This window comes from Sandaracinobacteroides sayramensis (genome assembly GCF_022014495.1).
Classification (GTDB): domain Bacteria; phylum Pseudomonadota; class Alphaproteobacteria; order Sphingomonadales; family Sphingomonadaceae; genus Sandaracinobacteroides; species Sandaracinobacteroides sayramense.
Genome location: NZ_JAKLSQ010000001.1, coordinates 57,672 through 115,342, shown reverse-complemented (window position 1 = coordinate 115,342; position 57,671 = coordinate 57,672). Strand labels below are relative to the sequence as shown.

At 66.9% G+C, this 57,671-nt stretch carries 37 protein-coding genes, 1 tRNA gene and 1 pseudogene (2 of these 39 cut by a window edge); 31 read left to right on the top strand and 8 right to left on the bottom strand.

The window, feature by feature from the left end:
- The 19 genes from L6Q21_RS00415 to L6Q21_RS00320 form a co-directional block, all read left to right on the top strand.
- Nucleotides 1-1,025, top strand: the 3' portion of a protein-coding gene (locus L6Q21_RS00415) for an NAD(P)/FAD-dependent oxidoreductase (protein ID WP_237828400.1). It extends 202 nt beyond the left edge of the window; only the last 1,025 of its 1,227 coding nucleotides appear in the window; its start codon lies beyond the left edge, outside the window; it ends in the stop codon at nt 1,023-1,025.
- On the top strand, nt 1,025-2,200 hold the full coding sequence (locus L6Q21_RS00410) for a M24 family metallopeptidase (RefSeq protein ID WP_237828932.1): 1,176 nt from the start codon (nt 1,025-1,027) through the stop codon (nt 2,198-2,200). The genes L6Q21_RS00415 and L6Q21_RS00410 overlap by 1 nt, the downstream gene beginning before the upstream one ends.
- Before the next feature lie 43 nt (nt 2,201-2,243).
- Complete coding sequence (locus L6Q21_RS00405) at nt 2,244-3,815, top strand: aldehyde dehydrogenase (NADP(+)) (protein WP_237828399.1); 1,572 nt, start codon at nt 2,244-2,246, stop codon at nt 3,813-3,815.
- Nucleotides 3,816-3,927: 112 nt separating this feature from the next.
- Entirely contained in the window at nt 3,928-4,635 is a 708-nt protein-coding gene (locus tag L6Q21_RS00400; RefSeq protein WP_237828398.1) for a hypothetical protein, read from the top strand.
- Complete coding sequence (locus L6Q21_RS00395) at nt 4,632-5,303, top strand: energy transducer TonB family protein (RefSeq protein ID WP_237828397.1); 672 nt, start codon at nt 4,632-4,634, stop codon at nt 5,301-5,303. The genes L6Q21_RS00400 and L6Q21_RS00395 overlap by 4 nt, the downstream gene beginning before the upstream one ends.
- Nucleotides 5,304-5,338: 35 nt before the next feature.
- The gene (locus L6Q21_RS00390; RefSeq protein WP_237828396.1) at nt 5,339-5,890 is read left to right on the top strand and encodes an RNA polymerase sigma factor; all 552 of its coding nucleotides are present in this window, start codon (nt 5,339-5,341) and stop codon (nt 5,888-5,890) included.
- A 17-nt stretch (nt 5,891-5,907) separates the two neighbouring features.
- On the top strand, nt 5,908-6,861 hold the full coding sequence (locus L6Q21_RS00385) for a FecR family protein (RefSeq protein WP_237828395.1): 954 nt from the start codon (nt 5,908-5,910) through the stop codon (nt 6,859-6,861).
- Between the two features lie 82 nt (nt 6,862-6,943).
- Entirely contained in the window at nt 6,944-7,753 is an 810-nt protein-coding gene (locus L6Q21_RS00380) for a helix-turn-helix transcriptional regulator (RefSeq protein ID WP_237828393.1), read from the top strand.
- A gap of 213 nt (nt 7,754-7,966) precedes the next feature.
- A complete protein-coding gene (locus tag L6Q21_RS00375) occupies nt 7,967-9,685 on the top strand; it encodes a ShlB/FhaC/HecB family hemolysin secretion/activation protein (protein WP_237828391.1) in 1,719 nt (572 codons plus the stop codon).
- 9 nt (nt 9,686-9,694) lie between these two features.
- Nucleotides 9,695-11,392, top strand: a complete 1,698-nt coding sequence (locus L6Q21_RS00370) for a DUF2341 domain-containing protein (RefSeq protein ID WP_237828390.1) — start codon at nt 9,695-9,697, stop codon at nt 11,390-11,392.
- Nucleotides 11,393-11,405: 13 nt separating this feature from the next.
- Complete coding sequence (locus tag L6Q21_RS00365; protein ID WP_237828387.1) at nt 11,406-11,813, top strand: ExbD/TolR family protein; 408 nt, start codon at nt 11,406-11,408, stop codon at nt 11,811-11,813.
- A 19-nt stretch (nt 11,814-11,832) separates the two neighbouring features.
- The gene (locus L6Q21_RS00360) at nt 11,833-12,525 is read left to right on the top strand and encodes a hypothetical protein (protein ID WP_237828386.1); all 693 of its coding nucleotides are present in this window, start codon (nt 11,833-11,835) and stop codon (nt 12,523-12,525) included.
- A 34-nt stretch (nt 12,526-12,559) separates the two neighbouring features.
- Nucleotides 12,560-14,152, top strand: a complete 1,593-nt coding sequence (locus tag L6Q21_RS00355; RefSeq protein ID WP_237828385.1) for a putative porin — start codon at nt 12,560-12,562, stop codon at nt 14,150-14,152.
- Between the two features lie 427 nt (nt 14,153-14,579).
- Nucleotides 14,580-26,870 carry a filamentous haemagglutinin family protein gene (locus L6Q21_RS00345; RefSeq protein WP_418895786.1) on the top strand — a complete coding sequence of 4,097 codons (12,291 nt, stop codon included), beginning with the start codon at nt 14,580-14,582 and terminating at the stop codon, nt 26,868-26,870.
- Nucleotides 26,871-26,970: 100 nt separating this feature from the next.
- Nucleotides 26,971-27,717: a SapC family protein gene (locus tag L6Q21_RS00340; RefSeq protein WP_237828384.1), complete on the top strand. Its 747-nt coding sequence runs from the start codon at nt 26,971-26,973 to the stop codon at nt 27,715-27,717.
- Nucleotides 27,707-28,327 (top strand): OmpH family outer membrane protein, encoded by a 621-nt coding sequence (locus L6Q21_RS00335; RefSeq protein WP_237828381.1) that lies wholly within the window; start codon nt 27,707-27,709, stop codon nt 28,325-28,327. The genes L6Q21_RS00340 and L6Q21_RS00335 overlap by 11 nt, the downstream gene beginning before the upstream one ends.
- A 4-nt stretch (nt 28,328-28,331) precedes the next feature.
- Entirely contained in the window at nt 28,332-28,550 is a 219-nt protein-coding gene (locus tag L6Q21_RS00330; RefSeq protein WP_237828376.1) for a hypothetical protein, read from the top strand.
- Nucleotides 28,551-28,674: 124 nt separating this feature from the next.
- On the top strand, nt 28,675-29,355 hold the full coding sequence (locus L6Q21_RS00325; protein WP_237828374.1) for a hypothetical protein: 681 nt from the start codon (nt 28,675-28,677) through the stop codon (nt 29,353-29,355).
- 2 nt (nt 29,356-29,357) lie between these two features.
- The gene (locus L6Q21_RS00320) at nt 29,358-30,995 is read left to right on the top strand and encodes a type IV secretory system conjugative DNA transfer family protein (protein WP_237828373.1); all 1,638 of its coding nucleotides are present in this window, start codon (nt 29,358-29,360) and stop codon (nt 30,993-30,995) included.
- 59 nt (nt 30,996-31,054) lie between these two features.
- Here the strand turns inward: L6Q21_RS00320 and L6Q21_RS00315 are convergent, their stop codons facing one another.
- The 5 genes from L6Q21_RS00315 to L6Q21_RS00295 form a co-directional block, all read right to left on the bottom strand.
- Nucleotides 31,055-31,414, bottom strand: a complete 360-nt coding sequence (locus tag L6Q21_RS00315) for a DUF488 domain-containing protein (RefSeq protein ID WP_237828371.1) — start codon at nt 31,412-31,414, stop codon at nt 31,055-31,057.
- Nucleotides 31,411-31,794, bottom strand: coding sequence for a DUF779 domain-containing protein (locus L6Q21_RS00310; RefSeq protein WP_237828370.1), 384 nt, complete (start codon nt 31,792-31,794; stop codon nt 31,411-31,413). Before L6Q21_RS00310 ends, L6Q21_RS00315 begins: the two co-directional genes overlap by 4 nt.
- Before the next feature lie 9 nt (nt 31,795-31,803).
- A complete protein-coding gene (gene adhP, locus L6Q21_RS00305; protein WP_237828368.1) occupies nt 31,804-32,835 on the bottom strand; it encodes an alcohol dehydrogenase AdhP in 1,032 nt (343 codons plus the stop codon).
- Nucleotides 32,836-32,905: 70 nt separating this feature from the next.
- A complete protein-coding gene (gene adh / locus L6Q21_RS00300) occupies nt 32,906-34,432 on the bottom strand; it encodes an aldehyde dehydrogenase (RefSeq protein WP_237828365.1) in 1,527 nt (508 codons plus the stop codon).
- Between the two features lie 145 nt (nt 34,433-34,577).
- Entirely contained in the window at nt 34,578-35,534 is a 957-nt protein-coding gene (locus L6Q21_RS00295) for a GAF domain-containing protein (RefSeq protein ID WP_237828364.1), read from the bottom strand.
- 200 nt (nt 35,535-35,734) lie between these two features.
- Here L6Q21_RS00295 and L6Q21_RS00290 point away from each other — a divergent pair, with 200 nt between their 5' ends.
- The 3 genes and pseudogenes from L6Q21_RS00290 to L6Q21_RS00280 all read left to right on the top strand — a co-directional run bounded on the left by L6Q21_RS00290 (nt 35,735) and on the right by L6Q21_RS00280 (nt 40,931).
- Nucleotides 35,735-37,252 carry an acetyl-CoA hydrolase/transferase family protein gene (locus L6Q21_RS00290; protein ID WP_237828362.1) on the top strand — a complete coding sequence of 506 codons (1,518 nt, stop codon included), beginning with the start codon at nt 35,735-35,737 and terminating at the stop codon, nt 37,250-37,252.
- 2,527 nt (nt 37,253-39,779) lie between these two features.
- Nucleotides 39,780-39,881, top strand: a pseudogene (locus tag L6Q21_RS18195) (PEPxxWA-CTERM sorting domain-containing protein); the annotation flags it as partial.
- Between the two features lie 645 nt (nt 39,882-40,526).
- The gene (locus L6Q21_RS00280) at nt 40,527-40,931 is read left to right on the top strand and encodes a hypothetical protein (protein ID WP_237828359.1); all 405 of its coding nucleotides are present in this window, start codon (nt 40,527-40,529) and stop codon (nt 40,929-40,931) included.
- Nucleotides 40,932-41,202: 271 nt separating this feature from the next.
- On the opposite strand, the gene L6Q21_RS00275 is transcribed toward L6Q21_RS00280, so the two are convergent.
- Nucleotides 41,203-41,279: transfer RNA gene (locus tag L6Q21_RS00275), tRNA-Arg, on the bottom strand.
- A 185-nt stretch (nt 41,280-41,464) separates the two neighbouring features.
- Between L6Q21_RS00275 and L6Q21_RS00270 the strand changes: the two genes are divergently transcribed.
- Nucleotides 41,465-41,869, top strand: coding sequence for a hypothetical protein (locus tag L6Q21_RS00270; RefSeq protein WP_237828358.1), 405 nt, complete (start codon nt 41,465-41,467; stop codon nt 41,867-41,869).
- A 25-nt stretch (nt 41,870-41,894) separates the two neighbouring features.
- On the opposite strand, the gene L6Q21_RS00265 is transcribed toward L6Q21_RS00270, so the two are convergent.
- Both L6Q21_RS00265 and L6Q21_RS00260 read right to left on the bottom strand, forming a co-directional pair.
- Nucleotides 41,895-43,352, bottom strand: a complete 1,458-nt coding sequence (locus L6Q21_RS00265) for a serine hydrolase domain-containing protein (protein WP_237828356.1) — start codon at nt 43,350-43,352, stop codon at nt 41,895-41,897.
- A 31-nt stretch (nt 43,353-43,383) separates the two neighbouring features.
- A complete protein-coding gene (locus tag L6Q21_RS00260) occupies nt 43,384-44,943 on the bottom strand; it encodes a peptide chain release factor 3 (protein WP_237828355.1) in 1,560 nt (519 codons plus the stop codon).
- Between the two features lie 65 nt (nt 44,944-45,008).
- Here L6Q21_RS00260 and L6Q21_RS00255 point away from each other — a divergent pair, with 65 nt between their 5' ends.
- The 8 genes from L6Q21_RS00255 to L6Q21_RS00220 form a co-directional block, all read left to right on the top strand.
- A complete protein-coding gene (locus tag L6Q21_RS00255) occupies nt 45,009-45,653 on the top strand; it encodes a DsbA family oxidoreductase (protein ID WP_237828353.1) in 645 nt (214 codons plus the stop codon).
- Between the two features lie 81 nt (nt 45,654-45,734).
- Nucleotides 45,735-46,022, top strand: a complete 288-nt coding sequence (gatC, locus tag L6Q21_RS00250; protein WP_237828351.1) for an Asp-tRNA(Asn)/Glu-tRNA(Gln) amidotransferase subunit GatC — start codon at nt 45,735-45,737, stop codon at nt 46,020-46,022.
- Nucleotides 46,022-47,500: an Asp-tRNA(Asn)/Glu-tRNA(Gln) amidotransferase subunit GatA gene (gene gatA, locus L6Q21_RS00245; protein WP_237828349.1), complete on the top strand. Its 1,479-nt coding sequence runs from the start codon at nt 46,022-46,024 to the stop codon at nt 47,498-47,500. The genes gatC and gatA overlap by 1 nt, the downstream gene beginning before the upstream one ends.
- Before the next feature lie 37 nt (nt 47,501-47,537).
- Entirely contained in the window at nt 47,538-50,111 is a 2,574-nt protein-coding gene (locus L6Q21_RS00240) for an AMP-binding protein (protein WP_237828347.1), read from the top strand.
- Between the two features lie 53 nt (nt 50,112-50,164).
- Nucleotides 50,165-54,340 carry an AMP-binding protein gene (locus tag L6Q21_RS00235; RefSeq protein ID WP_237828345.1) on the top strand — a complete coding sequence of 1,392 codons (4,176 nt, stop codon included), beginning with the start codon at nt 50,165-50,167 and terminating at the stop codon, nt 54,338-54,340.
- A gap of 63 nt (nt 54,341-54,403) precedes the next feature.
- Nucleotides 54,404-55,897, top strand: coding sequence for an Asp-tRNA(Asn)/Glu-tRNA(Gln) amidotransferase subunit GatB (gene gatB, locus L6Q21_RS00230; RefSeq protein ID WP_237828342.1), 1,494 nt, complete (start codon nt 54,404-54,406; stop codon nt 55,895-55,897).
- 109 nt (nt 55,898-56,006) lie between these two features.
- Complete coding sequence (locus L6Q21_RS00225) at nt 56,007-57,011, top strand: NAD-dependent epimerase/dehydratase family protein (protein ID WP_237828341.1); 1,005 nt, start codon at nt 56,007-56,009, stop codon at nt 57,009-57,011.
- On the top strand, nt 57,008-57,671 hold the 5' portion of the coding sequence (locus tag L6Q21_RS00220) for a DegT/DnrJ/EryC1/StrS family aminotransferase (RefSeq protein WP_237828337.1). Its footprint extends 440 nt past the window's final position; 664 of the gene's 1,104 nt are visible here — the first part of the coding sequence; its start codon is at nt 57,008-57,010; its stop codon lies beyond the right edge, outside the window. Before L6Q21_RS00225 ends, L6Q21_RS00220 begins: the two co-directional genes overlap by 4 nt.

Genomic DNA, 57,671 nt, shown 5'->3' with positions numbered 1-57,671 from the left:
AGTTCGCCGCCGGCGGCCCGATCGACCTGCCGCTTCGCTTCGCACCGGACTGGCTGCCCTTTGCCATGCGCTTCGTCGCGGCCAGCAGCCTTGACCGTTTCGAGCAGGGCCGCGCGGCGCTTGCCGCGCTTCTGATGGACTCGCTTCCCGCCTGGCGCAGGCTGTTGGCGGCAGTGGGCCGGCCCGACCTGTTGCGGGAATCCGGGCATCTGGTCGCCTGGGAAAGCGAGGCTTCGGCGGCCAGCGGACGCGCGGCCTGGATGCAGGCGGATACCGGCACGGCCCGCGTTCGGGATGCGACAGCCGCCGATCTGGCGCGAATCCGGGGCCTTTCCACTCAGGCTGTCGCGGGCGCCGTTCGCTTCGAGGGCAGCGCCCAGATTTCCGATCTTTCGCAACTGGCCGATGCGCTGGAATGTGCGCTGCTGGCCGCCGGCGGAACCATCGTGCGCGGGCGCGCCGAAGTGGTGATGCAGGGCCGCCGCGCCACGGTTGCCGGCTTCCCCGCCGATCTGCTGCTGGTTGCGGCCGGCGCGCGCAGCGCGGCGCTTGTCGCGCCCGCCGGCCACAAGGTGCCGCTGATCGCCGAGCGCGGCTACCATATCCGGGGCGGCGCGAGCCGCTGGCCGGCGGACATGCCGCCGCTGGTGTTCGAGGATCGCTCGATGATCGTCACCCGCTATGCCGATCGGCTGCAGGCGGCGGGCTTCGTGGAATTCGCCCCCCTGGAAGCGCCGGCCGACCCGCGCAAATGGCAGCGGCTGGAAGCGCATGTGCAGGCGCTCGGCCTGCCGATCGACGGCCCGTTCAGCCACTGGATGGGCGCCCGCCCGACCTTGCCAGATTATCTGCCGGCCATCGGCCGCTCGCCGCGCGCGTCCAACCTGCTCTATGCCTTCGGCCACCAGCATCTGGGGTTGACTCTGGCGGCCGTCACGGCGGAGCAGATAGGCGCGCTGGTGGAAGCGCGGGCGCCGGCTGTGGATTTGCAGCCGTTCGACCTTGCCCGTTTCGGAGGATGCTGATGATTGGTGGCTCGACGGCGGAAGCCGAACTGGCGTCCCTTTCCCCCTGGGCGCGGCCCGCGCCCGCCATCGCCCGCGCGGAGCGGGACGGGCGGCTGGCGCGCGCCCGCGAAGGGCTGGGGCGGATGGGTGCCGACGCGCTGCTGGTGAACGCCGGGCCGAGCCTGCGCTACTTAACCGGGGTCGGCTGGGGCGCGACCGAGCGGCTGGTGGCGCTGCTGTTGCCGGCTTCGGGCCAGCCGATCCTGATCTGCCCGGCCTTCGAGCTGGGCTCGCTGCAGGCGGAACTGGCGATCGACTCCGATATCCGCCTTTGGGAAGAAGATGAAAGCCCGACGGAGCTTGTCGCCGATGCGCTGGCGCCCGGCGCCACGCTGGCGCTGGACCCGCTTCTGAACTTCGGGGCCGCCCGCCGGCTGGGCGAAAGGCTGCGGATCGTCGACGGGGCGGCGATCATCGACGGGCTGCGCATGCGGAAGTCTCCGGCGGAACTGGCGCTGATGCAGCAGGCGAAGGACATGACGCTGGAAGTCCATCGCCGCGCCGCGCGCATCCTGGCCCCGGGTATCCGCGCCAGCGAGGTGAAGCGCTTCATCGACGCCGCGCACCGGGCGCTCGGCGCGTCCGGCTCTTTCTTCTGCGCGGTGCAGTTCGGTTATGCCACCGCCTTTCCCCACGGCCTTCCGGGCGACCAGCAGCTGGAGGAGAAGCAGTTGGTGCTGATCGACACCGGCTGCACCATCGAGGGTTATCATTCGGACATCACCCGCACCTACGCCTTCGGCGCGGTGAGCGACGAGGTGCGCGACCTCTGGGCGCTGGAAAAGGCCGCGCAGGCCGCCGCCTTCGAAGCCGCGAAGCCGGGTGAGACGTGTGAAAGCGTGGACCATGCCGCGCGGGCGGTGCTGGAGAAGGCGGGCCTAGGCCCCGATTACCGGCTGCCCGGCCTGCCGCACCGCACCGGCCATGGAATCGGCTTGGCCATCCACGAGCCCGCCTATCTGGTGCGCGGCGACAGGACGCTTCTGGCCGAAGGCATGTGCTTTTCCAACGAGCCGATGATCGTGGTGCCAAACCGCTTCGGCATCCGGCTGGAGGACCATTTCCATGTGACCGCGACCGGCGCGAAATGGTTCACCGAGCCGCAGGTCTCGCTGGAACGGCCCTTTTCCTGAACTGGCGTCGGGAACGCGGAACATCTTCAAGGAGTGCGCAGATATGTTGAATGGCGATCTGTTCATAGGCGGCGAGCGCCGCGCGGCCGGCAGGCGCTTCCGCGCCTATGATCCGGGCAAGGGCGCGGAAATCCCCGAGCCGGCCTTCGCCGAAGCAACCGCTCTGGATGTCGCCGACGCCTGCGCCCGCGCCGAGGCCGCCTTCGAGGCCTATTCCAGCCGTCCGCTGGCCGAACGCGCCGCCTTTCTGGAGGCCGTCGCCACGCGCATCGAGGCTTTGGGCGATGCGCTGCTGGAACGCGCGCAGGCGGAAAGCGGGCTGCCCCTGGCCCGGCTTCAGGGCGAACGCGGCCGCACCTGCGGCCAGTTGCGCCTGTTTGGGAAGGAAGTGCTGGAAGGCGGCTGGCAGGGCCTCAGGATCGACGAGGCGGATGCGGCGCGCGTGCCGCCCAAGCCCGATCTGCGCCTGCGCCACGTGCCGCTCGGCCCGGTGGCGGTGTTCGGCGCATCCAACTTCCCCCTCGCCTTTTCGACCGCCGGCGGCGACACGGCCTCGGCGCTTGCCGCCGGCTGCCCGGTGGTGGTGAAGGGCCACCCCGCCCACCCCGGCACCTCGGAACTGGTGGCCATCGCTTTCGAGGAAGCCATTCGGGAAACCGGGATGCCGGCGGGCGTCTTCAGCCTGCTCCAGGGGGCCTCTAACGACATCGGCGCGGCGCTGGTCGCGGATCCGCGGATCGCCGCCGTCGGCTTCACCGGCTCGCGCGCCGGCGGCACGGCGCTGATGCGGATCGCCGCCGCCCGGCCGGTGCCGATCCCGGTCTATGCGGAAATGTCGGCGGTCAATCCGGTGGTCCTGCTGCCGCAGGCGCTGAAGGCGCGCGGGGCGGCATTGGCGCAGGGCTTCGTCGCCTCGCTCACCATGGGGGCGGGCCAGTTCTGCACCAACCCCGGGCTGCTGCTGGCTCTGGCCGGACCAGAGCTGGACGCGTTTCTGGCCGATGCCGGCGGGCATGTCTCCACCGCTCCGGCGCAGGTGATGCTGTCGGCCGGAATTCACGCCGCCTATGAGCGGGGCAAGGCCGAACTCGCCGGCAGCGCCGGCATGCGGCAGGTGGCGCAAGGGCAGGCGGACAGCGCCCCCAACCGGGGCGCGGCCGGGCTTTTCACCATGACCGGCGCCGAGCTTCTGGCCGATCCGGAACGGGCGCACGAAATCTTCGGCGCCACGTCGCTGGTGGTCGCCTGCGCCGACGAGGCGGAGCTTCTGGCGGTGCTGCGCGCGCTGGAAGACCAGTTGACCGCCACGCTGCACGCCGATGCGCAAGACCTGGAGGCCGCGCGCCGCCTGCTGCCCACATTGGAGCGCAAGGCCGGCCGCATTCTCGCCAACGGCTGGCCGACAGGTGTGGAAGTGACGCACGCCATGGTGCATGGCGGCCCTTTCCCGGCCACTTCCGATGGGCGCAGCACGTCCGTCGGCACATTGGCGATCGAGCGTTTCCTGCGCCCCGTCTGCTATCAGGACCTGCCCGAAGCGCTGTTGCCTGAGGCCTTGCGAGGGGAAGGCGCCGCGGGCATCCCCCTGCGGCTGAACGGCACGCGCCGCCTGTAGGGTCTTGCGAAGCTTTGGCGGAACAGAGTCACGCCATATACGTCAATTTGTAATCCAGAGGCCATAAAGCGGCTTCAATCGAGAGCCTCGGTTCAGGGTTGCGATTCGCTGGATGAAGATTCTTGCTCAGCGTGGCGGGAGAGTGGTTGCCAGCCTGCTTTTGGCGCTGGCGCTGCACTCGCACGCCTCGGCGACGGACTTGGCGCCGGAGGAAGACGTGCGGCCATCCGCAGCGCGTTCACCCAGCATCCGCGCCGCGCGCACGGTCGTTGCCGGGCAGCCGCTGGCCGAAGCCTTGCGCCGCTTCGCGTTGAAGAGCGGCTATGATGTGGTCTTCGCCGAGGAACTGGTGCGCGATCATCGCGCCGGGCCGGTTTCCGCTGCCCGTTCCCCCTATGAAGAGCTCGTCCAGATGCTGGCCGGAACGGGTCTCGCGCCGCGCTTCACCCGGCGGGACGCTTTCATCGTCGAGCCGCAGCAGGCGCCGCAAGCGGCCGATCTGGTGCTGCAGCAGGTCGATATTCTCGCCTCGCCCTTCGCATCCGGCGACGACGCCTATCGCTGGTATGGCGAAAAGCTGCTGCAATCGATTCTGGGTCTGCTGCGGCGCTCGGGCGAGTTGGGCACGCGCTCCTATGATTTCACCCTTTACGTCTGGCTTTCCGACGAAGGGCGCGTGGTCGACCTGAGCGGCTATGAAGTCACACGCGACGAAGGCGCGCTGACGCTGGCGAAGCCGATGCTGACGGGGCTTTTCGTGGGCACGCCGCCGCCTTCCAACATGCCGCAGCCCGTTGTGCTGAGGATCATCGCGCAATGATCGCAACGAGCGGGCCGGCGCCGGCGCCGGCATATGCCGCGGGCGCGCGTTCGCGCCGGGCGACGGCTGTGCTGGCGGTGCTGGCGCTGCATGCCGCGCCGGCGCTGCTGATGCTGAACGGGGTCGGCCTGTCCGGCGCCCGGGGGCGCGGCGGGGCGGAAAGCGGCGAGGCTTTGGTGCTGATGGATGTGGCCTCGATCCGGGAGGAAGCCCCGGCGCAGGAGGCGAGCAAGGCCGCGCCGCCGCCGGTCGGCCGGGAAAGCGCCGAGGCGGACGAGGCGAAACCCGTTCCGGCCCACGCCGGCATCGATGGCGATACGGGCACCACGCTGTTCGAACAGCAGCTGGCGCAGGCCATCAGCGACGACCCTTCCGCCGGAGGGGGCGCGCTGGACTATGCGATCATCCTGCGCCGGCATCTGGAAGAACATGGAAGGAACCTGCGGGAGCAGGCGCGGCTGCGCGGCTCGCGCCTGGCGACGCTCAGGGTCCGCATCGACAGGGAAGGGCGGGTGCTCGATGCCCGCGTGCTGCGCGCGGCCGGGGCCGAAACGGGCGAACTGGCGCTGGCGACTCTGTGGCGGGCCGACCCGCTTCCGGCGGTGCCGGCAACGCTTCCGGCCCCGCTGGAAGTGGATGTGCCGATGCGCGTGAGATTGCCGGGATGACCGAAACGCCAGCCAGCCCATGGTGCGCCTGACGAATGTCGCGCAGCCTCCTCGACCGCTTCCTGCTTCTTTATCCGGACTTCCGAGAGCGCCTTCGCCGGCATCTGGGCTCGGCCGACCTTGCCGACGAGGCGCTGAGCGAAGTCTATGTGAAGCTCAGCACGACGGACAAGAGCTATGCCGTGCGCGACGAGCCGGCCTATCTCTTCCGGCTGTCCCTCAACACCGCCTTCGATCTCAACCGCTCGGCGCGCCGGCTCGCCACCATGGAGCAGATCGAAACGGTGCTCGACCTGTCCGACCCCTCCCCCGGGGCCGGCCGCAGCGCCGAAGCCCGGCAGGAGGTGGCGCGGCTGGAGCAGGCGATCGCCACGCTGACCGAGCGGCGGCGCAATATCCTGATCGCCGCCCGCATCCATGGCCGTTCCTGCCGGGAGATCGCCGGCGAGCTCGGCCTTTCCACCCGCACCGTGGAAATGGAGCTGCGCAGCGCGCTGGAGCATTGCGCCGAGCATCTGAACCGGAAAAACAACAAGGGAATGGGGAAGGATTTCGCTAATGACCGCCGCAAAACGTCTATTCATTGAAACGTGAAGCCCATTTCATGAAACTCGAAGACAACAGCCTCTCAAACTGGACGGACGCCGATGTGACGGCCCGTGCCTGGCTTGTGCGCCTGAAATCGGGCGAGGCGACCGTGGGCGAACTCGACGATCTCGCCAGTTGGCGTGCCCGGGACGCGGAGAATGAGCAGTCGTTCCGCCGCGCCCTCCATCTGTGGGAGAATCTGGGGCCGGCGCTGGGCGCAGATACGGCGCAACCCATGGTCGCCAGGCAATCGGGCCTGTCGCGCCGGGCGCTGCTGGGCGGCGGCGCCGGCCTTGCCGCGGCATCGGTTGCGGTGCTGCTGGTCGGCGGCAATTCCAGCCCAGCCAATGCGCGCGTCTATGAAACCCGCAAGGGCGAACGGCAGGCCCTGCGGCTGGGGGACAGAATCGGCGTCGAGCTGAACACGGATTCCCGCATCAGCTATTGGGCGGATGCCGTGCAGCCGCGCGTGGAGCTGGACCGCGGCGAAGTCGTCGTGAACGCCGACTGCCGGGACGGCCAATTGCTGCTGACCCATGCCGGCAATGTCGAGGTGCAGGCCCGAAAGGCGCGTTTCCTTCTCCGGCTGGACAAGACAGGCGCGCGCATCAGCTGCCTGGACGGCGAACTGCGCGTGCGTTCGGGGGAAGCGACCCACCATCTGCGGACGGGAAGCCGCCTCGATTTCCGCAAGGGCGTCGAGACGCCGGAACCGCAGCAGGTGCAGGCCAGCGAACTCGCCTGGCAGCGCGACCTGCTGGTCTTCAAGGATCGGCCGGCGGGCGAAGTGGTGGCGGAACTGAACCGCTACCGCCCCGGGCATGTCTATCTGACGGGCCGGCAGGCCGAGGTACCGATCAGCGGCGTCATCCATCTGGACCGGGCCGATCTCGCCGTCGAGCATATCGCCCGCTCGCTGGATATGAAGGTGTCGCGCCTGCCCGGCGGGATAGCGGTGCTGCGCGGCTGAGCGGAGGCATCCAACGAAAAGTCGCGCACTTATTTTTCGCGTTTCAGACCCCGGTTTCGTCTTACAGACAAAGGGGGTCGCAATGTCGTCCAGCAGTGCAGCATCTGAATGGGAAAGGGCGTCCGGTCTGCAGGCCGATCTGGCTCTCGCCCAGTCGCCGCATGAGGCATTCCACATGCTCGCGGCCTGCCTTTGCGACGATGGCCGCTCCGATCTGACGTTGCAGATAGAAGGGCATGGCCAGTCGGCCCGCTCTGGCGGCACGCGCTGGTCCACCCATGGCATTGCGCTGCTGGCGCGGCTGGACAGCCTGGGCTTCGGCGATCACGATCCCGTCCACCGCTATGCCCGTCGCTCGCTGGACCCGTTCCTTTGGACGACGCAGCAATGGCCGGGCCCCCGGACTCCGGCGGCACGCGACTTGATGCGCGGCCTGCAGGATCTGTCGATGGAAGCGGGGATCACGGTTGCCGTCTGGGGGCGGGGCGGAAGGGTGGCGATCGCCACCCTGTCGGGCCGCGCCGCCGACATGCTGCGGCGGTGGGACGGGCTTCGCGAGGATTTCCTCATCCTTTCCGTCCTCGCGGTCCGCACGATCGAGCGCCTCTCCCTGGTGCGGGAGCGGGAGAAGCTGACCGCGCGCGAGATGGAGATACTGGAACTGGCGGCCCAGGGCTTCACCACGACCGCCATAGCCCGGCAATTGTCGGTGGTGGAGCAGACGGTGAAATTCCACTTCCGGGGCATCCGGGAGAAGCTGAACGTCCGCAGCCGCGCGGAAGCCATCGCGCGCTTCGCGGTCATGGATACCGGCGCGGTGGCGCCGGATGTGCGGTTGCGTAGAAAGTCCTCGGGCGCATCCCAGGAGCCAGAGGCGCGAAATATGGGCTGAATGCCCGAAGTTATTGTTTGCGTATATTTAAATTACTTTCATCCGGCACATGAATATGTGTCGGATAAACTCGTTTGTATTGGTGAAATGCTGAATATCTATGCTTTGGGTATAGTATTTCTGGTGAAACAATAGGCCAATATTGCGCTGCAAATCGGCTCCGAATCGGGGGCGTTGATTTCGCAAATCCTCTTGGGAGCGGGCGCAATAGTGATGGTTCTACCAATGACAGGTGGGCGGCTGCATCGGGTTCGGCGGGGCGCGCTTGCGACGCTGACAGGAGTCGCCGGGTTCGCGCTGGTGGGCGCGGCGCAGCCGGCAATGGCCGAGCAGGCGGCGGACGCTTCGGCGCCGGAGGCGGAGTTCCGCTTCGACGTCATGGAATATGTGGTGCGCGGCAACACGGTGCTGAAGCCGGCGGAGATCCAGCGCGTGCTGATGCCGCATGCCGGCTACCAGAAGAGTGTGCCGGATGTGGAGGTCGCGCGGGCCGAGCTGGAAAAGGCCTATCGCGACCGCGGCTATGCAACCGTCGTCGTCGAAATTCCGCAACAGGATGTGGCCGGCGGTATCCTGGAACTGCTGGTCACGGAAGGGCGCGTGGGCCAGGTGCGCGTGACCGGCGCCGACTTCGTCCGCCCCAGCGAGGTGAAGGCGGCGATCCCCAGCCTGAAGCCCGGCACGGTTCCCAATGTGCCGCTGCTGCAGCAGGAGCTTTCCACCGCCAACGCCCGCACCACCCGCACGATCACACCCGAGTTCAAGGCCGGCGCCGCGCCGGGCACCGTCGATGTCGATCTGGCGGTGGACGACAAGAAACCCTGGGGTTTGAGCGCCGAGCTGAACGACCAGTATAACCGCTCGACCGAGCGGCTGCGGATGAACCTGTCGGCGAATTACGACAATCTCTGGCAGGCGGGCCACAGCGCCAACATCTTCTTCCAGACCGCGCCGCAGGACTTCGACCAGATCCAGGTCTTCTCCGGCTCCTATTACGCGCCCATCGGCTACAGCCGCACCAGCCTGCTCGCCTATGTCGTCAATTCCAACACCGACGTGGCGACGGTCGGCGGCCTCACCGTGCTCGGCAATGGTCTGACGATCGGCGGCCGGGTGATGCACAGCATCGGCAATTCGCCGGCGGGCACGGTGCAGTCGCTGCTGTTCGGTGTCGACTATAAGGATTATCTCGACCAGATCGGCCTGACCGACCCGGAAACGGGCGAGGAAATGACCTTCGACACCCCGGTGCGCTACCTGCCGTTCACCGCGCAGTATCGCTGGCTGGGCGGCAACACCAGGTCGAACGGCGAATTCAGCATCGGCGCCACCTTCGCCTTCGACGGGCTGGTCGGCCGCCAGGAGGAATTCGGCGGCAGGCCCGACAATCCGCTGACGCCCGGCGTCAATGAAGCGGTGGTCGGCAAGCGCGACGGGGCGGAAGCGAGCTTCATCTATTTCCATGGCAGCGGCGCCTACAACCGCAAGCTGTCGGAAGCGGTCGACCTGAAGGCGGCGCTGAACTGGCAGCTTTCCCCGACCCCGCTCATTTCCAACGAGCAGTTCGTGCTCGGCGGCGCCGGCAGCATTCGCGGCTACCGCGAGGCCGAGACGCTCGGCGACAGCGGCGCCCGCCTCTCGCTCGAGCTGGGCTACAGGATTCCCGTCGACGCGGCGGGCAAGGTGGACTGGCGGGTCGCCGCCTTCGTGGAAGGCGGGCACGCCTGGATCGAGAATCCGCTGCCGGAAGAAAAGGCCAAATTCTGGCTGGGCGGGATCGGGATCACCAGCTCGATCGACATCTTCAAGAATCTCTACGGGCAGGTCGACCTTGCCTACCGGCTGAACGACGACCCCTCCTCTTCGGGGGAAAAGGGGCCGGACGACCTGGCCGGCATGCGCGTGCATTTCAAAGTTGGCGTGAAATACTGAGGAAATAGAATGAAAAAGCTGATTTCCGGCGCGGCGATCGCCGCCCTCGGTTGGCTGGCCCTTTCCGGCCCTGCCCTTGCCGAAAATGAAGATGCTGCCTGGCTCGACGACAAGCTCGCGGTCCGCAAGGAGATCGTCGTGAAGCCGGGCGCCGGCGGCGCCGGGCTGGATGCGAAGACGGCCGTCTTCCCCTTCATGCTGCGGCTTTCGACGCAGACCTTTGCCTTCAATGATGTGAAGCCCGACGGCTCCGACCTGCGCGTCGCCGGGCCGAACGGCGAGCGTGTCGACCATTATGTCGAGAATTTCGACCCTGAGGCCGGCCTCGCCACCATCTGGGTGAAGGGCGTGAACTTCGATCCCGCCGCTTCCGCCACCTACCAGCTCTATTATGGCGGGGACGTGCCTTCGACGGCCAATCCGTCGAGCGTGTTCGACGCTTCCGACGTGCTGGCGGTCGACTTTTCGGGCGCGGCCCCCAAGGACCGCACCCGCAACAACAACCAGGTGACGACCGTGCCGACTGCGCCGGGCTTCGCCGGCCAGTCCGCGCGCTTCTCGGGTTCGGAGGTCTTCCGCGTCACGGGCTCCTCCAGTCTGAATATCGCCGGACGGCCCTTCACCTGGATGGCCTGGGTGAAGCCGGAAGGCCCGTCGAACGGCAGCATCGTCGATCGGCCCGGCTCCTTCTCCATCGCGCTGGCCGGGCTTACCCCTTCCGCCAGTGTCGGCGGCGTGCCCATCGCCTCCAATGCGGCGCTGACGGCCGGAAGCTGGAACCATGTCGCGCTGGTCGCCGGCGAAGACGGCAAGGCGACGCTGTTCGTGAACGGCAAGCCGGCCGGCCAGGCTTCCGCGCCGCTGCCGGCGCAGCAGGGCGACATCGCCGTCGGCCAGGGCTTCACCGGCCAGATCGACAATATCCGCTTCTCCGCCGCCGCCCGCAGCCCCGGCTACGTGCAGGCGGTCGCCAATTCGGAGAACGGCCGCGGCCTCGTCACCTTCGGCGCCGAGCAGCAGAAGAAGGGCCATTTCGAGCTTTCCTACTTCGTCACCGTCGTCAAGAATGTCACGATCGAAGGCTGGCTGGTGATCGGGCTCTGCGCCATCCTGCTGGCGCTGGCGATCGCGGTGATGGTGCAGAAGTTCGGCCTGCTGAAGCGGATCGAAAAGGCCAACCGCAGCTTCGAGGGGGTCTATAACGGCGAAGCCAATCTCGACAGCGGCAAGCTGGGCGAGGAAGCCCGCCGGAACCCGGATTCGACGCTGTCGCAGCTTTATGCCGCCGGCCTGCAGGAAGTCACCAAGCGCTCCGCCGATGGCCGCGCCCGCTTCACTTCCTCCGGGATCGAGGCGCTGAAGGCGCGGATCGACTCCGTGACTTCGAACCAGGCCTACAGCCTCTCGGACAAGCTGGTGATCCTGACGCTGTCGATCGCCGGCGGCCCGTTCCTGGGCCTGCTGGGAACCGTGGTAGGGGTGATGATCACCTTCGCGGCGATCGCGGCGCAGGGCAATGTGAACGTGAACGCGATTGCGCCGGGTGTGGCGGCCGCCCTTCTGGCGACTGCGGCCGGCCTGCTGGTCGCGATCCCGGCGCTCTTCGCCTACAACCTGATCCTCACCCGGATCAAGCGCATCAACGCCGCCAATCGCTCGTTCGCCGACACGCTCGTCGCGCGGATCGCCGAAGAATATGGCGCCTGAGGAGGCCTGATCCATGGCCAAGGTACAAGACGAAGACGCGATCTACGACGAGATCAACGTCGTCCCCATGCTCGACCTCGCCTATGTGCTGATCGTCATCTTCATCCTGATGGCGACGGCGCAGGTGGCCGGAATCGAGCTGGATCTGCCGCAGGCGTCCAACCGCAAGACGCTGGAAGCCTCGCAGACGCAGGCGATCAGCATCAGCGCCGGCGGCGAGGTCTATCTGAACGGCGCGCCGACGACGACGCCCGAACTGGAAGCGGAAATGCGCCAGCGCTTCGCCGAGGATCCGGACGTGCCGGTCGTCATCCGCGGCGACACCAAGGCCGCCTATGGCAAGGTCGTCGAGATTCTCGACGTGCTGAAGGGCGTCGGCATCACCAAGATCGGCCTGCCGGCCGAAAAGCCGGCAAGCTGAGCGGCTGGCCGGACCGGTGATGACCGCCACTTCCCCCAGCAAAATCCCGCCCGCTCTGCGCAGGGCGGCCGGACCGGCGCTGCTGGCCCTGCTGCTCCTCGCCGGCGGCTGGTGGATCCTCAGCATGGACCGCGTCGAAGAGCGGGTGCGCAACGAGGAGGTCGAGATGTTCGACCTCGCCGTGCCGCCCCCGCCGCCTCCGCCGCCGCCCGAGATCGTGCAGCCCAAAGAGGTGGAGAAGGTGACCGTGCAGGCGGAAACCGTGCAGCGCGATCCGCTGACACCGCCCGACCCGGCCACCACCAATCCGCCGGCCGGAGACCTCACCAGCCTGATGCAGGATCCGGTGGGCGACACCGGCGCCTTCACCGGCGGCGCGCGCGGCCAGGGCGGCACCGGCAAGGGGTCGCTGATCGGCGGCACCAGCAGGGGTGGCGGCAGCAGCGCCTCGCGCGCCTACGCCGAGCTGATCCAGCGCGCCATCATGCGCCACCTCCGCCGTGAGGCGGACCTGGCCCAGGCCCAGTTCGAATTCCGGGTGAATGTCCGGGTGTCGGGCGATGGCGGGCTGGAAATCCTCGGCCTTTCCAACGTCCAGCCGCCGGCGCTGGAGGAGAAGCTCTTGCGCACGTTGCGCAGCCTCAACCGGGTCGACACGCCGCCGCCGGCGGGAATGCCGAACCAGATCACACTCCAACTCAATCAGGCGTGAACTCAGGCCTGCCAGGAAACAGGGAATAACGACAATGCCCACGAAGTGCTCCGGCCGATATCCATCCGCCCATCCGCTGCTGAGCGCGGCTGCGGCCATGGTGCTTGCCTCCATTCCCACGGGCGCCTTCGCGCAGAGCGATCCTTCCACCCGGGACATTCTGAACATCCTGGTGGAAAAGGGCGTGCTGTCGCGCGGCGATGCCGATGGCGTGCTGGCGGAAGCCCGCCGCCGCACCGAAGCGGCCGAAGGCACGGTTCGCGCCCCTTATGTGCCGGAAGCCGTGCGCGACCAGATTCGCGAGGAAGTGAAGGCCGATGTGCTGGCCACCGCCAAGTCCGAAGGCTGGGCGCAGCCCGGCGCCCTGCCGGACTGGGTCGGCAAGCTGGACATCCATGGCGATGTGCGCGTGCGCGCCGAGCATATCGCCTTCGGCAAGGCCAACACTCCGCTGATCTACGACATCAACGCCATCAACGCGGACGGCGGCTATTATGTGGATGACGTCCTGCCGCTGCGCGAAACCACCGAAAACCGCTTCCGTGCCCGTATCCGCGCCCGCCTCGGCTTCGAGGCCAGGCTGTCGGACAAGGTTGATGTCGGCTTCCGTCTGGCGACCGGCAACCTCAACGATCCGGTTTCCGCCAACATCACCATGTCGGACAATTTCCACAAGCTGACGGTCGGCCTCGATCGCGCCTATATCCGCGTCCGCCCCTTCGCGTCCGAAGGCGATTTCGCGCAAAGCAACCTTGTCTTCGGCAAGTTCGATAATCCCTTCCGCACCACGGAGCTGATCTTCGACGAGGATATCCAGTTCGAAGGCTTCGCCGCCACGCTCGACACGAAGTTGGGCGACAGCGCTTCCGCCCCGCATGTGCGCCTGACGGCGGGCGTGTTCCCGATGGAAGAGTGGGACTTCAGCAACAGCGACAAATATCTCTATGCCGCCCAGCTCGGAATCGGCGGCGCGCCGCTCGAAGGTTTCCGCTTCAACATCTCGGCCGGTTATTTCGACTTCGCCAATGTGCAGGGCCAGTTCAACACGCCGGGCACCCGCGACCATGATCACACGGCCGCTAGCCGCGTGCAGTTCGGCAACTCGGTGTTCAACCTTCGCAACGATCCCGGAATCGTCAACACGGTTCTGTTCGGCCTGGCTTCCAAGTTCCGCGTGGGCGCCTTGAACGCTGAAGCCGAGTTCGACCTGAACCCGACGCTGGTCGGCGCGGTCAATTTCGAGATCATCAAGAATTTCGGCTTCTCGAGGCGGGCGCTCACCGAGCGGCAGGTGCCGAACTCCAGCGGCGACATGGGCTGGTATCTGCGCGGCAGCATCGGCCATGCGAAGGTGACGGAAGCCAATGCCTGGAACTTCAACGCCGGCTACCGCCGCCTGGAAGCGGATTCCACGCTCGACCTCTTCGCCGACAGCGATTTCGGCCTGGGCGGCACCGACCAGAAGGGCTTCGTGGTGCAGGGCAGCTATGGCCTGGCGAAGAATCTGTGGATGCGCGGCTCCTGGTATTCAGCCCGCACCATCAATCTGAAGGATCCGGCGACGAACCTCGTCGCGCCGCCGATCGACACCGACACGGTCATGTTCGACCTCAACGCGCGCTTCTGAGGAGGGCAGGCCATGAAGAAAACATTCATCGCCCTTGCGTTCGGGCTTCTGGCCGCCCAGCCGGCCCTGGCGCAGCAATGCATCGTGAAGGAGCAGGCCGAGCAGCTGATCGCCACGCTGAAGCAGCGCAACGACCAGGTGCGCGACCTCAACGCCCAGCTTCGCGCCATGGAGGAAAAGGTCGCCGCCGCCGAGCAGGCCAGCCGCGAACTGGAAAGCGCCCGCAAGGCGCTGCAGGTCGCGGCGGACAGGAACCGCGAGCTTCGCGATCTCGGCCATGCGATCATCGCCGACTATGAGAAGATGAAGCTGGGCGGCAAGGCCGCTTCGAAAGAGCCGCTGACGCAGCTCTATCGCGTGAAGCTGGAGAACAAGCTGCAGGAGTTCAGCGACCAGGTCGCCGCCCTCGGCTTCTATCCGGCGCGAGATGCGGCGCCGCCGCCCGCCGCGAGNCACGGAATATGATGTCTCGGCCGACCGCCGCTACGCCGGTATCCCCATACCGCAGACGGAAAGCCTGAAGGACACCATCCTCGCCGCCCCCGCCCCCCGCCGCAAGTATGGCCTGAGCCGTGCCGCCCTTGCCGCTTCGGCCAGCTTCCTTTCGGTGTTCGTGCTGGCCGCCATGCCGGCCGTCGCGCAGACGGCCGGCACGCTTCCAGGCACCCAGGTTCTGCAAGGCGGCCGCTGGTCGGGCGCGAAGCTGCCGACTGTCGCCCAGACCAACAACGGCCTGGTGATGACCATCGAGCAGGAGCAGAAGCGAGCGCTGCTGGACTGGTCGCGCTTCGACGTGGCCAAGGGCGAGGAAGTGCATTTCAAGCAGGGGGGAGCGGACTGGATCGCCCTCAACCGCATCTTCGATTCCAAGCCCAGCGAGATCGCGGGGAAGATCACCGCCAAGGGGCAGGTGTGGCTGACGAACAGCAACGGCATCGTCTTCAAGGATGGGGCGCAGGTCAACGTCCACACCATCCTCGCCTCCACCCTGACGATCCGCGAAGAGCAGCTCTACGATGGCCTGATGGCCGGCTCCGGCGGCGAGCGCGGCGTGATCCGCTCCAGCCCGCACAGCCGCCTCTATGCGGGCGGCGGCGGCTCGGCCTTCTATAACGTCGGCGCGGTCGCGAAGCCGGTCGAAGGGCTGGACCCGAACACGCTGATGGACGTGCTGCCGGTGCAATGGCGCGGCGAGGACATTTCCCAGCTCGACATATTGGCGCTGGCCATCATCCGCATGGCGATGATGCAGGAAACCGGCTTCAAGGACGGCAACGGCAACACGATCAACGATTCGCTGCAAGGCTACCGCCTGGATTCGGCGCAGGGTGGCGGACAATATCTGTTCACCAAATTTGGCAACGACAACCGCGAGAACTGGCTGCAGAACGGCTATGGCTGGGGGCATAACGGGCTGGAGGCGGTGCTGGATCAAGTGACCGCCGGCATCAAGCTCGGCGACTATATGGATTTGCCCAAGCCGGGCGACGCCAATTATGCCGCCTTCGTCAACGGCCTGACCGCGAACAACATCCTGAATTTCGGCAGCTCCAACGCCCCGCGCGACGCGCTGCCCGCGGAACTGCTTTCGGCGATCAAGGCGAAGCTGAAGGCGGACTATATCGACCAATATTCCACCATCATGGCCGCCCAGCGCCAGAAGTGGGACAATTACATCACCAACGTCGGGATCACCGTGCAGAAGGGCGCGACGCTGACCGCGGCCAGCGACGACAGCGCCAGCCCCGGCAAGATCATGCTGTTCGGCCCCAAGGTGACGAACCACGGCAAGCTGGTCGCGCACGACGGCCAGGTGCTGATGGCGGCCGGCGAGCAGATCAGGCTGGCCACCGATCCGGGCTGGGGCAACATGCCCAACGCCGTGCGCGGCGGCCTTGCCGTCACCGTCGGCGCCGCCGGCACGGACGATGGTTATGCAAACCTGGCCGGCGTCAGCTACAACTGGCAGAATTCGCTTTACTGGGACCAGCGCTACATCGCCCGCGCCGACGAGATCAACATGCTGGTCACCAACACCGGTGAGATCCTAGCCGATCGCGGCAGCGTTTCGCTGAGCGGCGCCAATGTCGACCAGCTCGGCAGCATCCTGGTGACCAATGGCGTGCGGCAGCGCAACGGCGCCATCGTGCTGCAGGCCACCCACGGCTTCAACGTGAGCGCCTACTCCCTTGGCGCCAACTATGCGGCCGGCAAGGTGCGTCTGGGCGAAGGCAGCCTGACGCAGATCACGCCCGACCTCTCTGACCTGACGGGTCTTGCGGCGGACACCTTCACCAAGGGCAAGATCCTGATCGCCGGCAAGGATATCGTGCTGGAACGCAATTCCAGCGTGGTGTCCCGCAGCGGCGAAGTGGTGATCCATGCCAGCAAATCCGGGGCCGGCGCGAAGGGCGCCGCCACTCCGGGCGGCGAAGGCGAGCAGAGCAACGACAGCAAAGGCGAAGACGGCAGCTTCACCATGCGCGAGGGCGCGCGGATCGACGTCTCCGGCCTGAAGGATGTCGAGCGGAGCGTGTCCGAGAACAGCTTCGAAGTGGAAGTGCGCTCGAACGAACTTTCCGCATCACCCAAGCAGCGCGACGGGCTGCTGCAAGGCAAGAAGGTGTTCGTGGACGCCCGCGAAGGGGCGACCATCGTCGACTGGACGGGCGCGCTCGCCGGCGAGCAGCGCACGGCGCAGCAGATGTCCACCGAAGGCGGCACGGTGCAGATCCGCGCCACCAACTATGCCATCGTCGAGAATGGCGCGGTGATCGACGTGTCCGGCGGCAGCACCAAATGGACCGCCGGCGAGATCAAGACCACGCGCCTGCAGGACGCGCAGGGCCGCTTCCACAACATCGCCGACGCCGACCCCAACCGGCAATATGTCGGCATGTACGACGCCAGCCGCACGGTGGAAGGCTATATGGAGGGCGCGAACGCCGGCTCCGTGCAGCTGCTCGCCCCCAGTTCGCGGCTGTTCGGCAAGCTGAAGGGCGATGTGATCGTCGGCGAGCAGCAGTTGCTGGCCGCCGCGGGGCAGGTGAAGGCGCCCAAGGTGCCGGTGGGGGCGATCGCCGCCGCCGATGTGAAGACGGTGAAGATGCCGACGCCGGGCGAGGCCGACCTGCACCGCGGCGGGCCGGAATATGCCCCCTGGTCGTCCACCCACGCTTTCGTCATGAATGATCGCAATGCCTTCACGGGCACGCTCTGGTCGCAGTCGGAAGGCGGCAATTCGCCGTTCGATGTCAGCGAGACCATGCTGCTGGACCCGTCGCTGATCGGGCAGGACTGGGCCGAATATGAAGGCGACCAGCCGCGCTTCATCCAGTTCGTCACCGCCGATTTCTTCAGCGGCATGGGCGACGTCAGCCTGGTTTATGGCTCAGGCCATCAGACGCGCGCGATCCTGCCCGGCGCGAAGATCGGCCTGCTGCCGGGCGGAAGCTTCAGCTTCCAGGCCGAAAAGGGCGTGACGACCATCGGCGACGATGTCTCGGTGGTCGCGCCTTCGGGCAGCATCAATATGGCCGGCGAGTTCGGCCGGAACATCCTGCTGTCGGTGGCGGCGCCCTGGGTGAACGATGTCGATGCGTCGGCCGACACGGTTCGCGGCTGGTTCGACGGCGGTTCCATCCTGCTGGCGGGAACGCTGACGGCGCCGATCACGCTCGATGCCGGCGGCGGCGGCTGGTACCGGCGCCTGAGCGCAGCCGAAGTTACCCAGGGCCCCGGCATCACCAGCCGGGTCCGGGAAGGCAATTTCGAGCTGATCGGCGGCAAGGGCGGTGACGTGAGCCTCAGTCTCAGCCACAGCATCGGCGAGATTCTGGACTATGCCGACATCAATGTCGCCGGCCTCGATGGCGGCGGCCGGCTTAGCCTGCTCGCTTCCGGCGCGCTGGTGATCGGCCCGAACGGCGGGCTGATCCCGGGCGATGCGCCGGACGACGCCGAATATCTGGACGACAGCCTGTTGCAGGACATGGGGGTAGGCAGCCTCGATCTGCAGGCCGGGTCTTTCCACTTCATCGACGGCGCCAATGTGCAGTTCCGCGCCCGCAACCTGCTGCTGAACGGCCGCGCCATAGACGTGAAGACGGGCAGCAACCTGCGCGACTTCAGCACCTTGACCCTGTTGCCGGATCAGCAGCGCTCCGGCGCGACGCTGAACCTGATCGGCGATACGATCAAGGTGGACAAGAATGCGCTGCTGGAAGTGGATGCGCTTGGCACGCTGACCCTGAACGGCAGCGACATCACCATCGACGGCACGGTGCGCGCCCATGGCGGCAAGATCGGCCTTGGCGGTGGCGGCAGTGCCAGTATCAATATCAACACCGGCGCGCTGGTCGACGCCAGCGGCATCGCGCAGACGGTGAAGGTGCCGGGTGGCGCCGACGGCCGCGGCTTCTGGTACAATGGCCGGATTCTGGATGGCGGCAGCATCGACATCAACGCCGGCTATCTGCTGCTGGATGCGGGCGCCGTTCTGGACGTTTCCGGCACCACGGGCCTGCTCGCGGTGTTGAAGCCGGGTCGCTACGCTTCGGTCAAGGTGAACGACAGCATCGGCTCCAATGGCGGCTCGATCAGCATCGATGCGAAGGGCGGCTATATCCTGGGCACGCTGCGCGGCAATGGCGGCACGGATTATAACCGCGCCGGGAGCGTTTCGTTCACAGGCGGTATGAACGGCAAGCTGCTGCTGCCCGACACGTCCCGCCCGGACGGGGTCGAAAGACTGTTGAACAATCTTTCCGGCAGCATCTGGTGGAATGACGAGGATTGGGATGGCGTCTGGGACCGTCCGACAAGTATTAGCGAAGCTCTTCAGTATAACGAATGGCAAGCTGGCCAGATGGGCATCACGGTGGACGATATCGAGGATATCGCCATCACCGACGCCGAGCAGTTCAAGGATTTCATGCGCCAGGCTCTGCTGCCGTTTATGACTGGCCCCGGTCAGGATGTGAATGGCGGGCTGATGCTCGACGCGGCGATGACAGGGGTGCCTCAAGGCGAGGGTGGCGGTGGCGCGTTCGCGCAGAACTTCGCCGCGCCGGCGGGCTATGTGATTCAAGATCAAACCAAGTTCAACAATTCCATGCGCTTCGTCATGGCAGCGCTGATGTCTTATAATCTCGACAATCTGAACCAGCTTCGGCCCGGCTCGAACACCACTTTCGGCAAGCCGTTTCTGGACAGCGTGAAAGCGTTCGACACTGTCAGCATCGGCGGGAAAATCCAGGCCGCGCAAGCGCTGGAAATCTCCAGCAAGCGTGTGCTGAACATCAGCGGCACGATCGACGCCACGGTCGATATGAAATTCTCGTCGCGCGACATCTATCTGTCCGGGCAGCAGAATAGCATCGTGGCGCCAGCGACCGCCGGCACCCTCACCATTTCCGGGGAGACGGTGCAGTTCCAGAACCGCTTCAGCGTCGGCGGCTTCAGGAAGGTGGTGGTCGAGGCGCAGGGCGACATGCGCAGCGCCGGACTGGCGGCGCAGGCGAACATCCCGGCCGAAAGCATCCCCGGACTCTACGCGAGCGGAGACGTGGTGCTGCGCGCCGCGCAGATCTATCCGACGACCGACAGCATCCTGCGCTTCGAATCCGGCAGCAGCGTGCGTGTGGAGCAGACGGGCCGGCGCGATGCGCCGCTGTCCGCCGGCGGTGAACTGCAGATCGTGGCGCCGCTGATCCAGCAGGCCGGAACGCTGCGCGCGCCCTTCGGCGAAATCCGCCTGGAGGCTGTCGGCACGACGGACGGCGAGGGCGTCTATACCCCCGGGCGGGTGGAACTGCTGGCGGGCAGCGTCACCTCGACGGGTGCCGACGGCAATGTGATCCTCTACGGCTACACCTTCGACGGCCAGAGCTGGTATGCTCCGCTCGGCGTGCCGGGCGCGCCGGAACTGACGACGCCGCCGGAAAAGCGCGTGTCGCTGACCGGCGACGTGATCGACGTGAAGAGCGGCGCCATCATCGACGTCTCCGGCAGCGGCGACGTGCTGGGGCTGGAATTCGTCCCCGGCCCGCTGGGGCAGACCAATGTGCTGAACGGCGAGGGCATGTATGCGATCGTGCCCGCCTATGGGGACAAGGTGATCGCCCCCATCGACCCGCGCTACGGCACAGTCGGAATCGGCGAGGCGGTATGGCTGGGGGCGTTCGACGGCAATGCCGCCGGCTGGTACACGCTGCTGCCGGCCGAATATGCGCTGACTCCGGGCGGTTATCTCATCTCCTTGGCGAATGAAGGCGTGCCCGGCTCGCTGGAAGCCCGCAAGATGGGCGACGACAGCTTCGCCGTGCTGGGCCATCGCGGCATCACCGGCACCAGCATCGCCGACCAGGTCTCCTCCACCTTCCGGCTGGAGCGCGGCACCGACGTGCGCAAGCGTTCGGAATTCTTCGAGACCTATGGCAACAACTTCTTCTCCAGCGAGCGCTTCCTGACCGGCCTCAAGCGTTCGGGCGGGGTTTACAACGACGATCCGCGCCTGCCGATCGACGGCGGTTTCCTGACGCTCGCCGCCAACCAGAGCCTGAACCTCGATGGCGAAATCCGCGCCGCCGGCCTCGCCAGCATCAAGGATGCGCGCGGCGGGGTGGTGGACATCACCTCGGACAATATCGTCATCGCCGCGCCGGGCACGGATGTGAGCGACCTCGACGGTTATCTGGTGCTGGACCCCAACAAGATCTCGAACATCGCCGAAAGCCTGCTGATCGGCGGGATTCGCCGCCAGGGGGCGGGAGGCCTCGAAATCGTCGTCGGCCAGACGACGCGCACGTCGCAGACGGAAGTGCGCGATCCGGCCAAGAGCGTAGGCGCGGAAAATGTGGTGATCCGCACCAATTCGGCCAACCCGCTGACCGGCACCGAACTGCTGTTCGCCGCCAATGAAAGCGTGACGGTGGACGGCGGCGCGGTGGTGCGCGCGGTGGGCGACGGCACGGACGCCGCCAACCTCATCATCGCCCCCAGCCTGCCCGCCTACATCGTCAGCAACGCCGCCAACAACCGCCCGCCCGAAGACCGGGGCGCGTTCCTGCGTGTTTCCAACCTGGGCGACATCAGCGTGTCGCGCAGCCAGGCGCAGAACGACTATGGCGATGTGATGGTGAAGGCCGGCGCGACGCTGGAAGCGACGGATTCCATCATCCTCGACGCCACCCGCAACACTTCGGTGCAGGAAGGCGCGACCATCCGGGCGGGCGCGATCACCGCCGCTTCCGGTCTCGTCAGCTTCGGCGCGGCTCCGGCCGACACCGGCGGCTTCGTCGCTTCCGGCAGCACGCTGGCGGCCCTGGGCAATGCCAGCAGGCTGACGCTCAAGAGCTACTCCACCTTCGACTTCTATGGCGATGTGGCGCTGAACCTCTCCGGCGCGGTGACGTTCGACGGCGCGGCCTTCGCGGCGCGCACGGCGGGCGATGTCAGCATCGGCGGCGGAACGATCGAGCTGCGCAATTCCGACGCTGGCGCCATCGCCGCGGGTGGGGTCGGCGGCGGCAGCCTCGCCTTCTCCGCCGACAATGTGCTGGTCGGCGCGGGCGATCTCGACTTCGGCTATGGCGCGACGACGGTGGACGCGAGGCAGCGGCTGATCTTCGACGGCGCGGGCGACAACAGCTTCGCCGGCGCGCTGACGGTGCGCGCGACCGAAGTGACGGCCAGTAGCGGCGCCAGCCACGAAGTGAAGGCGGCGGGCGCCGTGAAGCTGCTGGCGCAGGCCACGCCAGGGCAGCTTCAGTCGCTCGCCTCGGCCGGGGCGTTGCTCGACTTCATCGGCAGCGAGGTGGAAATCTCCACTGCCGTGCGTGCCGGATCGGGCACGATCCGCGCCACCGCTGAAAGCGGCGACGTGCTGCTGGGCACGGGCGGCCTGCTGGATGTGTCGGGGTCGGACGTGTCCTTCTTCGAAGTGAACGGCTTCCTTCCGGCTGGCGGCGTGCAACTGACTTCGGTTGCCGGCGATGTGCGGCTGGCGCAAGGCTCGCTGGTCGATATCTCGGGCGGAAGCGCCGGGGGCGACGCCGGCGCGCTGGTGCTTTCGGCCGGTCGCGGGGTGGCCACGATGGGCGGCACCCTGCGGGCCAATGTGGCGTCCGGCCATGCCGGCGGCGCTTTCGGCCTGACGGTTTCCTCGCTGAGCGATTTCGGCGGCCTGAACGCCCTGCTGAACGGCTGGGGAATCTCGCGCAGCCGCGATTTCGCCATTCTGGACGGCGACGTGCTTCTGAACGGCACCACAAGGGTGGATGCGCTCAGGATCGTCACCGGCAACGGCGACATCACCGTGGCCTCCGATGCGGTTATCGGCAGCGACAGCGCCAAGGGCGGCTCGATCCTGCTCGCCTCCGGCGGAGACCTGACGGTGCAGGCGGGCGCAAGGCTCGACGTGAACGCCAAGGGCGCGAACCAGCGGGGCGGCTCGGTCGACCTGCAAGTGGCGACGGGCGGCACCATCAATGTCGGCGCGGCCAGCTTCGACGTTTCGGGCAGCGGCACGGGCGAAGGCGGCGAAGTGCGGCTGCGCGCGCCGCAACTGGGCAATGATGTGGGCGTTTCCGGCTGGGCGGCGAACGTCACCGGCGGCGATACGCGGCTGGAAGCGTTCCGCGTCTATGATCTGGGTGACGCCGATGGCGACGCCGCGAACGGCCATCTGGCCGAGATCGACACGGCGCTGCAAAATCAGGTGATGGGCGACGCGGCGGCCTTCATGGCCGCCAATTCGGCCGGCATACGCGCTCGCCTCGGCCAGACGGGCAAGGCGAATTTCCACATCGTGCCGGGCATCGAGCTTCGCTCGGACGGCAATCTGGATCTGGTGCACCACTGGAACCTGAAGGACGCGCGCTACGACGGTCAGCCGGGCGTGCTGACGCTGCGCGCCGGCGGCGACCTCCGCATCAACGCCAACCTGTCCGACGGTTTCGTCAGCGCGACGGCGACACCGGATCAGGTGATCCCGCCGAACGGGTGGAATAGCGAGCAGCCCATCACCGGCCTGCCGGAAAAGGACCTGACCAACGACCAGTCGTGGAGCTACAATCTGGTGGCCGGCGCGGACTTCGCGCAGACCAATGTGCTGTCGGTAAAAGCCGGAAGTGGCGGCGACATCGAAGTGGGCGGCCTGGTCCGCACCGGCACGGGGGATATCCGGCTGGCCGCCAGCGGCGACCTTGCTTATGAGAATGTGTCGCTGATCACCTATCAGTTCAGCAGCAACGCCGGCGACCCCGGCGGCAACGGCACGAAGATCACCGTGCCGGCCGGCACCGTCATCACCGATGGCACGGTGATGAAGCCGACCACCTGGACGACCAACAAGATCGGCGCGGACGGCCAGCCCGTGACCGTCACCTATTATCCGCGCCTGCCCGCCGGGACGGTGCTGCGCAAGGGCACTTCGGTTCCCGCCGGCACCGATCTCAACGGCACGGTGCTGGCAGCCGACACGGTGCTGACGGCGGATGTGACGCTGGCGACGGAAACATTGTTCCCCGGCCAGCTGGTCATTTCCGGCAAGACCCGCACGGGAAGCGAACTGGAAATCCGCGTGCCGCGCACCGATGCGGCCTCCGTGCCGGGGCTGGTGGCCAGCGACGGCGGAATCATCCCGGGGGTGGGCGACAGCCTGTCGAACGTCACCCGCCTCGCTTTCTCGGTTCCGGGTCTCGGCGAAGTCGAGATCAACAACCATCTCAACGGCAACAACACCGCGAGGCTGATCCTGGCGGACGGGCGCGTGTTCAATGACGCCGATACTTTCTACATGGACGAAACCTGGGAAGGCGTCCCGGTCTATCGCCTGATCGACCAGAGCTATGGCGCCATCTACACCATCGGCGTCGAAGCGGCGGAAATTGCCGACTTTGCCGACAGCAACCTCCGCAGCAGCCAGTCGGGCGGCACATGGAACCGGTTCATCAACCCGCTCTACGCCGAGAAGGGCGGCGATATCTCCGTCAATGTCGGCGGCGGAATCAGCGGCGCCGGCTCCATCCTGCACAATAACTACTGGTTGACCGCCCTGGGCAATGTGCCGACCAGCGCCGTTTACAGCACGAGCCGCGATCCGGATGCCCCCTTCAGCGAGGGTCAGCAGACTTCGCTTTCGCTGCTGCCGGACAATTTCCGGCATGGTCTGGGCACGCTGGGCGGCGGCGATATCGACATCGTCACCGGCGGCGATGTCGACAACCTTCAGGTGGTGCTGCCCTCCACCGTCCGCGTGTCCGGCGGCCGGGAGGCGGGCGAAGCCAAGACGCTGCACGTTACCGGCGGCGGGGATCTGACGATGCGCGTCGGCGGCGATCTGCTGGGCGGCGTGATCCAGGTCTCGCAAGGGAAGGGCGCCATCACCGTGGCCGGCAGCGCGCGGCAGACGGAGCAGGTCACGACCGTTCGCGCAATTGGCAGCAGCAGCTGGCCGGGCGAAGGCTTCGCCGCCTGGCAGAACGGCAATACGCAATATCTGACGCTTGTGCTGGACGATGCGGCGCTGAGCCTGCAGGCCGGCGGCGACATCCTGCTGCGCGGCATCACTTCGACGACGGGTGGCCTGGTGACGCCGCTGTGGCTCGGCTACACGGCCGACACCATGGTCAATGTCACGTCGCTCGGCGGGGACATCACCTACGTCGGTGGCGATCAATATGCCGGGAAGATACTGCCCAGCAAAACCGCGTTCATCGCCACCGCCGGCTCGATCAACGTCGGCCGTGCCGAGCAGGCCGTGACCGGCCTCATCGTGGACTCCTGGCCCGACACCCGGCTCGACCTGCTGGCGATGCAGGACATCCAGTTCTACGGCAGCGGCGGCACCTACAACAACGCCGACCTCATCATCGGCTGGTACGATCCCGAATGGGTCGGCCGGGTGACGAACCCGGGCGGCATCGGCAACCACTTCAGCATCATCGGAGACAGCGGCAGCTACAGCAACTTCCAGCAAGCCGGGCCGGGCTATGGAATCGGTGGCGGCAACGTCCACAGCGGTTCCGCCAGCTACAGCCGCATCTATGCGGCGAAGGGCGAGCTTCGCGGCCGGGGCACCCAATATGTCTGGCAGAACCCCGAAGCGGCCATCGCCAACGGCGGCAACTTCTACTTCGGCCATGAAACCCGGCTGAAGGCGGGCACCGATTTCCGCATGGGGCCGATCACCTTCATCCACCACGACGGGGCCGACCTGTCGTCGATCGAAGTGAACGGCTCCATCTACATGCCCAATGTCCGCTTCTACGGGCCTGGTCGCCTGTGGGTGCAGGCCGCGGATGAAATCTGGATGGGGAACACCGCCGGCGCCGGCATCCGCGCCATCGAAGCTCGCAGCAGCTTCGCCGATGCGGTGCCGCTGAACGGCGGCGGCATCACCACGCTGGCCGGGATCGACCAGACGCCGGAATATCAGAGCTTCTTCGACCATTATCTCGACCCGGAGAATCTGGCCGACGCGCCGAAATGGCTGCGGCAATATTTCGTGGAAGGCGAACGCGAAGGCCTCACCGTTTCCACGCCTGTGGTGCTGAAGGACGGCAAGACCGAAGCCACCATCTATGCGATCGAACTGGTGAACTACATGCGCTCGCTGCGCGGCCAGGATCTGATCGAAACCGAAGCGCCGGACGAAGTAAGCGGCAGCCGGCCCATCACCCGCGGCGCGCTGGCGGCGGTGATCGATCCGGCGGAATATGCCGAGGCGCTGACGGCCTTCAAGGCGCTCGACCCAGCGCTGCAAAGGCCGCTCGCGATCCGCATCCTGAACGCCGAACTGAAGACGGCGGGCCGGGAAGCGGTGGGCCGTTCCGCCGAGACGGATGGCCGTCAGGAGCGCTTCGGCGACCCGACACGCGGCTACGACGCCATCGGCCGCCTGTTCCCCGGCGCGCAGCGCAAGCCGGGTGAGGAACTCGCCGCAGGCGAACATCGCTGGACCGGCGACCTTGGCATGCGCCATAGCCAGATCCGCGCCGAAAACGGCGGGGACATCGATCTGGTGGTGCCGGGCGGCAATATCCAGCTCGCCAGCCTCGCGGTGGCGAACACCCAGCCGGCAACCGCCGGGATCGTCACCCAGCGCGGCGGCGGGGTGAACGCCATCACCTACGGCGACTATATCGTGAACCAGAGCCGGACAATGACGGCGGACGATGGCGACATCCTGATCTGGTCGTCCTACGGCAATATCGACGCCGGGCGCGGGCGCAAATCCTCGCTGAGCGTGCCGCCGGTGGTGTTCCCGGTGGACGGCTGGGGCCAGACCCGCGTGCAGCTTTCCGGCCTGCCCAACGGCGCCGGCATCGCGACGCTGGACCAGGTGGACGGCAAGCAGGGCGGCGACGTCGATCTCTATGCCTTCAACGGCATCGTCAACGCCGGCGACGCGGGCATCCGCGCCTCCCGCGACCTGTTCGTCGGCGCGATCGAGATCCGCGGCCTCGACAACATCACGGTGGGCGGGGAGACCAACATCGACCTTTCCACCGAGGAAGGCGCCGTCGGGCCGCTCAATCTGGAGAATTTCGCGCGGGCGGCCGAAGATGAAGCGATGAACCGCGCCTTCGACATGGCGGCCGAGGTGGAGAAACTGCGCACCGTGCGCCAGACGATCCTCACCGGCTCGGTCGTCAGCTTCGGTGTCGAGGAATGCGTCGAGACCGAAACCAACCGTTGCCCGCCGAGCCGCTGAGGCCCGGCCAGGCCCGCTCCACGACCGGCTGCCCCCGAACCCCATGGCAGCCGGTCGTGGAAATGAGGCTCTTTCCTTTCCAGTTCCAGACAGGTGCCAGATGCAGACCAGCGCTGAAGCGGCCAGGCCGCTTTTCTATTCCAGGCCTGAAGTGCTTTCGCCCGAACGGCATGCCAATCTGAAGCTTGGCGCCGGCAACCATGGCTTTGCCGCCGAAACCAACGCCGTTCCGCTTGCCATAGTCGAGTTCGCCTCGGCGATGCGCCACTATCCGATCGTCTTCGCCGCCAGCGACGGTTTCCCCGTCGCGCTGCTGGGGCTGGAGAGCGGCAACCGCTTCGTCGAAGCCGGCGCGTGGGCAGAGGGGGTGTATGTGCCCGCCTATGTGCGCCGCTACCCCTTCATCTTCGTCGACCGGGCGGACGACAGCTTCCTGCTGGCGATCGACCGCGCCGCCGAGCAACTGAGCGAGGCGGAAGGCAATCCGCTGTTCGTGAACGGCAAGCCTTCCGCCCAGGTGGAAGGCATGCTGGGTTTCTGCCGCGATTTCCATGGCGCGCATCTGCAGACCCGGGCTTTCGCCGAGGCGCTGGCCGCGCGCGAACTGCTGGTGGAGCAGCAGGCCGATGCCGAGCTTCCTTCCGGCCGGAAGATGCGCCTGTCGGGCTTCCGCGTGGTCGATCGGGTCCGCTTCGAGGCGCTGCCCGACGATGCGGTGCTGGAGTGGCACCACAAGGGCTGGCTTGCCCTTCTGCACTTTCATTTCGCGTCGCTGGAGCGCTTCGCCGACCTGATGGCGCGGGAAGACCGCAAGGCCGACGCGGGGGAAAATCCTGATGCGCTCTGATACTTTTCCGAAATCGCTGCGCCTGGTGCCGGCGATCCTTGTTGCGCTGGCGCTTCCGGCAGTGGTTTCGCCGGTGTTGGCGCAACAAGCCGCCCCTTTGGGGGGGCAGGCGGTTCCGGGAATATGCCTTCTTTCGCGCGAAGCGGTGTTCGCCAACGCTGCCGCCGGAAAGGCCGCGACCGCCCGGCTGCAGCAACTGGCGCAGGCGGCGCAGGCGGAAATAGACGGCCGGCGCGCGCCGCTTGAAACCGAAGCCAAGGCGCTCGAAGGGCAGCCTGACAGCCCGCAGGTCCGCCAGCGGCGGACGCAGGTCGCCGAACGCTGGCAGGCGCTGCAACGGGATGCGGCGCATGGCGGCCGCGAGATCGAGGCGACCCGCGCCGCGGCGATGCGCAAGCTGGCCGATGCGGCGCAGCCGCTGATCGCCGACGCCTATGGCCAGAAGAAATGCGGCCTGCTTCTGGACCGGGCGGCGGTGCTGGGCGGCAACATGGCCAACGACCTGACCACCGATGTGGTGCGGGCGCTGGATGCCCGCATGCCGACGATGGCATTCGAGCGCGAGCGCCTGCCGCAGCCCGCAGCCGGCCCGGCGCAAGGCGCGCGCTAGGCAGATGGCTGGCATCGCCTTCCAGGGGCTCCTGAAAGGCAGGCGGCAGTTCGGGCGTTGGGCCGAAAGCGTGTGGGCCAGCCACAGGCTCGTCTCGGCCGAGCGGGAACGCTGCCGGCTCGCGAAGCGCGCGCGGCAGGCGAGCCGTGGCGAACGATGCTTCTGGCAACTGCTCTGCCTGGCCACTGCCTTGCTGATCGCTCTCAATATGGCGGCGATTTAAGGCCGGCATCTTGCATGGACCGTCTTGCCCGCCCCGTTGATGCCGCCTAGCGTCGCACCATGGGGCAAGATGATCGGACAGGGGGATTCGCCCGCATCGCAGACAGGCATGCGGGAGGTTGTCGATGACGGATCGGGCTTTGGCTCGCCTGATGCACGGGAACTGGAAGCGGATCGAGGGGGAGGATGGCGCGCAGGTAACCCAGCGCTTCGCCGACACCCTGGGCCTTTCCTTCCTGCGCCGCTTCAAGCGGCAGGAATTCCAGCTGGAGGGCCTGTTCGCGATGCCGCTGGCCTGTTACCCCCGGCATCTGCTGTGCGAGCAGGAGGTGACGCTGTTCGGCAAGCCGGCGGCGGCCGCCTTCCTTTTCGGGGAAGATGGCGTGACGCTGCTGGATGGCACCTCCGCGCCGATCCACGACCTGAACGAGGAGCTTTCCCTTTCGCTCGACAGCGCGGAAGCCGCGCTGGATTATGCGCGTTTCTTCTGCAACGTCGTGCATGGGGAGGAAGGGCGGTTCCAGCTCGTCGAGGCGATCGAGGATCTGGCCCCCTATAATCTGGGGGAGACGCAATCCCTTGCCGCATCGCTGACGCCCTCTGGCATAGAGGCCGATGGCGGGCAGTGGCGGGTAAGGGGCACGGTGCGCTATGGCCGCAATCTGTTCAGCGCGGATTTCAACCTGCAGCATCAGGGCCTGATCGAAATGGTCGACGACCAGCCGCTGGAAACCGAACTGGTCTGCGGCCCGGATTCCTTCGAGCATTTCTGCCGTGGCCTGCCGATCTGCCCGGAGGTTGACTGACCATGGCCGGAAGCCGGGACTTCAACGAAAAGCAGACACGCTCGCTGCGGCTGCCGGAACGGATCGAAGGCCCCGGCCTTCTGGTCGGCTGGTCTCTGGCGGTGGAGGCGGCCCGCCCGCCGTTGGGCTTCAGCTTCGGCTCGCCGGAATTGTCGCCTTCCAATGGCTTCCTGGATCCGATCCTGCTTTCAGGCGAGGGGCATCTCATCACCATCGCGCCGACGGGGCAGGGCAAGGGGCGATGCTGCATCATCCCCGCTTTGCTGCGCCACGACGGGCCGGTGATCGTGATCGACCCGAAGGGCGAGAATTTCGCGGTGACCGCCCGGCGCCGCCGCGAAATGGGGCAGAAGGTGGTGCTGCTGGATCCGTTCGGAATCACCGGCCACCCCTCCGACGCTTTCAACCCGCTGGACGTGATCGACGCCGCCAGTGTGGAATCGGTCGATCTCGCCACCCGCTTCGCGACGAGCCTTGCCGATTACAGCCAGTCCAACCCGCAGAACAGCTATTGGTATCAGCGCGCCACCTTCCTGTTGACGAGCCTCATGCTGCATGTGTGCGCCAATTCCGATCCGGCGCGGCGCACCTTCGATTCCATCCGCGCCACCCTCACGCAATTGGCTGGCGCCGCCCGCGAAGGCGATCCCAGCCCGGAAGCAGCGCGGCAGATCGCCGAGATCGGCCTTTCGCCCCACCCCGTGGCGCGGGAGGCGATGTCTCTGCTGCAAAGCGGCGCGCGCGAGGGGCTTGGATCGATCCTGTCGATGACGGAAAACGGCGTCGGCTTCCTGCGCGGCCCGCAGGTGGCGGCGGCCGTCGGCCGGACGAGCTTCGACCTCTCCGCGATCACGCGCGGCGACCCGCTTTCCCTCTATCTGGTGGTGCCGCCGCACCATCTGGAAAGCCATGGGCGCTTACTGCGCCTTTGGGTGACGTCGCTGGTGTTCCTCCTCACCCGCCGCCGGGGGCGCCCGAAGAAGTCGACGCTGTTCCTGCTGGACGAGGCGGCGCAACTCGGGCCGCTGGCGGAGTTGCGCCAGGCGGTCACCTTGCTGCGCGGCTACGGCGTGCAGACCTGGAGCTTCTGGCAGGACGCCAGCCAGTTGAAGCGCCTCTACCCGGACGACTGGCCGACCATCGTCAACAATTGCGCCGTGCTGCAATGCTTCGGCGCGCAGAACCGGCTGGCGGCCGATGGCATGGCGGAGCTGGTGGCGATCGACCCGCACGCGCATCTGCCCTCGCACGAACGGGGGGCGTTCGAAAGCTTCGTGCGCACCAGCGCCGACCGGATACTGGCGCTGAACCCCTATGAGATGGCGCTGCAGATCGGCGGCCGCCCGCCCGTCATCGCCCGCAAGCCGGACTATCTGTCGGACCCGTCTTTTGCTGCGCAGCATGACTCCAATCCGTTCCACGATCCCGACCGGGATATCATGCCGCCGCCCGCGCCGCGGATGAAGCTGCACGACGGCCTGGATATCGAGCAGCCGCCCCCGCCCGAGCCGCTGCGCTATGCGGCACGCACCAACCAGCCGCCAATCGCCAGCGGTAGCGAAAGCGAGGCTCCCGAACGCCGCAAGCTGGACCGCGAGCTTCTGGAAAGGCTGCTCGGCCTGTGGACAGCGGAAAGCTGATCGGGAATTGAGGACACGGCGCATGTTGCGCCTGCAAGCGTGCGGCGGCGAAGAAGCCGTTACGATGTTTCCCGCATATAGGCTTGCAGCACCAGCGCGTGGTTGCATTGGGGATCGCGCGCCGCATAGAGCAGGGTGACCGGCCCACGGTCGATCAAGGCGCGCAGCCTGGCAACGGCTTCAGGGTTGGCGGCCAGTTCCGCACGATAGTCCGCGCTGAAGGCCGCGAAGCGGTCGGGCTGATGCTCGAACCATTTGCGCAGGTCCGGGGAAGGGGCGATTTCCTTCAGCCACAGCGTCAGTTCGGCTTTCGCCTTGCTGACGCCGCGCGGCCAGAGGCGGTCCACCAGAACGCGCTGGCCATCTTCGGCGCCGGGGCTAGCGTAAATCCGCTTGATGCGCAGATCCGCCGGTTTCAAGGCTGGGGTCCGAGCGCGGCCAGCTCGCTTTCGCTGAACACCCGCCCGCGCGTCAGGAATCGCTTCTCCCGCCCATTGTCCAGGCTGAACATGCCGCCGCGCCCGGGCACCACGTCCAGGATCAGCTGGGTGTGCGCCCAGGCTTCGCCCTGCGCCTTGCCGATATAGACCGGAACGCCGTCCACCTCGCCCAGCAGGATGTCGCTCTCGCCGATCCGGAATTCGCCGGCCGGGTAGCACATGGGCGAGGAGCCGTCGCAGCACCCACCCGACTGGTGGAACATCACCGGCCCATGGTCGGCGCGGATTTCCGCAAGCAATTGCAAGGCGGCCGGGGTGGCGACAACGCGCGGCACGCCCGTCTCCTCCCCGGCCGTCATGCCCTTGCCTCAGTTCGCCAGGTCGAGGACGATCCGGCCCTCGATCTGACCCTTTTTCATCCGCGCGAGGACGTCGTTGATGTCCTCCAGCTTCGCGCTGGAGACGGTCGCCTTCACCTTGCCGTCGGCGGCGAAGTCCAGCGATTCCTGCAGGTCGAGGCGGGTGCCGACGATGGAGCCGCGCACGGTGATGCCGTTCAGCACCAGACCGAAGATGTTCAGCGGGAAATCGCCGGGCGGCAGGCCGTTCAGCGCCACCGTGCCGCCGCGCGCCGTCACGCCGATCGCCTGCTCGAACGCCTTTTCGCTGACGGCGGTCACCAGCACACCGTTCACGCCGCCGCCAGTCTCGCGCTTGATGACGGTCGCCGGGTCCTCGTTGCGGGCGTTGACGGTGACGGTGGCGCCCAGCCGGCGGGCGAGGTCCAGCTTGGCGTCGTCCACGTCGATGGCGGCGACGTTCAGGCCCATCGCCTTCGCATATTGCACGGCCATATGGCCAAGGCCGCCGATGCCGCTGATCGCCACGAAATCGCCGGGCTTGGTGTCGGTCATCTTCAGGCCTTTATAGACCGTGACCCCGGCGCACAGCACGGGCGCGATTTCCGTGAAGCTGATATTGTCGGGCAGATGGCCGACGAAATTCGGATCCGCCACCACATAATCGGCGAAGCCGCCGTTGATCGAATAGCCGGTGTTCAACTGCTCCTCGCAGAGCGTTTCCCAGCCGCCGAGGCAATGCACGCAATGGCCGCAGGCGGTGTAGAGCCACGGCACGCCGACGCGGTCGCCTTCCTTCACATGCTTCACGCCCGCGCCCACCTGGCTCACGAAACCGACGCCCTCATGCCCAGGGATGAAGGGCGGGTTCGGCTTCACCGGCCAGTCGCCATCGGCGGCGTGAAGGTCGGTGTGGCAGACGCCGGAGGCGTGGACCCGCACCTGAATCTGTCCCGGGCCGGCTTGCGGCACCGGCACTTCGTCGATCGTCAGCGGCTTGCCGAATTCGCGGACTACGGCGGCTTTCATCGTCTTGGCCATGCGGCTTCTCCAGTCTTCGAAAGGGTCGCGTCCCGCCGGAGAACCGGCGGGACGCCGGGGAGGAGAGGGTTCAGAAGAAGCCGAGCTTCTTCGGGCTGTAGCTGACCAGCATGTTCTTGGTCTGCTGATAATGGTCGAGCATCATCCGGTGGTTTTCCCGGCCGATGCCCGATTGCTTGTAGCCGCCGAACGCCGCGTGGGCGGGATAGGCGTGGTAGCAGTTGGTCCACACCCGGCCCGCCTGGATGGCGCGGCCGAAGCGGTAGCAGATGTTCGCCTCGCGGCTCCAGACGCCGGCGCCGAGGCCGTAGAGCGTGTCGTTGGCGATCTCCAGCGCCTGCGCCTCGTCCTTGAAGGTGGTGACGGAAACGACCGGGCCGAAGATCTCCTCCTGGAAGATCCGCATCTTGTTATGGCCCTTGAACACCGTCGGCTGCACATAATAGCCGCCGGCCAGTTCGCCGCCCAGTTCGGCCGCCTTGCCGCCGATCAGCACTTCCGCGCCTTCCTGCCGGCCGATGTCGAAGTAGGAGAGGATCTTCTCCCGTTGCTCCGACGAGGCCTGCGCGCCGATCATCGTCTTCGGGTCCAGCGGGCTGCCTTGCACGATGGCCGCCACGCGCTTCAGCGCCTTTTCCATGAAGCGGTCGTAGATCTTCTCGTGGATCAGCGCCCGGCTGGGACAGGTGCAGACTTCGCCCTGGTTCAGAGCGAACATCGCGAAGCCCTCGATCGCCTTGTCGAGATAATCATCGTCCTCGCGCGCCACATCCTCGAAGAAGATGTTCGGGCTCTTGCCGCCCAGTTCCAGCGTCACCGGGATCAAATTCTGGCTGGCATATTGCATGATGAGGCGGCCGGTCGTCGTCTCGCCGGTGAAGGCGATCTTGGCGATGCGCGGGTTCGAAGCCAGCGGCTTGCCGGCCTCCAGCCCGAAGCCGTTGACGATGTTGAGCACGCCCGGCGGCAGCAGGTCGCCCACAAGCTCGATCCACACCATGATGGAGGCGGGCGTCTGCTCGGCCGGCTTCAGCACGATGCAGTTGCCGGCCGCCAGCGCCGGCGCCAGCTTCCACACCGCCATCAGCAGCGGGAAATTCCAGGGGATGATCTGCCCCACCACGCCCAGCGGCTCGTGGAAATGGTAGGCGACGGTGTCATGGTCGATCTCGCTGATCCCGCCTTCCTGCGCGCGGATGGCGCCGGCGAAATAGCGGAAATGGTCGATGGCGAGCGGCAGGTCGGCGGCCATCGTCTCGCGGATCGGCTTGCCATTGTCCCATGTCTCGGCGGTGGCGAGCTTTTCGAGATTGGCTTCCATCCGGTCGGCGATTCGGTTCAGGATCAGAGCCCGCTCCGCGACCGATGTGCGGCCCCAGGCCTCCTTCGCCTTGTGCGCAGCATCGAGCGCGGCTTCCACATCGTCCGCGTCGGAGCGGGCGATCTCGCCCACCACCTGGCCGGTCACCGGGGAGGTGTTTTCGAAATAGCGGCCCGCCTTTGGCGGCACCCACTGGCCGCCGATGAAATTGTCGTAGCGGGGGGCGAACGGAGCCTTCAGCGCGGCACCGGGGCGCTCTTGCGCGAGCGTGGTCATATTTTCCTCCTCCTGGTCTTGCGAACGCCGTCGCATGCGGCGCCTTGATTCGAGATTAGGTGCGCGGATCGCCCTCACGGAAGGCGGCTGGAAATTCCACGCGCGGCTTCTGTCTCAAAGCCGAGACAGTTCCGCGGCCGCCGATTCAGCCCTTCACGCCGGCGCGGGAAAGCCGCCGGTAAAGTGTCGCGCGGCCGATCCCCAGCAGGCGCGCGGCTTCGCTGGCGTTGCCGCCGGTGCGCGCCAGCGCCTGCCGCAGCACGGCGCGTTCGCCGTCCTCGAACGAGGGCGCGGTGTCGCCGCCCAGAAGCTGGTCCAGCGGGCGCGGCTCCCAGACGGCGGCCGGGTCGAACCCCAGCCTCAGCAGGGCGGCGCGGCTGGCGCCCACCACCAGCCCGTCGCGATCGACCGCCAGCAAGGCGGTGCCGGTAGTCGCGTCGTCGGCCAGGAAGTGGATCCGGTGACCTTCATAGTGGCGGCAAAAATAGTCCCGCTCGATCCGCCGCGCCGCGTCGCGCACCAGGGCGCCGATCATTTCCGCCATGGCCGGCCCATGGTCGTCGCGGCAACTGGAGACGTCGAGCGCCGCCACCAGCCGCCCGCGCGGGTCGTGCACGGGCGCGTCCATGCAGCTTATCCCTATGTTCCGGCTGGCAAAATGCTGATCGCGGTAGATGACCATGGGGCGGCCTTCCACCAGGCAGGTGCCGATGCCGTTGGTGCCTTCCTCGGCCTCGCCCCAGCGCCCGCCTTCCACCAGCCCCACTTCGGTGAACTGCAAGGCGTCCGCGTCGCCCACCCTGCGTTCGAGCACGATTCCATGCGCATCGCTCAGGATCACGCCACAGCCGGAACGCCCGACCGACCGGAACATCTGGTCCAGCACCGGCCCGGCGACGGCCAGCAGCGCCGCGTGCCGCTCCTGCCGGTCGGCAAGGTCCGACGCCTCCACCCGCTGGCGGCGTGCGGCCCCCTCCGGGTCCAGGCCATGGCGCAGGGCGGAGCGGCACCAGGAAGCGGCAACGGAGGAAACCGCGGCCTCGCTGGGCGAGCGGACCACGCCAAGCACCAGATCGGCATGATGGGGATCGGTTCGACTCATCCTTGCCCTCGCTAGCGGTGCAGAATTGGCCGGGCGGCCCCCGGAGTCAAATGGCAGCTGTCCCGCGGGGGTATGAACTGCCCGGAACAAGCGGCAGTCCCCCTTGCCCTTCGGGCGCTCCAGTCTCTAAACGCCCCGCGTTATGCGGATTCGGCAGCCGATTTCCGCAACCCAGTGTAGCAGTGAGGGGCTTTTTCATCGTGACCACCAGCCGAATTGCCATGCCCGCCTTGAAATCGCGGGTGATGGGCGCCGAGGACGCCGCCGCCCTCATCCAGGACGGAACGACCGTGGGGATGAGCGGCTTCACCGGATCCGGCTATCCCAAGGCCGTTCCCCTCGCCCTTGCTGCACATATTGTTGCGCAGCATGAAGCCGGCAATCCGTTCCGGGTCAGCGTCTGGACCGGCGCCTCCACCGGCCCCGAACTGGACGGCGCGCTGGCGAAGGCCAACGGCATCGAGTTCCGCCTGCCCTACAACAGCGACCCCATCGCCCGGGAAAAGATCAACCGCGGCGAGATGAACTATTTCGACATGCACCTGAGCCAGGTCGCGCCGATGGCCTGGCAGGGCTTCCTGGGCCCGCTCGACACTGCCGTCGTTGAGGTGACGGGTATCACCGCCGACGGTGGCCTGATCCCTTCCTCCTCGGTCGGCAACAACAAGACCTGGCTGGATCGAGCGAAGCAGATCATCCTGGAAGTGAACAGCTGGCAGAACCCCGCGCTGGAGGGGATGCACGACATCTATTACGGCACCCAGCTTCCGCCGAACCGCGTGCCGATCCCCCTCGTCCGCCCCGACGACCGCATCGGCGAGCCGCTGTTCCGCTGCGATCTCGACAAGATCGTGGCCATCGTCGAGACCGACCGGCCGGACCGCAACCTGCCCTTCGCGCCGCCCGACGAAGTGGCCTTCGCCATCGCCGGCCATCTGATGGACTTCTTCGCGCACGAAGTGCGGGTGGGGCGGATGCCAGCCAACCTGCTGCCGCTCCAGTCGGGCGTCGGCAATGTGGCGAATGCGGTGCTGACCGGACTGGTGGGCAGCCAGTTCGAGAATCTGACCGCCTACACCGAAGTGCTGCAGGACGGGATGCTGGACCTGATCGATTCCGGCAAGCTGCGCATGGCGTCGGCGACGGCCTTCTCGCTGTCGCCCGAGGCGTCGGAGCGGATCAACGCCGACATGGCGCGCTACCGCGACCGGATGGTGCTGCGCCCGCAGGAGATCAGCAACCACCCCGAGCTGATCCGCCGGCTGGGCTGCATCGCCATGAACGGCCTGATCGAGGCGGACATCTATGGGAACGTCAATTCCACCCATGTCATGGGCTCGCGGATCCAGAACGGTATCGGCGGTTCCGGCGATTTCGCCCGCAACGCCTATGTCTCGATCTTCATGACCCCCTCGACCGCCAAGGGCGGCGCCATTTCCGCCATCGTGCCGCAGGTGAGCCATGTAGACCATATCACCCAGGACGTGCAGGTGCTGGTGACCGAGCAGGGCCTCGCCGACCTGCGCGGCCTCGCCCCGAAGCAGCGCGCGGCGCTGATCATCGGGAAATGCGCGCACCCTGACTACCGGCCGATGCTGGAGGATTATTACGCCCGCGCCAGCCTTTCCTCCTATGGCCGGCACGCGCCTTCGCTGCTGTCGGAAGCGCTGTCCTGGCACCAGCGGTTCATCGAGACCGGATCGATGCGCCTCGCTTGACACGGGGCTGGCGCCGCCGGAAAAAAATGCGCGCCCCGAAAATAATGCTGAGCCGATCTGGCCCATCCTCTCGCTGTAGCTGGTGAACAGGGCTGCCCGTCGGCCGCCTGGCTCAACATGGGGGTATTGGAACATGCGCACACGGATTCTGGCGGCCGCGGGGGCGAGCCTTCTTGCGATTTCAACTCAGGCGGAAGCGGCGACGTTCGTTTTCAACAGTGGGAACTATGCGCCGGGCGTCACCGCGCCCGAGCCGCTCGGACTGGGCGACGTGCTGGAACTCAACACCTCGAGCAACAAGCTCTGGATGGGTGTCGAGATGACCAACGAATCCGGCACGGTGAACTGGAACGGCGGTCACCTCTATCTGGGCAACGGCGCCCAAATCCGCAACCAGGGCCTTTGGAACGCGCTTTCGGACAATGGCATCTACAATAACGGCGGTGCCCTCTCGACCTTCAACAACAGCGGAATCTTCCGCAAGAGTGGCGGCATCGGCACCACCACGATCAACCCGGCCGCCTTCGTCAACAGCGGCTCGATCGAAGCGCTGTCCGGCACCATCGCCTTTACCGGCGGCAACAACAGCTTCAATGCCGGCTCGTCCTTTTCGGGTGCAGGCGCCGTCCACATCGCGAGCAATTCCGCGTTCAATGGCGGTTTCTCCTCCTCCAACCTTGTTTTCACCAGTGGCGCCTTCACCGGCGACAACGCTGTTCTGAACGGCTCCGCCGAATTCCGCGCCGGCACCTTCGCCGGCACCTGGCAGATCGCTTCCGGCTCCACGCTTGCTGCGCGGACCAGCACCAACAAGCTGCTGATGGGCGCGAATTTCACCAACAACGGCAATTTCGACTGGGAAGGTGGCCACATCTACCTCGGCAACGGCACGGAATTCGTCAACAACGGCACGGTCCGGGCGTCCAGCAGTGCCGGGATCTACAACAATGGCGGGGCCGCCTCCACCTTCACCAACGGTGCGGCCGGCAAGGTTCGCGTCGAGGCCGGCGCCAATGTCGCCGTCGGCAACCGTTTCGTGAACAACGGCGGCACGCTGGATGTGGACGGCACGCTGGGCTTCAATGGCGGCAATGCCGTGTTCAACGACGGCACCGCCTTCACGGGCACCGGGGTCACCAACATTGCCAGCAGCGCCGCGTTCAACGGCGGTTTCTCCTCCAGCAACCTGCGTTTCACCAGCGGCACCTTCACCGGCGCCGACGCGGTTCTGAATGGCGATGCCCAGTTCCATGCCGGCACTTTCGCCGGCGGCTGGGAAATCGCGGCCCCCTCGAAGCTGACGGCTGTTTCCAGCACCAACAAGCTGCTGATGGGCGCGAACTTCACCAACAACGGCAGCTTCGACTGGCAGGGCGGCCATATCTATCTGGGCAATGGCACGCAGTTCGTGAACAACGGAGTCTTCGCGGCGTCGACCTCCAACGGGCTTTACAACAACGGCGGTGCCGCCTCCGTCTTCACGAACAACGGGCAATTCAACGTCAACAGCGGCGCCAGCGTCACGGTCACCAACGCCTTCGTGAACCAGGGCGGGGCGATCAACGCTGAGGGCAACCTCATCTTCGCCGGCGGCAATGCCGTGTTCAACGGCGGCTCGCTGCTGGGGGCGGGCGAAATCAACATCGCCAGCAACGCGGCCTTTAACGGCGCCTTCCAGTCGAGCAACGTCAACTTCACCAGCGGCACCTTCACCGGGTCCGACGCGGTGCTGAACGGCGCGGCCGAATTCCGCGCCGGCACTTTCACCGGAAGCTGGGAAGTGTCCGAAGTCTCGACGCTGCGCGCGCTCGGCAGCACCAACAAGCTGCTGATGGGCGCGAACTTCACCAACAACGGCAGCTTCGACTGGCAGGGCGGCCATATCTATCTGGGCAATGGCACCCAGTTCGTGAACAACGGCCGCATCGCCGTCACCACCGACTCGTCGGCGCTGAACAATGGCGGCGCGGCTTCCAGCTTCGTCAACAAAGGGCTGATCGAGAAGACGGGCGGCGCCGGCACCACGACCTTCGCCAGCAACATCGGCTTCGCCAACGAGGGCGTGATCAACGTGCTGAGCGGCACCATCGCCCTGCCGACGAACTTCACCAACGGCGGCACGCTGGCCGGCACCGGCACCTTCTCGGTGTCGGGAACGCTGACGAACAACGGCACGGTGAACCCCGGCGACCTGGGCGCCACGGGCACGCTCGGCCTGACGGGCAATTATGTGCAGACGGACAGCGGCGTGTTCGCGGCGCAGCTCGCCTCCAGCACGGCGGCGGACCTGCTCAACATCACCGGCAGCGCGACGCTCGGCGGCATTCTCGACATCAGCTGCATTCTCAGCTGCGCCATCAGCAGCGGGGACAGCTTCGTCCTCCTGGATTCCGTCGGCCAGTTGAGCGGCGTGTTCGCCAGCGTCAACACCAGCGGCTTCCTGAACGGTTTCCTCTACGACATCGTTTATGACTATGGCGCCAACCGCGTGCTGCTGCAGGTGGTGGACGCCGGCAGCAAGCTTCCGGGCGGCGTGCCGGAACCGGCCACCTGGGCCATGCTGATCGCCGGCTTCGGAATGGTGGGCGCCGCCGTGCGCCGCCGGAACGCCGCCAGCACCCGGGTCTGAGTTCGCCCACCAAGCGCGGAGGCGCCGTCGTCCATTGCGGACGGCGGCGCCTTTGGCTTTTCATCCGAAGACAGGCTGCCCGCCGTCCACGCGGATGACCGTCCCGGTCAGCTATCAGGTTGAGGACTCCTATTCCCCTTCGTCACCCGGTTCCTCTTCGTCATCCCGGGCTTGATCCGGGATCCCGCTTCTTGTCCACGCCGGCCAGAAAGCTGGATCCCGGATCAAGCCCGGGATGACGGAAAATATCCATTACTTCTATGGGTTCTCAACCTAGGCGGCAGGGCTGGCGGGGAAGGTGATGAAGTCGCGCCGTTCGCGTTCGCGGACGGCCTGCCGCCCTTGGGTGATCGGATCGTCGGGGTGCTTTCGGCCCGGCATTCGGCCGCCATGCGTCTGTCCTGCCCAAGGCGAAGCCGCACGGCCCGATCCGGTTCGGAGTATTTTTGATCTATCGCAATAATTAAGCCCTCAAGTTTGTATATAAATTGCGCATAAATTTGTATCCGGATTCGCTCAGGATATGGAAAGCCTGTGCGAAATGTTTGGAACGGCGCGGATGGCAGGTGGGCAGGCCATCGATCGCGGTCGGTGCATGGTCAGGGTCCGAACTCCGGTAAACGGCTTATCTGAAAGGTTTGAGGCATGACCAATCCCTTCGAGCAATTTGCGGCTCTGGCGACCGCCAATCAGAGCCTTTTCCTGAAGTTCGCGGAAATCTCCCAGGCGGCGATGCAGCGTCAGGCGGAGATCGCGGCCCGGGGCCTTTCTTCGCAGCCGGAGCAGGGCGTGGAGCAGAAACCGACGGCCTTTTCCAACTTCGCCGGTTTCTCGACCCTTTTCCAGGACGTAGAGCAGAACCGCCAAGCATCGCTTGCCGCCACGCGAGAGGCGGTCCAGGAATGGCAGTCCCAGGTCGGACAGCTTTTCCCGGCGGCTGACGCGCAAAAGCAGTTTGCCGATGTATTCCAGGCCTGGTCCAAGCCGCTGGTTACGGCGGCGGCCAATGAAACGGAGCCGAAGGCGCCTGCCGCAAAAGCCCACAACTGAACTCTAGACACCAAAGGCCCTACATGGTTTGTTCCAGTGCCGGCTGAAGCAACCTGATCTTACCTATAGATAGGCTCAGCTTCTTGCCCGCTCAGGGGCTTCGATTTTTGAGCCTCCTCTATTCACCTCCGCGCAGGGCAAACATGAGCGCTGCCTGCGGGCCAATGCTGGCTGAAGATGGATAGCTCCAAAGTCCAGAATTGGCTTATTGCGCAGCGCGAAAGCCGAACGGCATTCCTTGCTGTTTAATTTGTTGCCCATTTAGGGAGAATGGCGCGCCCGGAACGATTCGAACGTCCGACCCCCAGATTCGTAGTCTGGTGCTCTATCCAGCTGAGCTACGGGCGCTTGGGAAGGCGGCGACTAGAGCAATGATCGGCACATTGCAAGCACCCATTGCCCGGCGCTAGGGAGTTTTCATGAATCGCCCCGTTCCGACGCTGCTCCTGATATTGTCCACCCTGGCGCTCGTCGCTTGCGGCCCGCGGGGCAGTTTCCCTTCTTTACAGCCGCGCCCTGGTGAAATTCCGCGGGTGATCGAGGAACCGGGCGCCGGCACGGACATGCGGCTGCCGCCCGAACAGCAGCAGAGCCTGAAGGCCGATCTCGCGCGGGAAGGGAAAGCGCTCGCCGATGCGCAGGCCGAGGTCGCCCGCAACAAGGCAGCGCTCGACAAGGCGTTGGCGAACGCCAAAGGTAAGCCACGCGGCAGCGAGCCCTGGAGCGATGCGCAGATGGCGCTTTCGCGCTTCGATCTGGCGCGGGCGCCCTTCGGCGAGATCGAGGCGCGGATGACCCCCCTGCTGCGCATGGTCGACAGTCTGGACTCGGAAGACCCTGATCGTCAGACGGTGGAAAACCTCGCTACAGCCGCGACCCGCGCGTCGGCGGATGCGGAGCGGCGCGTGCAGACGGCCGGGGCGGCGCTGGCGCTTTAACGGGCCCTCACCTTGCTTCGCGCGCTTATCGGCCCGCCTGCGACAGCCTGAGCGCCTGAATCTGCACGCTACCCGTGGGCGCCAGCAGGAGCTGGCCGTTCATCCGGCCGCTTTCGCAGCGCCACTGGAAACGGCCGGAAAGCGCGTTGCTGGCGGCGATCGGCGCCGATGTGTCGCATTTGCCGGTTTCGCCCTTCAGCCGTTTGAACTCCGCCGCCCAATTCTCCGCCGAACTGTCCAGCAGCATGTTCATGGCGAGATACTCGGGCTGCACGTCGATACGGCCGGCCTCCCACGCCTTTTTCGCGGCCGCATAGCCAGCTTCCAGCGCCGGGCTGACGGGCACCGGCCTTGCCGTCAGCAGGCCGGCGCGCTGCAGGGCGCCGGCCGCATCCCACACGGGCGGCAAAGGCGCGGCATAGGTGCGGTTGGAAAAAGCAAAGATTCCCACCCCTGCGTCCGGGAACAGCAGCATGTGGCTGCCATAGCCGGGGTAGCCGCCGGAGTGGAACATCACCCCGCCCAGAAGGCAGTCCTGCCCGGCCACCAGACCGCCCGCGTAGATCATCTGCAAGCGGCAGTCGGCGGCATCCTTGCCGGGGCGTTGGCGGGAATGGGTGAAGCCGCCGCCCATGCGCATGGCCCTCAGCACTTCGCCATCGGCGCCGGCCTTGGCTGGAACGGGCCAGCCGGACAGCAGATGCGCCACCCACTTCGCATAATCGCCGGCGGTGGTGACGACACCGCCCATGGCGCCGAAGGCTCCGTCCCGCATCATGGGCTCGGGCGTCCAGCGGCCGTTCTCGAAGCGATAGCCCACCGCCAGCCGTTCGCGCGGCACGCGGAACACGTCGTAGCTGGTGGCGCCCATCCCCAGCGGCGTGAAGACGGTTTCGCCGATCCGCTGCTGATAGGATTTGCCCGAGACATTGCCGATGATCCGCCCCAGCGCCGCATAGCCGAAGTTCGAATATTCATAGGCCGTGCCGGGCGCGGTGCTGAACGGCACGCCGGCCTTCAGCTTCGCGGTGAATTCGGCTTCGGTCAGCACCTGCTGCCTATCCCCCCAGGGGTCGTCGGTCACGAAGCCGGCGGTGTGGTGCAGCAGGTCGCCGACCGTGATGCCGCTCGCCCAGCCGGCCATTTCCGGCACATGTTTTGCCGCCGGATCATCCAGCCGCAACTTGCCCTCGGCCGCCAGCGAAAGAATGCCATAGGCGGTGAAGGCCTTGGACATGGAGGCGATGCGGAAAGCACTGTCGGCGGTGACGGGTCGCCGCGTCTCCAGATCCTGCACGCCGATCCCCTCGACATGCAGCAGCTTTCCGTCCTTCACGATGCCGAAGGCGAGGCCGGGAACGCGGTTGTCCAGCATCCAGTCCTGAAAGCCCTTGCGGATTTCCGGCAGCGCCGCCTCGAGCGGCGCCTGGGCGAGAACAGGGGCGGAAAGCGAAAGGGCGAGGGCCAGGAAAAGCGTGCGCATGCGCGGAACAGTAGCGCCCGCGCCGCGCCGCTCAAGTGCGTTCGCGAGTCGCGGAAAAGCGCACCGCCGGATGCCGGCCCTGGATATAGTTCAGGTCCCACAGATCCTTCGCCATGAACACCGGATGCCCGTCGCGGTCGGCGGCCATCTGGCTGCGATGCTCTTCGGTGATCTTGCGGATCGCCGCCGCATCGTCCGACGCCACCCAGCGGGCGGTGTCGTAAGGCGAGGCTTCCAGCACCGCCTCCACCTTATATTCGGCTTCCAGCCGCGAGATCAGCACTTCCAGCTGAAGCTGCCCCACCACGCCCACCACCGTCTGCGCGCCGATCTGCGGGTGGAACACCTGGATGACGCCCTCCTCGGCCATGTCGTCCAGCGCCTTTTTCAGCTGCTTGGTCTTGGTCGGGTCCTTCAGCACCACGCGGCGCAGGATTTCCGGCGCGAAATTGGGCAGGCCGGTGATGGTGACGGGCGGGCCGTCCGTCAGCGTGTCGCCTACCCTAAGCGTGCCATGGTTGGGGATGCCGATGATGTCGCCGGGGAAGGCTTCGTCCGCCGTTTCCCGCTCGCGGGCGAAGAACAGCACCGGGGAGTGCACGGCGATCTGCTTGCCGGTGCCCACCTGGTTCAACCGCATCCCCCGCCGGAACCGACCGGAGCACAGGCGCATGAAGGCCACCCGGTCCCGGTGCATCGGGTTCATGTTCGCCTGCACCTTGAAGATGAAGCCGGTGACGGTGGAGGCCGTGGGGTCGACGGCCGCGGGCTCCGCCGGCTGCGGGCGCGGGCCGGGGGCGAAGCGGGCCAGCGCTTCGATCAGCGGCTCCACCCCGATCTCGCGCAGCGCCGAGCCGAAGTAGATGGGCGTCAGGTCGCCATGGCGATAGGCCTCGGCGTCGAACGCCGGATAGCCCATTTCGGCCAGTTCCAGTTCCTCGGACACGCGCGCGTAAATGGGGGCGGAAACCAGTTCCTTCAGTTCCCCCTTCACCACCTCGCCGTCGGGGCGCTGAAGCTGCCGGCGCTCGATGTCCCAAAGCCCCTCGAACTCGCCGCCCATGCCGACGGGCCAGCTCATCGGGCAGACGTCGAGCGCCAGCTTGTCGGCGATCTCGTCCAGCAGGTCGAAGGGGGATTTGCCCTCGCGGTCCACCTTGTTGATGAAGGTGATGATCGGAACCGAGCGCAGCCGGCACACCTCGAACAGCTTCAGCGTCTGCGCCTCGATGCCCTTGGCGGCGTCGATCACCATCACCGCCGAATCGACGGCGGTCAGCGTGCGATAGGTGTCTTCCGAGAAATCCTCGTGGCCCGGGGTGTCGAGCAGGTTGAAGGTCAGCCCGTCGCGCTCGAAGGTCATCACCGACGAGGTGACGGAGATGCCGCGCTGCTGCTCGATCTTCATCCAGTCGGAACGCGCCCGCCGCGCCGCGCCGCGCGCCTTCACCTCGCCGGCGGCGTGGATGGCGCCGCCGGCCAGCAGCAGCCGCTCGGTCAGCGTGGTTTTCCCGGCGTCCGGGTGGGAGATGATGGCAAAGGTCCGGCGCTCAGGGTTTTCCCCGGCGCGGGCGGCGGCGGATGTGGACATGGCGCGCCCCTAGCGCGATTATGGCCCGGCCTCAATCTATGGGCCTCAATCTATGGGAGAGCGGGATGGCGCGGCGGACGATCAGGGTGGACATCGTTTCCGACGTGGTCTGCCCCTGGTGCTTCATCGGCTACCGGCAGTTGCAGCGCGCCCTGGAAATCGCCGATCTGGAAGGCGACATCCGCTGGCACCCGTTCGAGCTGAACCCCGACATGCCGCCTGAGGGCGAGGATGTGGCCGAGCATATCGCCCGCAAATATGGCGCCACGCCGGAGCAGATGGCGGCGACGCGGCAGCAGATGCAGCGGATCGCCGAGCCGCTGGGGATCGATTTCGCCAGCCGCTCCGACCGGATCTGGAACAGCTTCGCCGCGCACCAGCTTCTGCACTGGGCGCGGGAGAGCGGCCGGCAGACCGATCTGCAACTGAAGCTGTTCGAAGCCTATTTCACGCAAGGGCAGAATATTGGCGACGAGGCGGTGCTGCTGGACGCCGTGGACGCCGTGGGGCTGAACCGCGCCGAAGCGGCGGCCGTGCTGGCCGACGGCCGGTTCGCCGGCCCCGTTCGGGCGCTGGAGGCCCGCTGGGCGGAAATGGGAATCACCGGCGTGCCTGCGATGATCCTGGCCGAGCGCGGGCTGGTGGTGGGCGCGCAGGAGCCGGAACGGCTGGCGATCGGGCTCGGCCGGATGGCCGCCGCGCAAGAGTAGCGCCGCCACGGCGCGCCAGGCCGCCGGATTGTCGCGCCGCACAATGTTGCCCTGCCGATAGGCGGCTGCTAGGCGCGCCTCATGGCTGTTGATGAATCCATGGTCGCCCGGGTGGCCGGGCTGGCGCGCTTGCAGCTCGCCGCCGCAGAAGTCGAGCCGCTGACGCGGGAACTGAACAATATCCTCGGCTGGATCGACCAGTTGCAGGCCGTGGACACCGGCACGGTCGAGCCGATGACCGCCGTCATTCCCCTGACACGCGAATGGCGCAAGGACGAAGTGACCGATGGCGACATCCAGCAGGACGTGCTGGCGAATGCGCCGCAGTCGGCCCACGGCTTCTTCGCGGTTCCGAAGGTGATCGAATAGTGGCGGCCCTCACCGATCTCACGCTGGCGCAGATGAAGGCCGGCCTTGCCGCAAAGCAATTCTCCGCGCGCGAACTGGTGCAAGAGCATATAGAGGCGGTCGAGGCCGCCCGCGTGCTGAACGCCTGGCTGGTGGAAACGCCGGAAATCGCCCTTTCCCAGGCCGATGCCGCCGACAGGGCTCTGGCCGCCGGCGAGGCCGGGCTGCTGGCGGGCATTCCGCTGGGCATCAAGGATCTTTTCTGCACGAAGGGCGTGGAAACCACCGCTTCGTCGAAGATCCTGAAGGGCTTCAAGCCCACCTACGAAAGCACCGTCACCGAAAAGCTGTTCGGGGCGGGGGCGGCGATGCTGGGCAAGCTGAACCTCGACGAGTTCGCCATGGGCAGCTCCAACGAAACCAGCGCCTATGGCCCGGTGATCTCGCCCTGGCGCGCGAACGGCTCCGAGCAGCCGCTGGTGCCCGGCGGCTCGTCGGGCGGTTCCTCGGCGGCGGTGGCGGCGCGGCTCTGCGCGGCGGCGACCGGCACCGACACCGGCGGCTCCATCCGCCAGCCGGCGGCCTTCACCGGCATCGCCGGGATCAAGCCCACCTATGGCCGCTGCTCGCGCTGGGGGGTGATCGCCTTTGCCTCCTCGCTGGACCAGCCCGGCGTGCTCGCGCGCGACGTGACCGACTGCGCCCTCGTGCTGGAAGCCATGTCGGGCTACGACCCGAAGGACTCCACTTCGCTGAATGCGCCCGTTCCGCACTATGCCGGCGGCCTTGGCGGAGACCTGAGGGGCAAGCGCATCGGCATCCCGAAGGAATATCGGGTGGACGGCATGGACGCGGACCTGGAAGCGCTGTGGCGCAAGGGCGTGGACTGGGCGAAGGAGGCCGGCGCCGAGATCGTCGAAGTCTCGCTGCCGCACACGCGCGAAGCGTTGCCCACCTATTATATCGTCGCCCCGGCGGAAGCTTCGTCGAACCTCGCCCGCTACGATGGGGTCCGCTACGGCCTGCGCGTCGCGCCGGAGGGCGGAAGCCTCGCCGACATGTATGCCGCGACCCGCGCCGAAGGCTTTGGCGCGGAAGTGAAGCGGCGGATCATGATCGGCACCTATGTGCTGTCCGCCGGCTATTATGACGCTTATTATCTGAAGGCGCAGAAGGTCCGGGCGCTGATCTCGCGGGATTTCGCGCAAGCCTTCGAAGCCTGCGACCTGCTGCTCACTCCGACCGCGCCCACCGGCGCCTTCGGCCTCGGCGCCAAGACCGCCGATCCGATCGCCATGTATCTGAACGACGTCTTCACCGTGCCGGCGAGCCTCGCGGGGCTTCCCGCCATGTCGATCCCGGCCGGCCTCACCTCGGACGGGCTGCCGCTCGGCCTGCAACTGATCGGCCGCCCGCTGGACGAGATGGGCGTGCTGGACGCGGCCTTCGCATTGGAGCGGCGCGCCGGCTTTGCCGCCGCGCCCTCGCGCTGGTGGTAGCGGCGGCAAAGCGGAGCCCGGGCGAACGAGGGGATTGATGGTGGACGCCGCGGTGCATCCGAAAGGCAGCACTTTCGCAAGCCGGTTGCGCCAGTTCGGCGAGCGGCCGGCCATCGTCACCGAATCCGGGGAGCGGCTTTCCTACGACGGTCTGGCCGGGCGGGTGGAGGCGTTCGCCGAGCGCCTGGGGCCGGAACGCCGGCTGCTGCTGGTGGAAGCCGCCAACAGTCTGGAGCCGGTCATCGCCTATCTGGCGGCGCTGGCGGGGGGGCATGTCGTCATCCTGACCGCCGAGGCGACGCCCCGGCTGCTGGAACAGTTCCGCCCCGACGCGCTGTTCCGCGTGAGGGAGGGCGAATGGTCGCTGGAGCTATCCGGCCCGGAAGGCGGACTGCACCCCGATCTCGCGCTGCTGCTCTCCACCTCGGGCACCACCGGGGCGACGAAACTCGTCCGGCTTTCGGCGGCGGCGGTTGACGCCAATGCCGCGTCGATCGCCGAATATCTGGGGACAGGGCCGGGCACGCGCGCCCTCACCACCTTGCCCATCCATTATTCCTACGGCCTCTCGGTGCTGAATTCGCATCTGGCGGTGGGCGGCACCCTGTTGCTCACCGGCCGCTCCCTGCTGGAAGCGGAATTGTGGGACTTCTTCGAGCGCGAGGCGGGCACCTCCCTTGCCGGGGTGCCCTATTCCTACGAGCTTCTCGATCGGACCGGATTCTGGGGGCGGGAACATCCGCATCTGACGACATTGACGCAGGCCGGCGGGCGCCTGCCGGCGGAAACCGCCGCGCGGGTGGAGAAGTGGGCGCGGGAACGCTCCGTGCGTTTCTTCGTGATGTATGGGCAGACGGAGGCGACGGCGCGCATCGCCTATATGCCGCCGGAACGGCTGGCGGATGCGCCGGACTGCATCGGCATCGCCATTCCCGGCGGACGGCTGGAGCTGAAGGGCGAAGGCGGCCATCCGGTGGAGACGCCGGAAACGGAAGGCGAGCTGGTCTATCGCGGCCCCAATGTGATGATGGGCTATGCGCTGGCGCGCGGCGATCTCGCCGATGGCGCGGAAATCGAGGCGCTGGCGACCGGCGACCTCGCGGTCCGGCGCGCCGATGGCCTTTATCGGATCACCGGCCGCACCAGCCGCATCGCCAAGCCCTTCGGCCTGCGCGTGTCGCTGGACGAGGTGGAGCGCGAGCTTGGCCGGCGCGGGCTTTCGGCGGCCGTGACCGGCTCCGATTCCCTGCTGGCCGTCGCCGTTACCCCGAAAGCGCCGGCGGGACTGGCGGCGGACCTGGCCGGCAGCTTCAGCCTGCCGGAAAGCCTGTTCGACATATCCGACTGGCCGGAACTGCCGCGCCTTCCCAGCGGCAAGACCGATTACCGCCGAATCCTGGCCGAAGCCGAGGCGCGGCAGGCCGATGCGGCGCAGGAGCCGGCAACGGTCGGCGAAAGCGCGGTGCGCGCCGCCTTCCGCCGCACCTTCCAGGGCCGCGCGGTGGAGGCGGACAGCAGCTTCGTCGGCCTTGGCGGAGACAGCCTCAGCTATGTCCAGCTCTCGCTGGCGCTGGAAGAGGCGCTCGGCGGCGATCTGCCGGCGGGGTGGGAGCAGTTGCCGGTCTCGCGTCTGGAAGCGCTGGCCCGGCCGGGCAAAGGGCGCGGCCTCTTTCCCCGGATCGACAGCGAGATGGTGCTGCGGGCCCTTGCGCTGTTGGCGGTGATCGTGAACCACGCCAGCGATTTCCCCGTGGGCGGCGGTTCCGACGTGCTGATGCTGCTGGCGGGCTACTCGCTGGCCCGATTCCAGTCGGACCGGTTCATAGCCGGCGGCGGGGTGGGTATCGTCCGCGACTTCTTCGCGCGGGTGGTCCTGCCCTATCTCGTCATCCTCATTCTCTATGCGCTGACGCGCAAGCCGGTGGATTGGGCGAGTTTCCTTCTGATCGGCAATTATTTCCCCTCACCCGGCGGCTTCCTGACCCCCTTCTGGTTCATCGAAGCCTTGTTCCAGCTCTACCTGATCGTCCTGTTGCTGTTCCTGGTGCCGGCGGTGCGGCGGCAGGCGGGCTCCGATCCCTTCCGTCTGGGGCTGTGGTTCGCGGCCGGCGCCTTCCTGTTGAAGTTCGGCGCCATGGTCACCATCGACCGGGTCGGCGGCTTCGATCATCGCACCGCCCATGCCGCGCTGCCGCTGTTCGCCATCGGCTGGCTGATCTGGTTCGCCCGCACCGGGCGGCAGAAATGGATCACGGCGGCCATCGTCGCCGGCCTGGCGCTGCTGACGATGGGGGTGGTTCCCATGTTTGCGATATGGGGCGAATTCAGCCCAATCGTCGGGGAAATGCGAACGCTGTGGCTCATCGCGGCGGCGGCCTTGCTGCTGGCCTTTCCGCGGCTGCCGGTTCCGGCGCCGCTCCACAATCTGATCACGCAAATTTCGGCGGCGGGCTATCAAATCTATCTGTCGCATGGCGTGGTAATCTATGCCGGTCTCGTCCTTTGGCCTCAGATTCCGGTCGTGGTGATCGTGGCGCTGGCGATCCTTTTGGGTCTGGCATTGAACCGGGCGATCAACCTCATGCGCTTTCCATTTCGGCGTGCCGGTTGACGACAGCCGGATTTTGTCGAAACTGAACTGCAGATGGCCAGGGGCAAGGTCATGTGGGTGAGGAAGAAGATGCAGGGGGCCGCTCCGGCTCGAAGCGCATGGCGCGCGGGTTGACCATGGGCGCTATCGCCATGCCCGGCATCCGGCCGAACCACCCCGGCCCGAACCTCCCCGGTGAAGTGCCCCCGCCCGCCGGTTTGCCGCTGCTGGCGCCGACTCCCACCGAAGAACGCTACATCATGGCCGAGCGGATGACCCCGCAGGTCTATACCATTCCCCGCCTCACGCGCATCGAAGGCGTCGTCGACGCCGAGCGGCTGGCGGCCGCCGTCGATGCGCTGATCGCCCGCAATCCGGCGCTGCGCACCGGCTTCACGCTCGACCGTGCGGGGCGCTTCTGGAAATATATCGTGCCGCAGGCCGAGGCGCGGCTGCAGCGGCTGGACCTGCCCCACGCCAGCCTCGACGAGGTGAACGAGCATCTCAGGCCGCTGCTGATGGCGAAGCCCGACCTGACGCCGGCCTCGCTGGCGCAATATCATCTCGTCACCGTCGCCTCGGACCTCCACTATTTCAGCTTCTCCAACCACCACAGCATTTCCGATGGCCAGTCCGCCCGCCTGGCGCTGGAGGAAGTCTTTGCCCATTATCGCGGCGAGCCGCTGCCCGACCCGGCGCCTGCCCCGCATGAGGTGATCCCCGAGGACTGGGCGACGACGGAGCCCTGCCTTTCGCAGCAGGCCTGGTGGGAAAAGACCTTGCAGGATGCGCCGGAGCAGCGCGACCTGCCGCCCGATCTCGACTGGGCGGACGGCCCGGAGATGCGCGCCTTCGACCGGCCGCTTTCACCCGCCACGGCGAAGGCGTTCGAGGAGGGCTCGGCCGCGCTCAAGGTTTCCGAATTCACCATCGCCTACGCCGCCGCGCTGGCGCTGCTCTCGAGGCTGACGGGAACGGCGGACGTGCTGAGCGCCTTCCAGTCGAACGGCCGGCGCGGCTTTCCCGCCGCCGCGCGCACCATCGGCGGCTTCTCCAACGCGCTCATCCTGCGCGCGCCCATCGACCCGGCGCTCAGCTTCGCCGCCTATGCCGGCGACCTGGGCGCCCGGATCAAGGCTTCGGTCGCGAACGAACTGCCCCCCTATCACCATGTGATCGCCCGGACGGGGGTGCATCCCCGCTTCGGAGTCAACTGGTTCCCCGCGCCTCCCGGCTTCGAAGTGCCGGGGCTGACGCTTTCCGACGCCAGCCATGATCTGCGCGAAAGCGACTATCAGCTGAATTTCCGCTTCCTGCGGGCCGGCGCCACGCGGCGGCTGGTGGTCTTCTATCGGGCGCGGGAATTGTCGCGCGCACGGATCGAAACCCTGATCGACCAGTTCGAATGGCTGGCGCAGGCGCTCGTCAGCCGCCGCGACCGGCCGATGGCGGAAATCGGCCTCGGCGAATTCGCGCCCCTGCCGGAGCCGCTGGAACCGATCGGCGCGGAGGCGCCGGCGCAGCCGATCACCGCCGATTTCCTCGCCCGGGCGCGGGCCAGCCCGGACGCCCCGGCGCTGCTCTCCGCCGAGGCCTCGCTCAGCTATGGCGCGCTCGCCGGGCGGGCGGGTGGAGCCGCGGCGGAACTTGCGGAATCCGGAATCGCGGCGGAGGCTCGCGTCGCCATATTGGCCCGCCGCAACGCCGCTTTCGTCGCGAACCTGCTGGGCGTTTCGCTGCGCGGCAACGCTTTCCTGGTGCTCGACAGCGCCTATCCGGACGAGCGGCTGCTGCAGATGCTGGCGGAGGCCCGGCCGGCCGCCATCCTCGTCAGCGCGGAGGACGGGCTGACAGCGCGCGCCCGGGCGCTCGCGGCCCGTGCCGAAGTCGCGCTGGTCGAAACCGATCCCGAGCGGAGCGAACCGCCGATCCCCGGCCGGCCGGACAGCGACGCGCCAGCCTATTTCCTCTTCACCTCCGGCACCACCGGCGAGCCCAGGGGGGTTGCGGTTTCGCACCGGCCGCTTGCCCATTTCGCCCGCTGGCAGGCACGGCGCTTCGCCATCGGCCCCGGCGACCGGGTGACCATGTTGTCCGGGCTGGCGCACGACCCGCTGCTGAGGGACATTTTCACGACGCTTTCGGCCGGCGCCACCCTGCTGGTGCCGACGCAGGAGGATATTCTCGCGCCCGGCCGCCTGTCGCGCTGGGTCGCCGAGCGGAAGCCGAGCGTCGCGCATCTCACTCCGCCGCTCGGCGAGGTGATGCTGGCCGGCGCGCCGGAAGCGGCGCTGAGCTCCCTGCGCCTGTTCTTCTGGGGGGGAGACATGCTCCGCCCGGCCCTCGTCGAACGGATGCGCGCGGCCGCCCCAGGCGCTGCGCATGTGAATTTCTACGGCTCGACCGAGACGCCGCAGGCCGTCGCCAGCTTCGCCGTCGACCAGCAGCCGCCGCTGGGGCCGGTGCGCGCCATCCCCGTGGGCTGGGCGAGCGAAGGCCATGTGGTGCGGGTGGTCGACCCTGCCGGCCAGCCGCTCTCGGCCTGGGAGCCGGGCGAGTTGGAAGTGCGATCGGCGCTGCTGGCGCTGGGCCGGCTGGAACAGGGCGCCATCACCCCCTCGGACGGGCGCTACAGGACCGGCGACCGGGGTTTCCACCGCCCGGACGGCGCGATCCAGCTGGCGGGGCGGACCGATGATCAGGTGAAGATCCGCGGCTTCCGCGTCGAGCCGGCGGAGGTGGCCTCGGCGCTGGAAGCGCATCCGTCGGTCAGCCGCGCCTTCGTCCTGGCGGATGGCGACAGCCACCGCCGGCTGATCGCCTTCACGGTGGACGATCTGGCGGATGGTGCGCGCGCCTCCGATCTCGCGGCTTTCCTCTCCGGCCGGCTGCCGGCCTATATGGTGCCGGAACTGTTCGTTCCGCTCGATGCCATGCCGCTGCTTCCCAACGGCAAGATCGACCGGTCGCGGCTGAGGGCGCTCGCCGCCCGGCAGGCCGCCAGCCGCCCGGGGCCCAGCCTGAGCCCGCCGAGCGCCGCCGAGCAATCGCTGGTGGAGGCCTGGCAGAAGGTGCTCGGACGCGCGGACATCGGCCCGGACGACAGCCTGGTTTCGCTGGGCGGGGATTCGCTCAGCTTCGTGAACCTCTATCTGGCGACCGAGGAGGCGCTCGGGGCGGTGCCGGATGGGTGGCAGGTGATGAGCATCCGCCAGCTTTGCGCGCAGGGCAGCAGCCGGAAAAGCCTGTGGCGCCCGGTCGATTCCTCGATGTTGACGCGGGCGGTCGCGATCCTGCTGATCGTCTCGGCGCATCTGAAGCTGATCCCGTATTTCGCCGGAGCGACGACGGCGCTCTTCCTCGTCACCGGCTATCTCTTCGGCGGGCTGCAACTGACCACCGCCTTCCATCGCCGCAGCGTGGCGCCGCTGGTGCGGATGATGGTGAACCTGATGATCCCGGTCCTGCTCTTCAGTATCCTGCTCTACGGCTGGAAAAGCTGGAGCGGGCGCGATCCGCATATCTCCGTGCTGATCCTCACCGGCAATTTCTTCGATTACCGCAACCCGGACATGCAGGGCCGGGAATTCTACCTCTGGTATGTGCATTGCATGGTGCAGATACTCTATGCGGTGCTGCTCGCCACCTGGCTGGCGCTTCGCTATGGCCCGCCGACGCTCGGGCCCTGGCGCTTCGCCTTCGCGCTTTTCCTGGGCGGCGTGGTGGCGCGCTTCGGCTTGCCGGCGCTGTTGCAGCCGGATTTCCTGGCCAAGGGCGCGCCGCTGCTGTCCATCTGGTCCTATCTGCCGACCACGCATTTCCCGACGGTGATGCTGGGCGTGCTGATCGCGCTCAGCGACGATGGCTCGCGCAAGCGGCTGCTGGCGCCGATCGTCCTCCTCTATGCGATAGCCCAGCTCCGCTTCTTCCCCGGCTGGGGCGGCCTTTACACCTTGGCCTTCGGGCTGCTGCTGCTGTTCGTCCGGCGGGTGCCGCTGCCGCGTTTCCTCTCCAGCCTGCTGTTGCCGATTTCCGGGGCCTCGCTGTTCATCTACCTCACCCATTTTCAGTTCCAGGTCCTGCTGAAGCGGGCGGGAATCGCCGAGCCGGCGATCCATGTGCTGGTGGCGATCCTGGCGGGCATCGCCCTCTGGCGACTTTACAGCTGGCTGGCGGCGCAGGCGATGGGGCGCATGCGCCGCTACATCGCCGACGAGGAGGACAGCGCCTTTCCCGCCAGCCGGGGCTGATTCCGGCCTTGGGGCAGGGGGCTTCGGCTTGCCATTCGCCGCGCGGTGCAGCATTGGGCGGGCATGGCTGAAACCTATACGATCGAGGGCCGGACCGGCCCGTGGGAAGTCGTTCTCGGGCTGGAAGTCCATGCCCAGGTGATCTCCAAGTCCAAGCTGTTTTCCGGCGCCTCCACCACCTTCGGCGGGGAGCCGAACAGCCAGGTGAGCCTGGTCGACGCCGCCATGCCCGGCATGCTGCCGGTGCTGAACGGCGAATGCGTGCGCCAGGCGGTCCGCACCGGGCTGGCGCTGGGGGCGAAGATCAACCTCTGGTCGCGCTTCGACCGGAAGAACTACTTCTACGCCGATCTGCCGCAGGGCTATCAGATCTCGCAATTCCAGCACCCCATCGTCGGCGAAGGCAAGCTGGAGATCGAGACGGAAGAGGGCGGCCCGCGCACTGTCGGCATCGAGCGCATCCATCTGGAGCAGGATGCCGGCAAGTCGATCCACGACCTGTCGCCGAGCGCCTCCTATGTCGATCTCAACCGCTCGGGCGTGGCGCTGATGGAGATCGTCTCCAAGCCCGACATGCGCTCGCCGGCGGAAGCCGGGGCCTATGTGACGGCGCTTAGGCAGATCGTCCGCGCCATCGGCAGCTGCGACGGGAATATGCAGGAAGGCTCGATGCGGGCCGATGTGAACGTCTCGGTCCGCAAGGCCGGGGAGCCGTTCGGCACCCGCTGCGAGATCAAGAATGTGAACTCCATCCGCTTCATCCAGCAGGCGATTGCCTATGAAGCGCGGCGGCAGGTGGAGATATTGGAGGATGGCGGCTCCATCCATCAGGAAACCCGCCTGTTCGACCCGGATCGCGGCGAAACCCGCTCGCTGCGTTCCAAGGAAGACGCGCACGACTATCGCTATTTCCCCGAGCCGGACCTGCTGCCGCTGGAACTGACGGCGGAATTCGTCGAGGAATGCCGCCGGAGCCTGCCGGAACTGCCCGGCGCACGGCGCGCGCGTTACGAGGCGGAGCTTGGCCTGACGCCCTATCTGGCCGGCGTGCTGACGGCCGATCAGGACAGCGCGGACTGGTTCGAGGCATTGCTGGCCGACACGGCGAAACGGCAGGGAAAGCCGCCGCGCGATGTCGCGGAACGGGCCGCCAACTGGATGACGGGCGAGCTTTTCGGCGCGCTCAACAAGCTGGGCGTGGAAGTGGCGGACAGCCCCGTCAGCCCGGCGCAGGGCGGCGAGCTGCTGGCGCTGCTGGCCGACGGCACGCTTTCCGGCCCGCTGGCGAAGCAGCTGTTCGAGATCATGCTGGAAACCCGCGAAGACCCCGGCGCCATCGCCGAGGCGCGCGGGCTGAAGCAGGTGAGCGACACCGGCGCGCTGGAAACGGCCATCGCGCAGGTGATGGCGGCGAACGCCGACAAGCTGGCCGAATATCGCTCGGGCAAGGACAAGCTGTTCGGCTTCTTCGTGGGGCAGGTGATGAAGGCCAGCGGCGGCAAGGCCAATCCGGCGGTGGTTAACGATCTTTTGAAGAAGGCGTTGAATCAGGCATAGAAAAACAAAATATAGCGAATCTTCTATAAAGAGAATCGACAAAATATCTTGCTGTCTGGCCTTTCCCGACTAGAATGAGTTCGGGCATTCAAGCGGCAGGGGGCTTGTGTTGGCGCGATATCTCCTCACGGGAGGAGCCGGTTTCATCGGCTCCCATCTCGCCAACCGCTTGTCGCTGATGGGGAAGAAGGTCTCGATCCTCGACGCCATGCGCTGCTATGCGCATCCGCCTGCGGCGGAGACGCGCGCGGTGGATCGGCATTGCCGCCATGCCCTTATCGCATCGTCGGAATTGCTGCACGAGGATATCGCCAATCGCGAGCGGCTGCTGAGGGTTCTGGAACGGTTGCAGCCGGATTGCATCGTGCATCTGGCCGCCAATCCCATATTGTCCTCGGCGGAAAGGGATCCTGTCGGGTGCCGGACCGATATCCTGGAAACCACCCGCGCGCTGGTCGAAGCGGTGCGTCTGTCGGGTGGCGTTCGCCGGTTCGTGCATCTTTCCTCGAGCATGGTTTACGGCGATTTCGAGGACGGGCTTGCGGCGGAAGACGCGCCCGTCGCTCCCGTCAACGCCTATGGGAGGCTGAAGCTGGAAAGCGAGGATCTGGTGGTTTCGATCCTCTCCGACACGTCGACGGACTGGTCGATCGTGCGCCCGATGGCGGTCTATGGAGCGGGGGATTTCTACCGGCGCGTCATTCCTCTTTTTTGCGCGCAGGCTGAAGCAGGGGAGCAATTGTCGCTCCGCGCCGGTGCCGACATGCGCATCGATTTTACCCATGTCGAGGATGTCGTCGACGGCCTGATTCGGGTGGCGATGGAGCCGGCCGCGCGGGGGCGGATATTCAACATCAGTTGTGGCGAGGCGCGAAGCCTGCTGGATCTGGCGGGCATCCTGCAGGCGCATTTTCCCCGGCTCCGCTACGAACTGCTGCAGGACCGGGACGTGCGCCGGCCCTCGCGCGGGGCCCTGAATATCGACAAGGCCCGGCGGCTGCTCGGCTATAGCCCGAATGTCCGGCTGGAGGACGGGATCGCAGCCTATCTGAGCCATCTGGCGTCTGGGAATGCCGGACCTTCCAGATCGCGGCTGGCGGGAGAGGTGGCTTGAGCGTTGCGGCACCCCTCGATTTTTTCGGCTGTGCCGGCGATTACCGCGAGCTTGCACCACAGATTCACGTCCGTGTAGAGGAGGTTCTGGTCTCCGGGCAGGTGCTTCAGGGCGCGCATGTGCAGGAATTGGAGGAGCGGATCGCCGCGACCTGCGGTCGCCGCTACGCCGTTGCGGTCGGCTCGGGCACCGATGCGCTGTTCTTCGCGCTGGTCGCCCTCGGCATCGGCAGGGGAGACGAGGTGCTAGTGCCGGACATCAGCTTCCTGGCCTCGGCGACAGCCATTCTGCGCACCGGCGCCCGGCCGGTCTTCGTGGATGTGAACGCCAGCCTCATGCTGGACCTTGCCGTGGCGGAAGTGAAGGTGGGTCCGTCGACGCGGGCAATGGTCTATGTGCATCTTTTCGGAAACGTCGGGGATATCGAGGGCGCCGAGGCGTTCGCCCGCAAGTTCGGGCTGAAGATCGTGGAGGATTTCGCGCAGTCGCTCGGGGCTTCGCGGCTGGGGCGCGAAGCCGGCTCCATGGGCGAGGCGGGCGCCACCAGCTTCGACCCGACCAAGGTGATCGGCGCGCCCGGAAGCGGCGGCGCGCTGGTAACCGACGATGCCGCGACAGCGGCACGGGTGCGGCGGCTGAGGCTGCATGGAAAGGAAGGGC

Bases quoted from the DNA above. Each gene is read 5' to 3' on its own strand.
- gatB (WP_237828342.1), top strand. From the start codon at position 54,404: ATGGCTGAAACCTATACGATCGAGGGCCGGACCGGCCCGTGGGAAGTC.
- L6Q21_RS00365 (WP_237828387.1), top strand. From the start codon at position 11,406: ATGGCCAAGGTACAAGACGAAGACGCGATCTACGACGAGATCAACGTC.
- adh (WP_237828365.1), bottom strand. From the start codon at position 34,432: ATGACCACGCTCGCGCAAGAGCGCCCCGGTGCCGCGCTGAAGGCTCCG.
- L6Q21_RS00330 (WP_237828376.1), top strand. From the start codon at position 28,332: ATGGCTGGCATCGCCTTCCAGGGGCTCCTGAAAGGCAGGCGGCAGTTC.
- L6Q21_RS00255 (WP_237828353.1), top strand. From the start codon at position 45,009: ATGGCGCGGCGGACGATCAGGGTGGACATCGTTTCCGACGTGGTCTGC.
- L6Q21_RS00360 (WP_237828386.1), top strand. From the start codon at position 11,833: ATGACCGCCACTTCCCCCAGCAAAATCCCGCCCGCTCTGCGCAGGGCG.
- L6Q21_RS00390 (WP_237828396.1), top strand. From the start codon at position 5,339: ATGTCGCGCAGCCTCCTCGACCGCTTCCTGCTTCTTTATCCGGACTTC.
- L6Q21_RS00320 (WP_237828373.1), top strand. From the start codon at position 29,358: ATGGCCGGAAGCCGGGACTTCAACGAAAAGCAGACACGCTCGCTGCGG.
- L6Q21_RS00240 (WP_237828347.1), top strand. From the start codon at position 47,538: ATGGTGGACGCCGCGGTGCATCCGAAAGGCAGCACTTTCGCAAGCCGG.
- adhP (WP_237828368.1), bottom strand. From the start codon at position 32,835: ATGGCCAAGACGATGAAAGCCGCCGTAGTCCGCGAATTCGGCAAGCCG.
- L6Q21_RS00335 (WP_237828381.1), top strand. From the start codon at position 27,707: ATGCGCTCTGATACTTTTCCGAAATCGCTGCGCCTGGTGCCGGCGATC.
- L6Q21_RS00280 (WP_237828359.1), top strand. From the start codon at position 40,527: ATGACCAATCCCTTCGAGCAATTTGCGGCTCTGGCGACCGCCAATCAG.
- L6Q21_RS00380 (WP_237828393.1), top strand. From the start codon at position 6,944: ATGTCGTCCAGCAGTGCAGCATCTGAATGGGAAAGGGCGTCCGGTCTG.
- L6Q21_RS00375 (WP_237828391.1), top strand. From the start codon at position 7,967: ATGGTTCTACCAATGACAGGTGGGCGGCTGCATCGGGTTCGGCGGGGC.
- L6Q21_RS00355 (WP_237828385.1), top strand. From the start codon at position 12,560: ATGCCCACGAAGTGCTCCGGCCGATATCCATCCGCCCATCCGCTGCTG.
- L6Q21_RS00340 (WP_237828384.1), top strand. From the start codon at position 26,971: ATGCAGACCAGCGCTGAAGCGGCCAGGCCGCTTTTCTATTCCAGGCCT.
- gatC (WP_237828351.1), top strand. From the start codon at position 45,735: ATGGCTGTTGATGAATCCATGGTCGCCCGGGTGGCCGGGCTGGCGCGC.
- L6Q21_RS00385 (WP_237828395.1), top strand. From the start codon at position 5,908: ATGAAACTCGAAGACAACAGCCTCTCAAACTGGACGGACGCCGATGTG.
- L6Q21_RS00295 (WP_237828364.1), bottom strand. From the start codon at position 35,534: ATGAGTCGAACCGATCCCCATCATGCCGATCTGGTGCTTGGCGTGGTC.
- L6Q21_RS00310 (WP_237828370.1), bottom strand. From the start codon at position 31,794: ATGACGGCCGGGGAGGAGACGGGCGTGCCGCGCGTTGTCGCCACCCCG.
- L6Q21_RS00265 (WP_237828356.1), bottom strand. From the start codon at position 43,352: ATGCGCACGCTTTTCCTGGCCCTCGCCCTTTCGCTTTCCGCCCCTGTT.
- L6Q21_RS00370 (WP_237828390.1), top strand. From the start codon at position 9,695: ATGAAAAAGCTGATTTCCGGCGCGGCGATCGCCGCCCTCGGTTGGCTG.
- L6Q21_RS00395 (WP_237828397.1), top strand. From the start codon at position 4,632: ATGATCGCAACGAGCGGGCCGGCGCCGGCGCCGGCATATGCCGCGGGC.
- L6Q21_RS00260 (WP_237828355.1), bottom strand. From the start codon at position 44,943: ATGTCCACATCCGCCGCCGCCCGCGCCGGGGAAAACCCTGAGCGCCGG.
- L6Q21_RS00410 (WP_237828932.1), top strand. From the start codon at position 1,025: ATGATTGGTGGCTCGACGGCGGAAGCCGAACTGGCGTCCCTTTCCCCC.
- L6Q21_RS00325 (WP_237828374.1), top strand. From the start codon at position 28,675: ATGACGGATCGGGCTTTGGCTCGCCTGATGCACGGGAACTGGAAGCGG.
- L6Q21_RS00400 (WP_237828398.1), top strand. From the start codon at position 3,928: ATGAAGATTCTTGCTCAGCGTGGCGGGAGAGTGGTTGCCAGCCTGCTT.
- L6Q21_RS00405 (WP_237828399.1), top strand. From the start codon at position 2,244: ATGTTGAATGGCGATCTGTTCATAGGCGGCGAGCGCCGCGCGGCCGGC.